The 52,818-nt window shown below is 68.3% G+C and carries 48 protein-coding genes and 1 tRNA gene; 27 read left to right on the top strand and 22 right to left on the bottom strand.

Going from position 1 to position 52,818, the window contains the following annotated elements; translation table 11 throughout:
- Positions 1 to 270 precede the first annotated feature (270 nt).
- From AX744_RS02065 to AX744_RS02085, 5 genes are all read left to right on the top strand, one after another.
- Positions 271 to 1,110 carry a DUF3097 domain-containing protein gene (locus AX744_RS02065; RefSeq protein ID WP_061015247.1) on the top strand — a complete coding sequence of 280 codons (840 nt, stop codon included), beginning with the start codon at positions 271 to 273 and terminating at the stop codon, positions 1,108 to 1,110.
- 53 nt (positions 1,111 to 1,163) lie between these two features.
- Positions 1,164 to 1,889 (top strand): tRNA (guanosine(46)-N7)-methyltransferase TrmB, encoded by a 726-nt coding sequence (gene trmB, locus AX744_RS02070; RefSeq protein WP_046749446.1) that lies wholly within the window; start codon positions 1,164 to 1,166, stop codon positions 1,887 to 1,889.
- A complete protein-coding gene (locus AX744_RS02075) occupies positions 1,886 to 2,758 on the top strand; it encodes a CPBP family intramembrane glutamic endopeptidase (protein WP_046749445.1) in 873 nt (290 codons plus the stop codon). Before trmB ends, AX744_RS02075 begins: the two co-directional genes overlap by 4 nt.
- 67 nt (positions 2,759 to 2,825) lie before the next feature.
- Positions 2,826 to 3,218: a DUF1304 domain-containing protein gene (locus AX744_RS02080; RefSeq protein ID WP_061015248.1), complete on the top strand. Its 393-nt coding sequence runs from the start codon at positions 2,826 to 2,828 to the stop codon at positions 3,216 to 3,218.
- Positions 3,219 to 3,263: 45 nt separating this feature from the next.
- Positions 3,264 to 4,337, top strand: a complete 1,074-nt coding sequence (locus AX744_RS02085) for a DNA polymerase IV (RefSeq protein WP_061015249.1) — start codon at positions 3,264 to 3,266, stop codon at positions 4,335 to 4,337.
- 35 nt (positions 4,338 to 4,372) lie between these two features.
- On the opposite strand, the gene AX744_RS02090 is transcribed toward AX744_RS02085, so the two are convergent.
- From AX744_RS02090 to AX744_RS02105, 4 genes are all read right to left on the bottom strand, one after another.
- A complete protein-coding gene (locus AX744_RS02090) occupies positions 4,373 to 4,774 on the bottom strand; it encodes a RidA family protein (RefSeq protein WP_046749442.1) in 402 nt (133 codons plus the stop codon).
- A 55-nt stretch (positions 4,775 to 4,829) separates the two neighbouring features.
- A complete protein-coding gene (locus tag AX744_RS02095) occupies positions 4,830 to 5,807 on the bottom strand; it encodes a zinc-binding dehydrogenase (RefSeq protein WP_061015250.1) in 978 nt (325 codons plus the stop codon).
- Between the two features lie 29 nt (positions 5,808 to 5,836).
- On the bottom strand, positions 5,837 to 6,295 hold the full coding sequence (locus tag AX744_RS02100; protein ID WP_231728722.1) for a MarR family winged helix-turn-helix transcriptional regulator: 459 nt from the start codon (positions 6,293 to 6,295) through the stop codon (positions 5,837 to 5,839).
- A 96-nt stretch (positions 6,296 to 6,391) separates the two neighbouring features.
- The gene (locus AX744_RS02105; protein WP_058631330.1) at positions 6,392 to 6,778 is read right to left on the bottom strand and encodes an SHOCT domain-containing protein; all 387 of its coding nucleotides are present in this window, start codon (positions 6,776 to 6,778) and stop codon (positions 6,392 to 6,394) included.
- A gap of 176 nt (positions 6,779 to 6,954) precedes the next feature.
- Between AX744_RS02105 and AX744_RS02110 the strand changes: the two genes are divergently transcribed.
- From AX744_RS02110 to AX744_RS02120, 3 genes are all read left to right on the top strand, one after another.
- Positions 6,955 to 8,595, top strand: a complete 1,641-nt coding sequence (locus tag AX744_RS02110) for a SulP family inorganic anion transporter (protein ID WP_061015251.1) — start codon at positions 6,955 to 6,957, stop codon at positions 8,593 to 8,595.
- 11 nt (positions 8,596 to 8,606) lie between these two features.
- Positions 8,607 to 9,584: an FUSC family protein gene (locus AX744_RS02115; protein WP_061015252.1), complete on the top strand. Its 978-nt coding sequence runs from the start codon at positions 8,607 to 8,609 to the stop codon at positions 9,582 to 9,584.
- A 97-nt stretch (positions 9,585 to 9,681) separates the two neighbouring features.
- Positions 9,682 to 12,279 (top strand): LuxR C-terminal-related transcriptional regulator, encoded by a 2,598-nt coding sequence (locus AX744_RS02120; protein ID WP_082738367.1) that lies wholly within the window; start codon positions 9,682 to 9,684, stop codon positions 12,277 to 12,279.
- 28 nt (positions 12,280 to 12,307) lie between these two features.
- On the opposite strand, the gene AX744_RS02125 is transcribed toward AX744_RS02120, so the two are convergent.
- From AX744_RS02125 to AX744_RS02150, 6 genes are all read right to left on the bottom strand, one after another.
- Entirely contained in the window at positions 12,308 to 14,650 is a 2,343-nt protein-coding gene (locus AX744_RS02125; RefSeq protein ID WP_061015254.1) for an arylsulfatase, read from the bottom strand.
- A gap of 131 nt (positions 14,651 to 14,781) precedes the next feature.
- Positions 14,782 to 15,498 (bottom strand): GAP family protein, encoded by a 717-nt coding sequence (locus AX744_RS02130; RefSeq protein ID WP_061015255.1) that lies wholly within the window; start codon positions 15,496 to 15,498, stop codon positions 14,782 to 14,784.
- A 34-nt stretch (positions 15,499 to 15,532) separates the two neighbouring features.
- Positions 15,533 to 16,204: a GAP family protein gene (locus tag AX744_RS02135; protein WP_061015256.1), complete on the bottom strand. Its 672-nt coding sequence runs from the start codon at positions 16,202 to 16,204 to the stop codon at positions 15,533 to 15,535.
- Positions 16,204 to 17,880: a SulP family inorganic anion transporter gene (locus AX744_RS02140; protein ID WP_061015257.1), complete on the bottom strand. Its 1,677-nt coding sequence runs from the start codon at positions 17,878 to 17,880 to the stop codon at positions 16,204 to 16,206. The genes AX744_RS02135 and AX744_RS02140 overlap by 1 nt, the downstream gene beginning before the upstream one ends.
- Positions 17,881 to 18,012: 132 nt before the next feature.
- Positions 18,013 to 19,155: an AI-2E family transporter gene (locus tag AX744_RS02145; RefSeq protein ID WP_231728723.1), complete on the bottom strand. Its 1,143-nt coding sequence runs from the start codon at positions 19,153 to 19,155 to the stop codon at positions 18,013 to 18,015.
- 21 nt (positions 19,156 to 19,176) lie between these two features.
- Positions 19,177 to 20,010: a mechanosensitive ion channel family protein gene (locus AX744_RS02150; protein ID WP_061015259.1), complete on the bottom strand. Its 834-nt coding sequence runs from the start codon at positions 20,008 to 20,010 to the stop codon at positions 19,177 to 19,179.
- Positions 20,011 to 20,187: 177 nt separating this feature from the next.
- Between AX744_RS02150 and AX744_RS02155 the strand changes: the two genes are divergently transcribed.
- Together AX744_RS02155 and AX744_RS02160 are read left to right on the top strand one after the other, a co-directional pair.
- Positions 20,188 to 21,255: a DUF998 domain-containing protein gene (locus tag AX744_RS02155; protein ID WP_082738369.1), complete on the top strand. Its 1,068-nt coding sequence runs from the start codon at positions 20,188 to 20,190 to the stop codon at positions 21,253 to 21,255.
- 146 nt (positions 21,256 to 21,401) lie between these two features.
- Positions 21,402 to 23,858, top strand: coding sequence for a LuxR C-terminal-related transcriptional regulator (locus AX744_RS02160; protein WP_061015261.1), 2,457 nt, complete (start codon positions 21,402 to 21,404; stop codon positions 23,856 to 23,858).
- A gap of 22 nt (positions 23,859 to 23,880) precedes the next feature.
- Here AX744_RS02160 and AX744_RS02165 read toward each other — a convergent pair whose 3' ends face one another.
- Together AX744_RS02165 and AX744_RS02170 are read right to left on the bottom strand one after the other, a co-directional pair.
- A complete protein-coding gene (locus AX744_RS02165; RefSeq protein ID WP_061015262.1) occupies positions 23,881 to 24,327 on the bottom strand; it encodes a DUF6325 family protein in 447 nt (148 codons plus the stop codon).
- Positions 24,328 to 24,331: 4 nt separating this feature from the next.
- Positions 24,332 to 24,718 (bottom strand): SHOCT domain-containing protein, encoded by a 387-nt coding sequence (locus AX744_RS02170; RefSeq protein ID WP_061015263.1) that lies wholly within the window; start codon positions 24,716 to 24,718, stop codon positions 24,332 to 24,334.
- 214 nt (positions 24,719 to 24,932) lie between these two features.
- Here AX744_RS02170 and AX744_RS02175 point away from each other — a divergent pair, with 214 nt between their 5' ends.
- From AX744_RS02175 to AX744_RS20935, 4 genes are all read left to right on the top strand, one after another.
- The gene (locus AX744_RS02175; protein WP_061015276.1) at positions 24,933 to 25,367 is read left to right on the top strand and encodes a DUF6325 family protein; all 435 of its coding nucleotides are present in this window, start codon (positions 24,933 to 24,935) and stop codon (positions 25,365 to 25,367) included.
- Position 25,368: 1 nt separating this feature from the next.
- Positions 25,369 to 25,710 carry an SHOCT domain-containing protein gene (locus tag AX744_RS02180; RefSeq protein ID WP_061015264.1) on the top strand — a complete coding sequence of 114 codons (342 nt, stop codon included), beginning with the start codon at positions 25,369 to 25,371 and terminating at the stop codon, positions 25,708 to 25,710.
- Between the two features lie 47 nt (positions 25,711 to 25,757).
- Positions 25,758 to 27,128 (top strand): hypothetical protein, encoded by a 1,371-nt coding sequence (locus AX744_RS02185; protein WP_231728724.1) that lies wholly within the window; start codon positions 25,758 to 25,760, stop codon positions 27,126 to 27,128.
- 234 nt (positions 27,129 to 27,362) lie between these two features.
- A complete protein-coding gene (locus tag AX744_RS20935) occupies positions 27,363 to 27,710 on the top strand; it encodes a sulfatase-like hydrolase/transferase (RefSeq protein ID WP_061015265.1) in 348 nt (115 codons plus the stop codon).
- Here AX744_RS20935 and AX744_RS02195 read toward each other — a convergent pair.
- Positions 27,664 to 28,599, bottom strand: a complete 936-nt coding sequence (locus AX744_RS02195) for an HAD family hydrolase (protein WP_061015266.1) — start codon at positions 28,597 to 28,599, stop codon at positions 27,664 to 27,666. The genes AX744_RS20935 and AX744_RS02195 overlap by 47 nt on opposite strands.
- A 207-nt stretch (positions 28,600 to 28,806) precedes the next feature.
- Here AX744_RS02195 and AX744_RS02200 point away from each other — a divergent pair, with 207 nt between their 5' ends.
- From AX744_RS02200 to AX744_RS02220, 5 genes are all read left to right on the top strand, one after another.
- Complete coding sequence (locus AX744_RS02200) at positions 28,807 to 29,016, top strand: heavy-metal-associated domain-containing protein (RefSeq protein ID WP_046746404.1); 210 nt, start codon at positions 28,807 to 28,809, stop codon at positions 29,014 to 29,016.
- Positions 29,016 to 29,978 (top strand): hypothetical protein, encoded by a 963-nt coding sequence (locus AX744_RS02205; protein ID WP_061015267.1) that lies wholly within the window; start codon positions 29,016 to 29,018, stop codon positions 29,976 to 29,978. The genes AX744_RS02200 and AX744_RS02205 overlap by 1 nt, the downstream gene beginning before the upstream one ends.
- Positions 29,979 to 30,044: 66 nt before the next feature.
- Positions 30,045 to 32,372 (top strand): heavy metal translocating P-type ATPase, encoded by a 2,328-nt coding sequence (locus tag AX744_RS02210; protein WP_061015277.1) that lies wholly within the window; start codon positions 30,045 to 30,047, stop codon positions 32,370 to 32,372.
- 19 nt (positions 32,373 to 32,391) lie between these two features.
- Positions 32,392 to 32,652, top strand: a complete 261-nt coding sequence (locus AX744_RS02215) for a YHS domain-containing protein (RefSeq protein ID WP_046746401.1) — start codon at positions 32,392 to 32,394, stop codon at positions 32,650 to 32,652.
- Positions 32,653 to 32,722: 70 nt separating this feature from the next.
- On the top strand, positions 32,723 to 34,873 hold the full coding sequence (locus AX744_RS02220) for a heavy metal translocating P-type ATPase (protein ID WP_061015268.1): 2,151 nt from the start codon (positions 32,723 to 32,725) through the stop codon (positions 34,871 to 34,873).
- Between the two features lie 119 nt (positions 34,874 to 34,992).
- Here the strand turns inward: AX744_RS02220 and AX744_RS02225 are convergent, their stop codons facing one another.
- Entirely contained in the window at positions 34,993 to 35,487 is a 495-nt protein-coding gene (locus AX744_RS02225; RefSeq protein WP_046748216.1) for a DUF1269 domain-containing protein, read from the bottom strand.
- Between the two features lie 271 nt (positions 35,488 to 35,758).
- On the opposite strand from AX744_RS02225, the gene AX744_RS02230 reads away from it, so the two are divergent.
- Together AX744_RS02230 and AX744_RS02235 are read left to right on the top strand one after the other, a co-directional pair.
- Positions 35,759 to 37,129 carry a glutamate decarboxylase gene (locus AX744_RS02230; RefSeq protein ID WP_227750931.1) on the top strand — a complete coding sequence of 457 codons (1,371 nt, stop codon included), beginning with the start codon at positions 35,759 to 35,761 and terminating at the stop codon, positions 37,127 to 37,129.
- Between the two features lie 7 nt (positions 37,130 to 37,136).
- A complete protein-coding gene (locus AX744_RS02235; RefSeq protein WP_157543499.1) occupies positions 37,137 to 38,675 on the top strand; it encodes an amino acid permease in 1,539 nt (512 codons plus the stop codon).
- Between the two features lie 3 nt (positions 38,676 to 38,678).
- Here AX744_RS02235 and nhaA read toward each other — a convergent pair whose 3' ends face one another.
- From nhaA to AX744_RS02250, 4 genes are all read right to left on the bottom strand, one after another.
- The gene (gene nhaA / locus AX744_RS02240; RefSeq protein ID WP_061015270.1) at positions 38,679 to 39,956 is read right to left on the bottom strand and encodes a Na+/H+ antiporter NhaA; all 1,278 of its coding nucleotides are present in this window, start codon (positions 39,954 to 39,956) and stop codon (positions 38,679 to 38,681) included.
- Positions 39,957 to 40,022: 66 nt separating this feature from the next.
- The gene (locus AX744_RS20490) at positions 40,023 to 40,196 is read right to left on the bottom strand and encodes a hypothetical protein (RefSeq protein WP_164734097.1); all 174 of its coding nucleotides are present in this window, start codon (positions 40,194 to 40,196) and stop codon (positions 40,023 to 40,025) included.
- Between the two features lie 168 nt (positions 40,197 to 40,364).
- Positions 40,365 to 40,437: transfer RNA gene (locus AX744_RS02245), tRNA-Arg, on the bottom strand.
- A gap of 16 nt (positions 40,438 to 40,453) precedes the next feature.
- Entirely contained in the window at positions 40,454 to 41,269 is an 816-nt protein-coding gene (locus tag AX744_RS02250; protein ID WP_061015279.1) for an SGNH/GDSL hydrolase family protein, read from the bottom strand.
- Between the two features lie 92 nt (positions 41,270 to 41,361).
- On the opposite strand from AX744_RS02250, the gene argS reads away from it, so the two are divergent.
- Together argS and AX744_RS02260 are read left to right on the top strand one after the other, a co-directional pair.
- Positions 41,362 to 43,026: an arginine--tRNA ligase gene (gene argS / locus AX744_RS02255; protein WP_046748220.1), complete on the top strand. Its 1,665-nt coding sequence runs from the start codon at positions 41,362 to 41,364 to the stop codon at positions 43,024 to 43,026.
- Between the two features lie 40 nt (positions 43,027 to 43,066).
- Positions 43,067 to 43,915, top strand: coding sequence for an LmeA family phospholipid-binding protein (locus AX744_RS02260; protein WP_061015271.1), 849 nt, complete (start codon positions 43,067 to 43,069; stop codon positions 43,913 to 43,915).
- 17 nt (positions 43,916 to 43,932) lie between these two features.
- Here AX744_RS02260 and AX744_RS02265 read toward each other — a convergent pair whose 3' ends face one another.
- The 4 genes from AX744_RS02265 to AX744_RS02280 all read right to left on the bottom strand — a co-directional run bounded on the left by AX744_RS02265 (position 43,933) and on the right by AX744_RS02280 (position 47,273).
- Entirely contained in the window at positions 43,933 to 44,679 is a 747-nt protein-coding gene (locus AX744_RS02265) for an alpha/beta fold hydrolase (RefSeq protein ID WP_061015272.1), read from the bottom strand.
- 2 nt (positions 44,680 to 44,681) lie between these two features.
- Positions 44,682 to 45,263 carry a TetR/AcrR family transcriptional regulator gene (locus AX744_RS02270; RefSeq protein ID WP_046748223.1) on the bottom strand — a complete coding sequence of 194 codons (582 nt, stop codon included), beginning with the start codon at positions 45,261 to 45,263 and terminating at the stop codon, positions 44,682 to 44,684.
- Positions 45,241 to 46,143 (bottom strand): alpha/beta fold hydrolase, encoded by a 903-nt coding sequence (locus AX744_RS02275; protein WP_061015273.1) that lies wholly within the window; start codon positions 46,141 to 46,143, stop codon positions 45,241 to 45,243. Before AX744_RS02275 ends, AX744_RS02270 begins: the two co-directional genes overlap by 23 nt.
- Positions 46,144 to 46,211: 68 nt before the next feature.
- On the bottom strand, positions 46,212 to 47,273 hold the full coding sequence (locus AX744_RS02280; RefSeq protein ID WP_082738370.1) for a YihY/virulence factor BrkB family protein: 1,062 nt from the start codon (positions 47,271 to 47,273) through the stop codon (positions 46,212 to 46,214).
- A gap of 147 nt (positions 47,274 to 47,420) precedes the next feature.
- On the opposite strand from AX744_RS02280, the gene lysA reads away from it, so the two are divergent.
- The 4 genes from lysA to rho all read left to right on the top strand — a co-directional run.
- A complete protein-coding gene (gene lysA / locus AX744_RS02285; RefSeq protein ID WP_046748225.1) occupies positions 47,421 to 48,839 on the top strand; it encodes a diaminopimelate decarboxylase in 1,419 nt (472 codons plus the stop codon).
- A 21-nt stretch (positions 48,840 to 48,860) separates the two neighbouring features.
- Complete coding sequence (locus tag AX744_RS02290; protein ID WP_046748226.1) at positions 48,861 to 50,165, top strand: homoserine dehydrogenase; 1,305 nt, start codon at positions 48,861 to 48,863, stop codon at positions 50,163 to 50,165.
- A 2-nt stretch (positions 50,166 to 50,167) separates the two neighbouring features.
- Positions 50,168 to 51,130 (top strand): homoserine kinase, encoded by a 963-nt coding sequence (thrB, locus tag AX744_RS02295; RefSeq protein ID WP_046748227.1) that lies wholly within the window; start codon positions 50,168 to 50,170, stop codon positions 51,128 to 51,130.
- A 159-nt stretch (positions 51,131 to 51,289) separates the two neighbouring features.
- Positions 51,290 to 52,818 (top strand): transcription termination factor Rho (rho, locus tag AX744_RS02300; protein ID WP_082738371.1); only part of this gene is annotated, 1,529 nt, incomplete at its 3' end.

The raw sequence follows: 52,818 nt of genomic DNA on the forward strand, positions 1-52,818 counted from the left end.
CTTCGTCGGCACTGAGCACTCCGGCCTGGTCGGTGACGTATCCGGCATCGAGCGTGACGGGATCGGTCGCGGATGCTGCGGAGGTGCTGAACGCACCGGCGACAACGGCGAGAGCGAGTGCGGCCAGCGTGAGCCACCGTTTCGTCATCGTGTTCCCTCCGACCGGCAGCCGAGCCCCATGCCACGAGTCTATGCACTGGGCCCGACACGCGACAGCACTCGACACGGGTTCGCCGTTCGCCCTCAGCGGAGGCACATACGCTGGAAGGCATGGACGACATCTACGGTTCCGACGTGCTCGCGGCGGGCTGGCGCGAGCGCGGCGCGAAGAAGGTGCCCCAGGTCGCGGCCGAGCCGGATCTCGTGGTCGAGGTCGCCGACGACGGCTTCTGCGGTGCGGTCACACGTGTCCAGGGCGGCAACGTCGAGTTGGAGGACCGCGTGGGCCGTCGGCGGTTGTTCCCCCTCGGCGGAGGGTTCCTCATCGACGGCGCACCCGTGAGGCTGATCGTGCCCGGTGCTGCCGATCAAGGGCGGCGGCGCACGGCATCCGGATCGTTCGTGGTGGCCGATCAGCGCGCCCGCGTCGCTCTGCCCAGCCGAATCCTCGTCGAGGGCAAGCACGATGCCGAACTCGTCGAGAAGGTGTGGGGTGCCGACCTGCGGGTCGAGGGCGTCGTCGTCGAGTTCCTCCAGGGCGTCGACCTGCTCGACGACCTGCTGGCCGCAGAGCCACCCAGCGCGACTCGGCGGTACGGCGTGCTCGTCGACCACCTCGTCCCTGGCTCGAAGGAATCGCGCATCGCCGACGAGGTCGCCCGGGGCCCGCACGGACGCCATCTGCGCATCGTCGGCCACCCGTTCGTCGATGTCTGGCAGTGTGTGACGCCTCGGGCCCTCGGCATCGCGAAGTGGCCGGAGATCCCGCGCGGCATCGAGTGGAAGGTCGGCATCTGCCGTGCCTTCGGCTGGCCGCACGAGACGCAGGCCGACATCGCGCGCGCGTGGCAGCACATCCTCTCCAAGGTCACGACCTACCGGGACCTGGAACCGGCGCTGCTGGGCCGTGTGGAGGAGCTCATCGACTTCGTCACCGCGCCGACGGCCTGAGCCCGGGAATCGGGGACGCCGGAGCGACGGACGTCGACGGCTACCCTGGAAACATGCCCGAACCCCGTACCTTCCGAGACGAGCCGGTGTCGTTCGTGCGCCGCAGCGGCCGGATGTCCGACGCGCAGGAGCGCGCCTTCGCCGAGCTCGGCCCGCACTATCTACTCGACGTTCCGCGTGACGTCGCCTGGACCTCCGTGCACCCCGAGGCGCGCCTCGATCCTGCGACCGAGTACGGACGCACCGCTGACCTCTACGTGGAGGTCGGATCGGGCCAAGGCCACGCGATCGTGGCCGCGGCCTCGTCGCGCCCCGAGGACGACTTCCTCGCCGTCGAGGTGTTCCGCGCCGGCCTCGCCAGGACCATGCTCGACGCCGACAGGGAGGGCGCACGCAACCTGCGCGTCGTCGAGGCGAATGCGCCGGAGGTCCTCTCATCGTTCCTCCCTGAGGCGGCAGCACGCGAGGTGTGGATCTTCTTCCCTGACCCCTGGCACAAGAAGAAGCACACCAAGCGACGCCTGGTGAGACCGGGATTCGGCGACGCCGCAGCGCGAGCGCTCCGTGACGGCGGCCTGCTGAGGCTCGCGACCGACTGGGAGGACTACGCCCTGCAGATGCGCGATGTGCTCGACGCGGATCCGCTGTTCGAGCGCGCATTCGAGGGGGAGTGGGCCGAACGCTTCGACGGTCGCGTCATGACCGCGTTCGAGCGCAAGGGCATCGCGAAGGGACGGGATATCCGCGATCTCGTGTACCGGCGCAGGACCCGCGCGTGACCGACACGCGGCGCGACACGGCGTCGAGGACGGGGCTCCTTCCCGCGCTGCTCGTGTGCGCCGCTGCTCCGGCATTCTTCGTGCTGGAGATCCCGTGGCTGGGCTGGACGCTCCTCGCCGCCGGCATCGCAGTCGCCGGTCTCCTCGAACGCCGTGTCGTCGAACGTCGCGGCGGTGAGCGGGGCGCGGATCCAGCCGGGAGCCCACGCCGTCCTTCGCTCACCCGCGATCTCTCGCTGATCGCGATCGGCATGCTGATCGTGAGCATCATCCCGCTGGCAGCGGAACTCGACAACCTCGCGATGCTGCGGTTCACGCTCGCCCTGGGCGGCGCGGTGGCGGTGCCCTACCTGATCTCGAGGTTCGTCTATCGAGACCGTGCCATCGGCTTCCCCTGGCGCACGCACAAGCGCTGGGGACGGCTGCAATGGGGGTGGCTCGTGGCGGTGCTCCTGCTGGGGTGGCTGATCCTGCCCTTCTACTTCATCACCAGCGGGGTGTACCAGAACTGGCCGGTCGTGGACACTCCTGACCTCATCGCCCGTCTCTTCGTCGGGGTCGGCGCCGTGGGCATCTGGGACGAGCTGTTCTTCATCTGCACCGTGTTCGCCCTGCTGCGCCGACACTTTCCCGACCTGCTCGCCAACGTCCTGCAGGCCATCGTTTTCGTCTCCTTCCTGTGGGAGCTGGGCTACCGAGAGTGGGGACCCCTGTTGACGATCCCGTTCGCCCTGCTGCAGGGGTACATCTTCGTGCGGACGCACTCGCTGGCCTATGTCGTGACGGTGCACCTGCTCTTCGATGCTGTGGTGTTCGCCGTGCTGGTACACGCACACAACCCGGGACTTCTTCCGATCTTCCTCCTGTGACGAGGAGGTTCGTGCGCGCCGGTGCTGTCGGCTTGCTCCCGGCCCCCGGGAACGGAAGAATCAGCCCATGCTCATCGTCGGTCTCGTCCTCGCCGCCGCAGCTGCGGCCTTCCACGTCTTCATCTTCGCGCTCGAGTCGCTGCGGTGGACCGAGCCGGAGACGAGGAAGATCTTCGGCGTCCCCAGCGAGGCGGACGCAGTCACGATGAAGCAGCTGGCCTTCAACCAGGGCTTCTACAACCTCTTCCTCGCACTGACGGCCCTGCTCGGCATCGGCCTCGTGATCGTCGGAGCCGAGACGGCGGGGCTTACCCTCGTCTTCGCCGGAACCGGGATGATGCTCGCCGCCGCGCTCGTGCTCGTGCTCTCCGATCGGACCAAGGTGCGTGCTGCGGCGATGCAGGGAACCCTGCCGTTGCTCGCTGTCGTGGTCACCGCGATCGGCCTCGCGATCCGGTGACGATCGAGGGGTGACATCCACGTCGGCACCGGTCACACTCGTTGCATGGCCGATTGGGTGCTGCACGTGGACATGGATCAGTTCATCGCCGCGGTGGAGGTGCTGCGCAGACCGGAGCTGGCCGGTCGCCCGGTGATCGTGGGCGGACGCGGCGATCCGACCGAGCGGGCGGTGGTGTCGACCGCTTCCTACGAAGCCCGTGCGTTCGGGATCGGCTCGGGCATGCCGTTGAAGATCGCGGCGCGGAAGGCGCCGGACGATGCCGTGTTCCTCCCGGTCGATCGGGACGCCTACGCTCGGGCATCCGACGAGGTCATGGCTGCTCTCCGTGCGCTGCCGGACGTGGTGCTCGAAGTGGTGGGATGGGACGAGTGCTTCCTCGGGGTGCAGACGGACTCTCCCGAAGGTGTGGCCTCGTCCGCGCAGGAAGCCGTGTTCGAGGCGACACAGCTGCACTGCTCGGTGGGGATCGGGGACAACAGGGTCAGGGCGAAGATCGCCACCGAGTTCGGCAAGCCCCGCGGTGTGTTCCGCCTCACCGCGGACAACTGGTTCGAGGTGATGGGCGACAAGCCGACGCGCGACCTCTGGGGTGTCGGGCCGAAGGTGCAGAAGCGTCTCGCGGTCCACGGCATCGCGACGGTGCGAGATCTCGCCGAGGCGGACGAGCAGACCCTCGTGACCGAGTTCGGACCGCGGATGGGCGTCTGGTATCACGGGCTGGGTTCAGGGATCGGCCCGAGCAGCGTCGACGACACGCCGTGGGTTGCGCGAAGCCACAGCCGGGAGACGACGTACCAGGAGAACCTCACGACGCCGGAGCAGGTCGATGCGGCGATCCGCGATCTCGCCGCCCACGCGTTCGACGACTGCGCGGTGGAGGGGCGGCCGGTCGTCCGCGTGCACCTCAAGGTGCGATATGCCCCGTTCGAGACCAAGACCTTCGGCCGCAAGCTCTCCGCGCCGACCACGGACCGCGCGGAGTTCGTCGCGGTTGCCGCGGCGCTCGCCGGCGCGCTCGATCCGGAGCGAGAGGTGCGACTGCTCGGAGTCCGCGCGGAGATGACGGCGCCCGAGGACGACGGCGTCGAGCGCACACCGGTGCGGGGAAGGATCTGACCCCGCACCGGGACATCGAGGGAAGCGTCGTCCGCTCAGGGGCGGAGCACGGCCGCGACCGCGCTCACCTCGATCAGGGCACCCGGGACTCCGAGGCCCGCCACGAGCGCCGCGGTGACGAGGGGCGGGGCTCCGTCCCGCGCCAGCCGTGAGGCGACCGCACCGTACGCCGCGCGCAGGTCCGCGTCCTGATGGATCAGCACCGTCCAGCTGATCACGTCTTCGAGCCCTGCACCCACGGACTCGAGGGCGATCCTGGCGTTCTCGACGGCGCGAGCGGACTGCTCGCCGGCATCGCTCGAGACGACGGCTCCGGTGACGTCGACACCGTTCTGGCCGCCGACGTACACCGTCGTCGCCCCTGGCGGGACGACAGCCACATGGCTGAATGCAGGACTGACGACGAGCCCATCGGGCTGTCCGAGTGTGATCTCCATGGCCACACTCTGCACCGGGGCGCCGACATCCGGAAGTCCCTCGTCGGCGTGCAGCTCAGAAGCGCAGCAGCACCTTGCCGACGCGACCCGGGGTGTCGCTCGCACGCACGGCCGCGCTGATGTCGGCGGCGTCGAAGATGCCGGCCACGGGCAACGTCAGGCTGCCGTCGGCGAGGCGCTGGAACAGCTCGCCGAACAGTGCGCTGCGGGTGGCCTGATCGAGGCTCGGGATCACCTTGCTGCCCCAGAAGCCCTTCACTGTGGCCTGCTTGAAGATCACGTCGGAGGAGGCGATCTCCATGGTGGGGGAGTCCATCGCTCCGAACGCGACCAACGTGCCGCCTTCCGCGAGCAGCGAGAGAACCTGGCCGGCGGATGCACCACCGACGGAATCGACGCCGGCGGTGATCGGCGCACCTCCGGTGATCGCCTCGACCTGCTCCTTCCAATCGGGCTGATCGGTCGCGACGATCCTGTCGATGCCCTGTGCGCGGAGCTCGTCGACCCCCGCTGTCCGACGCACCAGCCCGAGCACGTTCACTCCACGCGCTGAGCCGAGCTGAGCGAGCATGCGTCCGACAGCTCCGTTCGCGGCGTTCTGCACGATCCAGCCGCCGGCCTGCACATCGAGGAAGTCCAGCAGCGTGATCGCGCTGAAGGGTATCGAGACCAGCTGAGCCGCCGTCTCGTCAGGAAGGCCGTCCGGGATCGGGATCAGTCCGGCGGCATTGGTCACGATGTACTCGGCCCAGGCGCCGAAGGTTCCGCCGGTGGCGACGCGCTGGCCCACCTCGAGGTGCTCGACTCCGGCACCGAGCGCGTCGACGACGCCGAGGGCCTCGGTCCCCGACGCGGCGGGGAGCTCCGGCTTGAAGCCGTATGTGCCGCGAACGGTCCACAGGTCGTGGTTGTGGATGGGCGAGAGCACGATCCGCAGACGGACCTGGCCTTCGCCGGGCTCCGGAAGAGGTCGATCTTCGACTCGGAGGACTTCCTCCGGAGTGCCGAAGGTGGGGTGGATGAGTGCGCGCATGGCGATTCCGTTCTCTCTCGGGGTGTCGATCAGGGCCGGTCGCTCTGGTGGGCGTCGGCGAGATCTTTCGTGGTCTTCTGAAGGCGGTCGGTGATGTCGTGCAGTTCGGCGATGAGCTGACGGCGATGCTCCTCGTCCTGGAGCCCGGAGATCGACGCGATGGTGGTGTGGATGGGGGCCACCTCGGCCCGCAGGTCCTGGCCTTTGTCGGTGAGGGTCACCGACACCACACGCTCGTCGTCGCGGCCGCGTGTCCTGGTCACGAGTCCGGCCTGCTCGAGTCGCCGGACGAGGGGGGAGAGCGTGCCGGAGTCCAGGCGCATCACCGCCCCCAGCGACCCGATCGTCTGCTCGCCGTCGAGCCAGAGTGCGGCGAGCACCAGATACTGCGGATACGTCAGACCCCAGGGGGCGAGCAGCGTCCGGTATGCCTGTGTGGTGGCACGCGCGGCGGAGTACAGGGAGAAGCAGAGCATCTCATCGGTCATCGGCACCAAGATAGCATTGCACGTCATTCAATTGTGCACAACTCGAATGGGCGCGAGGAGGGCGCGACCGATCCGACCGGGCGCGCCCTCCTGGGTTCAGCTGAGCGCCTTGGCCTTGATGGCTTCGTACTCCCCGGCCGTGATGGTGCCGGAATCGAGGAGTGCCCTCGCCTTGGCGATCTCGTCGCTCGGGCTCGTGCCGGCGACCTGCTGGATGTAGGCGTCAGCGGCGCTGCGAACGTTCGCGGCCTCCGCATCGCTCCGCTCGGCCATGCCGGAGCCCCGAGCGATCAGATACACCAGCACCGTGAGGAACGGGACGAAGATCAGGAAGACGATCCACACTGCCTTCCACCAGCCGTTGAGCTGCCGGTCGCGGAAGAGATCTCCGACGATCGCGAACAGCGCGAACAGGTACGAGATGAAGACGAACGCCAGCAGGAACCACCAGATGATGTCCCAGAACGATCCCCAAAAACCCATGTGTACTCCTTCTTAAACCGGCCCGCCCGGTGGCGGCCCCGTCGGACGATACTCGGCACGCGCCAGCACGCGCACCGATTCCCGGTGGAGTTCACCAGGGTGAGCCGATCGTGCGATCACTCGATCCCCGCATGCCCCCGCAGTACGCTTCAGACGACCGGAGGACGGAGAAGCGGATGACCGCGACGAGAAGACCGCCATGGCTGTTCAGCACGGTCGAGGGGTACCGCCGGGAGTGGGTGGTCCGTGACGTCGTCGCGGGTCTGTCCGCTGGTGCCGTCGTGATCCCGCAGGGGATGGCCTACGCGACGATCGCCAATCTTCCGGTGCAGGTCGGGCTCTACACGTGCATCCTGCCGATGCTGGTCTACGCGTTCCTCGGTGGAAGCCGCGCCATGAGCGTGTCGACGACCTCGACGATCGCGACCCTCACCGCGACGACCCTGGTTTCCGCGGGAGTCGCCGCGGGATCGGACGACGCGATCGGCTCCCTGATGATGCTCACGCTGCTCGTGGGAGTGATCCTGTTGATCGCCAGACTCTGTCGCCTCGGCTCGCTCGTGGAGAACATCAGCGGAGCCACTGTTCTCGGCTTGAAGATCGGTGTCGGCGCGACGGTCGCCGTCGGACAGCTGCCGAAGCTGCTGGGCGAGAGCTACAACTTCTCCGGTCATGGATTCCTCAAGTCGCTCGGCGCAGTGGCACAGGCCTTCGACAGCGTGAACTGGCCGACGGTCGCGCTGTCTGCCGGCTCGATCCTCGTGATCGTCGTGCTCAAGCGGTTCGCCCCGCGTGTGCCGGGCGCACTCGTCGTGGTGGTCGCCGGGATCCTCCTGGTCGCCGTCGCTGGTCTGGATCGCTACGGCGTCGACCTCATCGCCCCGGTGCCGAGCGGGCTCCCCGTTCCGGGTGTGCCCGACTTCTCGCAGACGGTCGTCCTCGTGCCCGGCGCCCTCGCTATCGCCGTGATGGCGTTCTTGGAGTCCGCGGCCGTCGCCCGCAGCCTGCGGGCGGCGAGCGAACCTCAGATCGACAGCGACCAGGAGCTGTTCGCGACCGGCGCGGCGAACACGGTCGGCGCATTCTTCGGCACGATGCCAGCCGCGGGAGGCTTCTCGCAGAGCGCGGTCAATCAGAGTGCGGGGGCGCGCTCCCAGGCGGCGACCCTGGTCACCGTGGTGCTCGCCGTGCTGGTCGCGCTCTTCCTGGGACCCGTTCTCAGCCTGCTCCCCGAGGCGACGCTGGCCGCGATGGTGTTCGTGGCCGTCGTCGGGCTCATCAACATCCCCGAGCTCGTGCGGTGGGCGCGGATCAGTCCGGTGGATTTCTGGATCGCGCTCGCGGTCGCGATCCTCGGGCTCACCGCCGGCCTTCTCCCGGCCGTGGCGGTCGGTGTGGTCGTGACCTTGATCCTGGTGCTCCGCGAGCTCAATGTGCCGAAGGTGGCGGTCGACGCTCGCATCGGCGACGCTCTGGGGCTCCGTCTCGAACGGGGGCTCTACACGGCGAACGCGATGGCCAACGAGAAGCAGATCCTCGCCCTGGTCGAGGCGGAGGAGCAGCCGGTCCGCGTGCTCGTGCTGGGTCTGAAGCAGCAGGAGGTGATGACGATCACCGTCCTCGACGCGCTGGAGAACCTCGACGGAGAGCTCGCTCAGCTCGGCATCGTGCTGCACATCGCCGCGCTTCCCGAGCGGGCAGCCGCTGTCGCTCGCCGCACACCCTGGTTCCTCGGACTGGAATCGCACGGTCGCGTGCACGCATCGGTGAGTGACGGCGTCGCGGCCGCGGATCGGGAAGCCGGTAGACGGAGCTGAGGGAGCGATGGATGAGTGATGACGCCGGACTGAGCTGGCGATGGTCGCGGTTCGGCCTCGGCCTGCTGTTCGCCGCGCCGGCGATGCTCGTCGCCCCCTTCCATCCGACGCTCGGTGTCGCGCTCGGGATCGGCGTGATACCCGCCGCCGCCTTCGGTCTCCCCCCACGCAGGAGAGCCCGCGCCATCATCCCCGTCGTCGGCACGCTCAGCGCCCTCGGTCTGCTTCTCGGGGCGCTGCTGGCGGAGTGGCCTGTGGTCGCCGTGCTCGCCGTGCTCGGACTCGCGATCGTCGCGAGTCTCAACGCCCCGCGAGGTCGGCTCGGGCAGTTGATCCTCGTTCTGGTGCTGCCGATGACCGGGATCGGGCTGAGCTTCTCCTGGTCCTCGGTCACAGGGGGATTCGCCGCCTGCATCGTCGCCGGCTCCGTGTACGCGTGGATGGTCTCCCTGCTCTGGCCCGAGCGTGAAGAGCGGGCGCGTGCCGCCAGTCCTGTACCTCGGGGGCGAGCCCTCCTGGTCTACGGGATCCTCCTCGGCATGGCTGCGGCGCTCGCCGCCACCATCGGCTTCGTTCTCGATCTCGAGCACGTGGGGTGGGCGACGGGCGCGGCGCTCCTCGTCATGCGTCCGGTCAGGGGGCAGCTGATCTCGCGCAGCATCGGGCGCGCGGCATCGGTGCTCATCGGAGCGTTCGCGGCCGCGGGCCTGGCTGTCCTGGCTCCGGGAGGTCTCGTCACCGGGCTCGTGGTCGGGGCTGTCATCGGAGCGACATGCGCCATCCAGGAGAGCCGGTGGTACGTCGTCCCTGGCTTCACCACGTTCCTCGCCCTGACCCTCATCATGTCCACCTCGCCGGAGCCTCCGGGGGCTCGATTCGCGGAACGCGCGGTGGAGACGCTTCTCGGGGTGGGGCTCGCTCTGCTGTTCGGGGCCGTGCTGCCCTCGGTGGTCGGCTTCGTCCGGCTGAGAAGCTCGGTCGCCCGATGAGGGTTCTGGACGAAAGTTGCTTGATGTGCGCGCTCCCATGGTGGGATACTTCGAGAAGGGGAGGACGTAGTATCTAACATTTCACCGGGGGCTCTTGATGGTCGAAGAACAGCCAGACGTCGATTCAGCGTGGATTCCTCCGCTTCCTGCAGGCCCCGGTGACATCCCCAGAGCCCGACTGCTGTCACGACTCTCCGCCGCGTTGGACGAGCCCTGGACACTCACCGTCCTGTCGGCCCCCGCGGGGTCGGGCAAGACACGGCTGCTCACCCAGTGGGCGCATTCGATTACCTCCTCGGACGACGATCGATCGCGTGTGGTGTGGCTCTCGCTCCAGCGCTGGCATCGGGACCTCGACCCCCTGCAGTCTGCTCTTCGGAGCATCGAAGACCCCTCGCTGCGCGAGGCACTCGACCGCCTCACCGGGCCGTGGTCGACGGAGAGGGCGCGAGATCTGGCCCGAGCCCTCCGCGCCGCGGGCCGTCGGGTAGTCGTGATCATCGACGATGTGCACCTCATCGAGACCGGGTCACTCGCCGAGATGCTGTCGGCGTTCCTGAGCGCAGTGTCGGGTACCGCCCACGTCGTGGTCTCCGGACGCGGAACCCGGCGTCTGCCTCTTGCGCGTCGACGTATCGTCGGCATGGCACTGGAACTCGGAAGCCGTGACCTGGCATTCACACCGGCGGAGGTGCGAGCGTTCTTCCGCGCGCGGGGGATGCGCCTTTCGCAGGGCGAGATCACCACCGTGCTGTTGCGTACCGAGGGATGGGCCACGGGACTCCGGCTGCTGGAGCTGGCGGCGCTGCATGATTCGTTCGCCACGGTCCTCCCGCTGCGCGGTGACTCTCCGACGGTGACCGACTACTTCGCCGAGGAGGTCTTCGCCGATCTCGACGAAAGCCTCAGTGAGTTCCTCGTGCTCACCTCGGTGCCCGAGTCGTTCACGCCGGCTCTAGCCTCGCAGTTGACAGGAGGAATGCCGGCCGAACCGCTGATCGAACAGCTCATGCGACTCAACGTGCTGATCAGTCGTAGCGGTCAAGAACCGGTCTGGTATCACTACCATCCGCTGTTGCGGGAGTTCCTCTATGCCCGCCTGAAGGACAGAGGAGAGGCGGCCGTCGAGGAGCTCGAGAGCGTGACAGCGGAGTGGTTCGCGGCCGAGCAGGAGCACGAGCGCGCCATGTTCCACGCCGCGCGGAGCGGCGACGACTGCTCGACCTCACGGATCCTCCGTCGCAGTGGGCTGCAGCTGATCCTCATGGGTTATGCGGCTGAGGTGGTCGCAGCGATCGCGTGTCTTCCTCGACCTGTGCTCGCGGATCCTGCCATGCGGGTGCTGACGGCGTCCGCCGAGCTCACACAGGGAGACGCGGCCCGCGCTGCGGCGCTGCTCGAGTCGGACTCGGACCTTGAGGATTCCGTTGCGGTCCGTCAATGGCGAAAGGGCCTGGAGTTGCACACAGCCGTGCGTCGCGGGGGCTTCTCGGAAACGCTCGACCGGCTGGAGCCGGGTCTCTACGCGGTGTCGGGGGAGTCGCAGCTCGACACCTATGTATTCCTGCAGGCTGCCATGGCAGAGCTGTATACGGGGGCGTTGAACGATGCCGACCGGTTCGCCCGGCTCGCGGGGGACCACGCTCACGCCGCGGGCACTGCCGCGGCGGAGCTGCAGGCGGCCGCGATCCTGAACACAGCCGATCTCTTCCGAGGTCAGATGCGAGAAGTGCTGCGTTCCGGCGCGCTGCTGGATGAGCGCTGGCGCGCGCTCGGCATGCCTGCGGACTCCTTCTACGAGGTCACGCGGGTGTGGCGGTACTGGGTGCCTTTCGAACAGATGCTTGTCGCCGATGTGGATCAGACGCTGCGCGCGGCGACCGGGATCATCGAGTCCGGAACGGAGCCGGCGATCGCACGGGGTCTGCGAGGCCTGATCGCCCTGCTGAACGTCGATGGCGCCATCGACGCGCACGCGGCGGCTCTCGCTCTCCTCGAGAACCTCGCACCGCGCGACGACATGCCGCTGCCTGTGCACTGGTATGCGATGACGAGCACTTTCGCGATCCGCGCCTTCAACGCGCTCGGAGAGTACGCCCTCAGAGACCGCTTCATCCACGACGTCGGAGACGCTCTCGGCGAGGTCGGCGAGGTGGCCGTGCTCCGCGCGATCGCCGCGCTGCACGATCAGGCGTTCGAGCCGGCGCGGGCCGCTCTCGCTCCGGTGCTGGAAGGGGTGGCGCCGTGCCTTCTCCCTGCGTCGATGATCGACGCCTGGCTGGTCGCTGCCTGTATCGAAGTGCAGGCCGGCTGTCCCGATCAGGCGCAGGTGTCGCTGTCGTTCGCGCTCGCCCTGGCCGAACCGGAGGAGCACATCCGACGATTCGCCGACGCCGGGCCGGTCGTCGCGCGCCTTCTCGCCGCGCGCGCGACTCCGGGATCACGCGGTCGCTTCGCGGATCGCGTCCGCGAACGTCTCACCGCAGCAGGAGTGCTCATCGAGGAGGAGCTCACCCGTCGCGAACGCATCGTGCTCACGGCGTTGAGTCGCAACGCGACGCTCCGGGAGATCGCGGAGCAGGAGTTCATCTCCCCGAACACGGTCAAGACGCACGTGCGCAACATCTACCGCAAGCTGGGCGTCTCCGACCGGGACAGCGTGACGGCGGCTGCGCACGCTCTCGGGATCGAGTAGCGCACGCAGCCGCCGCGGGGAGAGCGACTCAGTCGCGTGCCATGGCTGCTGCCAGATGTGCTTCGAGGTCGAGGTAGGCGTCGTCGGCGATGTCGAACACGACCTTAGCGATCTCGCCCCCGGTGAAGTCGAAACCGTACCCGTACAGCGACGACACGGGATCGGCGCTGTCTCGACCGATCGTCAGGCCCTCGCCGCACAAGGAGAAGTGACCGAGCACCGTGCGGATCTGCTTCTCACCGACGACCTCGTCGTCGATGTAGAGCTTCACCGGTCCGACCCCCTCGCGGTGTTCGCCCATGCCTTCCTTCGTGAACTCCACGCCGATGATGTGCTTCCCGGAGGTGGGAACGGGCGCGGACACCCGGTCCTCCGGCGGGATGCCGAGGAAGTTGTACACGTAGTGCACCTGCCCGTCCTTGACGACGAGGGCGTGGCCGCCGAAGCGCGAGCCGTGCGCGAAGATGACGCCCTCGGTCTCAGGCGTGAACTCGACCTCGGCGGCGATCTTGTAAGAGACGCCGTGGGTGTTCGCCGCAGAGCGCTCCGGAACCTCACTCGTGCCCGGGTAGTAGACGAATCGGCCCGAGGGCGGAGCCGGCTGGTGGAACTCCATGGCGATGAACGTCTCGAAGTCCTTCGGGTTCCCGATGATCTGCAGATCGTTCAGAGGCAGGACGTTGTTCGTCTTCGCCTCTTCCATCCACAGCGACTTGAGCTCGGCGAGCTTGTCGGGGTGCTCGGCCGCGAGATTCTTGGCCTCGGCCCGGTCGGTGTCTGTGTGGTAAAGCTCCCACTCGTCTTCGTTGAAGTTGCTGATGCCACTCATCGGACCGTGGACCGCGACGGCCTTCCAGCCTTCGTGCCAGATGCCGCGCTGGCCGAGCATCTCGTAGTACTGGGTCTTCTTCTCGGTCGCCCCGTCGGGGGCGGCATCGAACGAGTACGCCATCGAGACTCCGGACAGCGGCGTCTGCTCGACGCCGTTGTAGGTCTCGGGGAACGTCACGCCGCACGCCTCGAGGATCGTGGGCACGATGTCGGTCGAGTGGTGGTACTGATGGCGCACCTCTCCCCGTGACTTGATCCCGGCGGGCCAGTGGATCACCAGCGGGTCGCACACGCCGCCCTGATAGGTGTACCGCTTGAACATCTTGTATGGAGTCGAGAACGCCGCCGCCCACCCGGTGGGGTAGTGGTTGTAGGTCTCCGGCGAGCCGAGCTTGTCGACCATGCGGAGGTTCTCCGCCTCGTCGTCCGGGTATCCGCCGAAGATCTTGCCCTCGTTGACCGAGCCGTTGGGGCTGCCCTCGCCGGACGCCCCGTTGTCGGCGCAGTAGATGATGAGGGTGTTCTCCAGCTGCCCCGATTCCTCCAGGTAGTCGACGATGCGGCCGACCTGGGAGTCGGTGTATTCACTGAAACCCGCGTAGACCTCGGCCATCCGCGAGAACATGGCCCTCTCCTCGGCGTTCAGCGTGTCCCACGGGCGCACCTCGTCGGTCGGATTGAACGTGCCGTCGGTCATCGGGTTCAGCGTGGTCAGATCTGTGTCGGAGGGGAGGATTCCCTTCTCGATCATCCGGGCGAGCACCCATTCGCGATAGGCCTCGTAGCCGTCGTCGAACTGCCCCTTGTACTTGTCGATGTACTCCTGAGGGGCGTGGTGCGGAGCATGGTTCGCGCCGGGGCAGAACCACAGGTACCAGGGCTTCTCCGGCTCGGTCTGCTTGACATCGCGGATCATCGTGAGGGCCTGGTCGGCGAGGTCCCTCGAGAGGTGGTACCCGTCTTCCGGCAGGTACGGCTGGTCGATGTAGTGGTTGTCCTCAGCCAGCGAGGGGTACCAGTTGTTGGTCTCTCCGCCGATGAACCCGTAGAAGCGGTCATACCCCTGAGCGAGCGGCCAGTGCTTCTTCGACGCACCGGCAGTCCACTCGTCGATCGGCACATTGTGGTTCTTCCCCACCCAGAAGGTCGACCAGCCGGCGTCACGGAGCACGTGCGCCATGGTCGCGTTCGAATCGGGGATGTGGGAGTTGTAGCCGGGGAAGCCCGTCGAGGACTCGGAGATCGTCGCGAAGCCGTTGAGGTGGTGGTTGCGTCCGGTCAGGAACGTCGACCGGGTGGGGGAGCACAGCGCCGTCGTGTGCCACTGGGAGTAGGTGAGGCCGTTCTGAGCGAGACGGTCCATCGTCGGCATGTTGATCCGTCCGCCGTACGGCGACCACGCCGCCATGCCCGTGTCGTCGTACAGGACGACCAGCACGTTCGGAGCGCCGCTCGGCGGGGTCGGCGGTCGGAAGGCGTCCCAGTCAGGAACGGAATCGCGCACGTCGAGTTCGATCTTGCCTTGGAATTCGCGAGCCATCGTGGGCCTCCTTCATCTCGGTGGAACGATGCGGCTCCCTGCCGCGTTCAACGTACTGCGGTGTGAGTCGTGGGGTCATCAGAGTCGGGTGCGCTTCATCCGGGTGAACTCTGCGCGTCCCCGTGTGGACTTCAGATCAGTGCGGCGATCGCCTTCTCGAGTTGGAGGGCGCCGATCACGAGAAGCAGCGCCGCGTTGAGCACGTGTGTGTTGCCGGCGATCCAGGAGCGCATGCGGTCGAGCACGGGCTGGGCGCGCGCACCACGGACGAGGACGAAGAACACCGGCAGGGCGATCGGCAGGGCGCCGAGCACGACGAACGCGGCGGCGACAGCGGTTCCGGCACCGGGCGCGACGCCGGACTGCGTGATGTCCAGCGCGGCGAGGATGGCGCATGACGCATCCACGGGGTTGAGCACGAACAGACCGAGGCCGAGCAGGAAGGTGCGCCCCGGCCGGAACGACTCGACGGAATGCAGCCAGCCGGGCAGCTGGGGAGAAGCGTCCACGACGTCGCGAGGAGTAGCGGCTGTCGCCATCTGCTCGATACGGGCACGCCCCTTCCGGTAGACCCAGACAGCCGCCGACACGAGGAAGCCACCGATCAGCAGGCGGACCACCGGCACCCACAGGGGCGGCTCGTCGTGCTCGTGCACCGCGAGCATCGGGAAGAGCCAGAGACCGAGCGTCATGATGCCTGCGAGGCCCAGCAACCAGCCGAGCAGATAGGCGATCCCGTTCGTCCTCGCGTTGCGGGACAGCAGCACGGCGACGAGGGCCATGATGGCGAGGGGGCTGAGCACGACGCCGAGGGCGACGGGCACGAGGTCCAGGATCAACTCGCCCACGTCATCCCTCCTTCCACAACCCCGCTGCCGTGCCTCAGAAGCTGCCGATGCCCTTGCCGATCATCGAGATGCCGATGACCAGCAGCAGAACCGCCATGATGACGGCATTCTCCGCCGCCAGCCAACCGCGGAGAGCATCCAGGGGCGCTCGGAGCCGATCGGCGGCGACGAGGTAGCCGATGACCGGGACGAGCACCGTCGAGGCGGCGATGACCGTGTACACGGCGATCACCACGACGATCGACCCCACGGGAAGCGCCGCGCCACCGATGTCCGTGCCGGCGCCGGCGGCCATGATGAGGTTCTTGGGATTCACCGCCGACAGCAGGAAGCCGAGCCCGAACGCGAACGGGAAGGTGATCGTGTCGATCGCCTTCATCCACTTCGGCAGTGCGGCCTCCTCGCCCGGCCGGGGGCGTTTGCGCCACTGCCCGAAAGCCAGCAGGAAGAGCAGAGCCCCCAGAACGAGCTGCACCGCGCCGCGGATCGGATGCGACGCGTCGCTGTCATCTTCCGGCAGGAGCGAGGACACCAGCGTGAAGACCGTCACCGCGACGACGATCCCCAGCACCCAGCCGAAGAGGAAGCCGACGCTGGTCACCCTCGCCTTGGGCGAGAGCAGCATGAGGATTGCGGCGATGATCGGAATCGGACTGATCGCCACGCCGAGCGCGAGCGGGAGGATGTCTCCGATGACGCTACCCATCAGGGGCCTTTCTCGAGGGGAGCTCGTCCTGCTTCCGGAGCGGCGAGCATCGCGATCGCCTCGCGGTTGGTCGCGTAGACGTGTTCCGAAGCCAGGAGATCGAGGGCCTTCAGCCGGTGCACGGTGTTGGGGCGCACTCGGCTGAAGGACAGGGAGACGGAGCGGTCGGCGAGCCATTCCTTGAGGGAGGCGAACGATTCGGCGCCGGTGACATCGACGTCGGTCACCGCCTCCATATCGACCACCAGGTGACGGACCTCGTTCTCTCCGGCGGCGCGGACGGCGGTCTTCACCGCAGAGGAGAACACCGCCCCGTTCGCGAAGAACAGGGGCGCGGCGAGTCGGACGACCACGATCCCCGGAGCGGTCATGGTCCCGGCCGGCGCATCCTCCAGGAGCGACTCACCCGGGTCGCCGGTGGACTCGAGGACGTCGATGGCCGGATTGGCCGCGCGCTTGGCCAGGTTTATCAGCGCGAGGACGAATGCGACGAGGATCCCGGGGATCGAACCGATGAACAGGGTGACCAGGAAGCAGGTCGCGCCGATCAGGAACTCGAACCGGTCTTTGCGCCACAGATCGATGAACTCGCGGATGCCGAGCAGGGGGATGATCGCGACGCCGACGATCGCTCCGATCGCCGGGGAGGGGATATCGGCCAGCAGCGCGGTGCCGAACAGCAGCAGCAGGAGCGTGCCTGCAGCGAGGATCAGCGCGGGGAACTGCGTACGAGAACCCGCCTGATCCATGGCGGCGGTGCGGGACGTCGATGAGCCGACGGAGAAGCTGCCCTGAGCGCCTGCGGCGATGTTCGCCGCGCCGAACGCCAGGAGATCGCGGTTCGCGTGGAACGGGTAGCCGTGCTTCTCGGAATACGACCTCGACACCAGAAGCCCCTCGGCCGTGGTGACCAGTGTCAGCGCGATCGCCGATGGGACCAGCATGAGCCACAGCGACCAGTCGATCACGGGCCACGTGAGCACGGGCGCACCGGCGGGGACCTCACCCAGGACGTCGACTCCTCGCTGGTCGAGCCCGGTCAGGACCACGACGACGGTCGTCGCCACCAGGACGATCAGAGCCCACGGGACGGCACGGAGGAACCTGCGGCCGAGCAGCAGCACGGCGACGGAGCAGACCGAGATCAGCACCGCCCATCCGTTGAGCGTCGGGAGCCCGCCGATCAGATCAGCGACCTTCCCGGTGAAGTCCTTCCCGGAGTCGATGCTGACGCCGAGCATCTTCGCGAGCTGGCTCACCATGATGTCGAGGGCGAGACCGCCGACGAAGCCGACGAGGATCGGCTTGGAGAGGAAGTTGGCGAGGAACCCGAGCTTGAAGACCGCGAGCAACGCGAACATGATGCCGCAGATGATGGCCTGGGCGAGCGCGAGCGTCGCGTAGTCCGCGCTTCCGGCGGCCGCGAGCCCGCCGATCGAGGAGGCGACGAGTGCTGCGGCTGCGGCATCGGGTGAGGCGACCAGCTGCCGGGAGGACACCACGAGGGCGTAGACGACCGTGGGGACGATGAGTGCGTACAGCCCGGCGGTGGGCGGCAGGCCCGCGATCTGCGCGTACCCGATGTTGAGGGGGATGGCGATCGCGAGCAGAGTGACGCCAGCGGTCAGCTCAGTGACGAAGTTGCGTCTGGTCAGTCCTGCGAGTGGACGTTGCACATCGCCTCCATCCGCCGGCGCCCCTGGTCGAGCGCTCCTGCGTCCACGATCCCACCGGAGGGGTCGCCGGACCACGGATCGACCGCAACTCACCCCTGGTGATTTACAGCCGGAGCGTCCTGCGCCGCCCGCTCAGCGGCGACGAGGTATGCGCCGCCGTCGGCCTCGCCGTGTCGCCGCCGGGGCGGGCTCCGGCTCCGGTGTCGGCGGGACCGCGGTGCGGTCGCCCGAGAGCCACCGCACCCAGAGCGTGTCGGGATCGCCCTCGAAGACGAGCGTGCGTGCGAGGAGCGTGAGCGGGATCGAGAGGATCGCACCGAGCGGGCCGATGATGAAGGTCCAGAAGATCACGGAGAAGAAGCTCAGGGTCAAGCTGAGATCGACGGCGTCGCTGACGAACTTCGGCTGCACGAGAACCTGGAGCACCACGTTCACGACGCAGTAGACCGCGACCACACCGATGAGCAGAGGCCACCCTCCGACGACGAAGGCCAGGATCGCGGGCGGGACGAGCCCGAGCACGAAGCCGATGTTCGGGATGAAGTTCGTGACGAACGCGAGGATCGCCCAGACCACGGGTGCGGGGACGCCCATCCACCACAGCGCGAGACCGTCGATGACAGCGACGATCGCGCCGAAAGTCGCGTTGACGATGTAGTAGCGGCGCACACCGGTGTTGAGCCGAGTGATCCGGGCGATGACTGCGGCCTTGGATGCCCCGAACACCGACGGAGCGTCCCGATAGCGGGCCGCGTCGACCGCCATGAAGATGATGTAGGCGCAGACGAAGAACAGTGCGGTCGCGACGCCGATCACAGTCCCGCCGATGCTGCGTGCGAGTCCCAGAAGCGTCGTCGGATCGAGGACCGAAGCCGCGGCGGCCGACGCCTCCTCGTCCAGGCCGAGGGACTGCAGCCACCCGACGAGATCATCGACGGTCTTCGCCAGTCCGCCTTCCGAGACGAGGTCGGCGATGAGCCGCGCGAACTGCGTGCCGGCCAGCCAGAGCAGAGCGCCCATGACCAGGAGGATCAGGTAGGCGACGACGATCACCGCGGTCGTGCTGCCCCACTGCGGCCACCCGCGCCGTTCGAGCGGTCGACGCAGAGGATCGCAGATCACCACGATCACGATCGCGAGCGCGACGGGTCCGAGGAGATCGCGCGCGAAGTAGACGCCGGCGAGGGTCACTGCGCTCGCCGCGAGAAGGAGCAGCACCCGCAGACTGGGGGAGATCCGGTCGGGGGAGCGCTCCGGCGCAGGCGAGGTGGTCACGCCGAAAGCGTAGTCGACGGGTCAGAAGGGCTCGGGAGCGACCAGCGGCGGCACGTCCTGATGTCCCGAGACGACGGCTCGCAGACCCGCCGCTTCCAATGCCGCTGCCACGTCGTGGATCGTCGCTGACACCACGGACGTGCCATGGAGCGGGTGATGCCAGATGCGGAGCGCGAGCATCCACCGGTCCGGGGAGACCGATGTGAAGATCACGCCCGGATGTTCGCGGGTGTGCACTCCTTCGACCTCGCTCGCGGCGCGGGAGATGATCGACACGACGTCATGAGCATCGATCCCGTCCGCCCGTTCGACCCGGATGTCGAGGGTGCTGCACCGCGCACCGTGGCGAGAGTCGTTGACCAGGACCCCGGTGAGGAGGGCGGCGTTCGGTACGTGTACGGTCCGACCGTCGACGGTCGAGAGGATGACCGACCGGCCGTTGAGCTCCTGCACGACTCCTCGCAGCTTGCCGTCGGGCCCTTCGACCTCTATCTCCTCGCCGATCTTCACGGACTGGCGGGATTGGATCAGCACCCCGGCCGCGAAGTTGTCCGCGACGCCGCGGAGCACGAGGACCAGAACGACGACCGCGATCGCGGTCATCGCCAGGAGCGGTTGGACATTCGCGCCGAGGAAGGCCAGCCCGACCCCGATCCCGATCAGCAGCAGCGAGTACTGGGCGAACCGTGCCGCCAGCTGGGCGACGGAGTCGGAGATACCCGGTGCGCGCTTCGTGATCTTGAGCACGCACTTGCGTGCGAAACGGGAGAGCAGCCAACCGACGAGGACCGAGAGCACCGCGAGCACGATCTGCCACGGCGAGAGGCCGTCCGGGAAGAGCACGTCCAGACTCACGGGCGGCGACCGCTCGCTCGCAGGTTCATCCGCAACATCCGACCAGCATGCGACGCGCGCGCTCGCCGCGGGTCGGCCACTCATCCCTCGGGGGTGATGTCCTGGGGTGGCGGCGCCATCGCCCCAGGAGGGTGAAGGGCGCTCGCTCAGGCCGGAGCAGAGCTCCAGACTGAGCACATGTCGTCGTCGCCCCCATCACCGGACCTCATCACGGCAGCCCGATCGAAGGGAGCCATGCGGGAACGGTCTCGAGAGGCCATCGGCCTTCAGATCTCGATCTGCGCCTTCATCATCGCCGCTCTCGTCGCCCTCGTGGTGTTCCGACTGCAGGGGGCGCCCATCTCCGGGCCGGATTCCGTCGGGCAGTTCGCGGCGCTCGCGTCCGCTGTCACGGCGACCGTGGTCTTCGTCTTAGGACGCGTGATCGCCTCCGATCCTGCACGGCGGAAGCGCCTCGGTGCGCTCGACGTCGTCGACATCGCTGCCTTCGCCTTCGCCCACGCAGTGATCGCCTTGCTCGGATGGACACTCGCAGCCGTCGTCATCGAAGCGGCGTTCAGCGGAGCGGTGGTCTTCCCGGTCCCGGTGCTCATGCTCACCGGGGCGGCGGCAGGGCTCTCGGCATACGTGACGTACTACTCGTCGACGCATCTCGATCTCCAGATGCTCGCGACGGTGCTCGCGGTGTTCCTGATCCTCGGGATCCTGGCGAGCATGCTGACCGCGAGTGATCCGCAATGGTGGCAGGAGAACCTCAGCGCGCTCGGCATGACGGATGATCTGTCGGCCCGAGCGTTCAACCTGACTCTGATCGTCGCAGGCGTGCTGGTCACCACGCTGGCGAGGTACGCGACGAAGGAGGTTCCGACGACGCATCCGCGCGGGGTGATCGCGGTTCGGACCTGCCTCGTCGTCGTCGGGGTCTTCCTCGCGTTGGTCGGTGTCTTCCCCGTGGACGAACACTTCGCCCTCCACACCGGGGTGGCGTCGGGAATGGTCGTGGCGTTCGCCGTGGCCGTCGTCGGACTCCGGCGGTGGGTGCCGGGAGTCTCGCGGACCTTCCTCATGCTGGGGTACGTCTTCCTGCTCGTCATCGTGGTGCTGGCGGTCTTCTTCGCCATCGGCTACTACACGCTCACTGCGGTCGAGCTGGTGGCCGGCACCCTCGTGTTCACCTGGATCATCCTGTTCATCCGCACGGCGGACGCGCTCAGACGCGACGCGGCCACCGAAGCCGCCGGGTAAAGATCACCCGGAGGATGACCTTGAAGGGGTGTTCGAGACGCCACTAGCTTGGTGCCATGTCGCACCCCGTACGTTCGTCGAGACCGGGACCAACGGTGCGATTCCGGCCGCCCGCACCCCAGCCGGGCGCCATCCACCGTGCACGGGTGAGCGCAGCGGTGGAGGAAGCCGCAGCCCATCACCCGCTGACCGTGGTCAGCGCCCCGAGCGGTTTCGGCAAGACGACCGCGGTCGCCGATTGGGCATGCCGCCTCGACCATGTCGCATGGCTCGGGCTCAGCACGTTCGACTCCGATCCCGCCAGGCTGACTCAGGGGGTCGTTAACGCGCTCGTCGAAGCCGCTGGGCGCTCGGGTCTCGACCTCGACCTCGACCGGGACCTGGAGGATCCCTATCGCGCCTATCAGGAGATCTGCCGAGTCCTCGAGGAGTCGGGGGAACGCGTGCATCTCGTCGTCGACGATGCGCATCGCGCAGGGGAGGCGTGGCGCGAAGGTCTGCTGGGGATGCTGGCAGAGCAGCCTCCGGACACTCTCAGCGTGGTGCTGGTGGGGACGACGCTCCTCGAGGTGACGCTTTCCCGGCACCGGGTGACACATCCCGGTTCGTTCGTCGATGCGGAGACACTCAGCTTCACCGGGGACGAGGTGCAGCAACTCCTCGACCAGGAACCGGACGGCCTCTCGTGCGCGACGATCATGGAGGAGACCAGAGGCTGGCCTATCGCCGTCAGACTGATGATGATCGGCGGAGCCAAGCCGGACAGCCGCGCACAGAGCGCTTCGAGCTTCCTCGGCGGTTACGTGAGAGAGCACGTGCTGGGTGCACTCCCGGTCGAGGTCTCGAACTTCGTCCTCGAGGCCAGCATCTGCGGTGAGCTGACTCCCGAGCTCGCTGCAGCGGTCACCGGTCGTGCCGATGCTCCGGCGATGCTGGAGACGTGCGTGCGACTCGGTCTCTTCCTCGACAGGTTCGAGGGTCCGCACGGTGTCGTGTACCGATGGCACGCGTCCTTCGCACGGCGGTGCGCGGAGATTCTGGCCGGTGATGCGCAGCGCGCTGCCGCATGTCATCGTCGCGCGGCGTCCGCACTCGAGGCGACCGATCCGACAGCGTCCATCGCGCATTCGCTCCACGCCTCGGACTTCTTCGGTGCCAGAGAGACGCTGCTCCGGCACTGGGTGGGGCTCGTGGTCGGTGCCCGCGCCGACGAGGTCGAACGCACGGCGATGGAGATGCTGCATCGGGTGCCCGACGACGCGCAGGTGCTTCTGGTGCGTGCGTGCGCCAGCGACGTGCTCGGCGATCATCGCGTGGCGAGGGAGCTGTTCCGTCGGGCGGAGGCGACGGTGGCGACACCGGGCGGTGTTGACGAGCCCGCCGTGCTGCAGATCGCGCGGCTCTTCATCGCCGACGAGCGTGCGGCGGTGGCGGATGCGAGCGCGAAGGTGCGGCAGATGCTGCTCGAAGCGGATTCCACGGATCTCGGGGACCGAGCCGCGCTCAACTATCTCCTCGGATGGACGGAGATCCGTCATCGCGGTAACCCGGCAGTCCCGCTCGAGTACTTCTCCGCCGCGGCCCGAGAGGCGCAGAATTCGGGGGATCGCGAACTCGCGAAGCGATCACTCGGGCACCTCGCCTTCGGACAGACCTGGGCCGGCCGATTCGTCGAGGCACGGCGAACGCTCCGCACCGTCGAGCGCGCCGATGATGTCGGACTTCCGTGGAGCACGTATGCGGGAGGCAGCGCGGCCGTGGCAGCGGGATACGTGTCGTACTGGGCGGGGGAGTTCGACGACGCGATCCGCGAGTTCGGCGTCGTCGTCCACAACGCCGGCTCCGACCATTCCTTCATGAGTGTGGCTCGCATGATGATCGCCTACGCGGCTGCGGAGACCGGAGACGTCGCGGTCTGCCGCCGCGCGGCGATCGGTATCCAGGACATTCCGCTGGAGGTGGTGCACGGCATCTCGTGGCCGGCCTTCCGAGAGTCGTCGGTCGCTCTGCTCGAAGAAGCCGTCGGTCGACAGGACCGCGCGATGCGGATCGCCCGGAAGTACATCCACTGCCCTGACCTGCCGGTCGTCAACGTCGCGCTGTCGGGTGTGCTCCGGCGCGCCGGCGAGTACGCCGCCGCACTAGAGATGCTGAGGTCACTGCGCGCTTTCGGCGAGGTCTCCTACGTGAAGGCCTCGACCCTGCTCACGGCGGCATTGCTGCGACGTCGTGCGGGCCACCACGACGAGGCACATGAGCTGTGCGAGGCCGCTGTCGCCGTCGCCGCGGGGGAGGACATCCGTCTTCTGTTCGGTCCGCGCGACACAGCCGCGCGCAAACTGCTGGCCGAGCACGTGCACTTCGGGACGCAGTTCGAGGACTTCATCGGCAGATCACTGGCGAAGGACAACGCGGGTTCGCCAGTGGACGCTCTCTCCGAACGGGAGCGCGACGTCTTCCAGCAGTTGCAGACGGCGCGTACCCTGCAGGAGATCGCTCGTGAGCTCGCGGTGTCGATCAACACGGTGAAGACGCACCAGCGCGCGATCTACCGGAAGCTCGGAGTGTCGTCGCGTCGCGAGGCCGTGCGCACGACCGTCTGACCCGCGCCATCCCTGAACGGAGTCACGGCCCGCGAAGGGCCGACGAGAGGACGGTGTTCGCGACCCTGGCAGGGATCTGCTGCGTCGTGAGGATCCGATCGATCCTGCAGTCCACGTCGCGGGCGAACCGCTCCACCCAGGCGAGTTCGACGAGGAACAGGGCGGCGAGAGCACCGATCGGGATCCTCGCGGCGAAGTGTCCTGCATCGTCCGCTCCGATGAGCCCCGGCGTTCCCAGGACCAGACCCGCGAGCGTGAAATCATCGCGATCCACCTCGACGAGGCGATGTTCGTCAGGACCGAGGCGCCTGATGATCACGACGTCGAGCAGGCGGATGGCGCCGTTCTCCACCTGGCGTAGGAGCGCCTCGAGGACGTGGGAGCCGAGGCGGTCGTCCTCGAGGCGGACGACGACGAACTCCACGTCGCCGAGCGCCCGGAGTCTCGTCAGATCGACCGCCTCAGCCACGACGTCAGCTCAACGCACGGGCCTTGATGGCCGAGAACTCGTCCGGGGTGATCGTGCCGGCGGCGAGCAGCTTGGACGCCTTGTCGATCTCATCGCTGGGGCTCGACCCGGCGACGCTGCGGATGTAGGAGTCCGCTGCGTGCTGCTGTTCGCGGTACGCCGACGCGCTCCGTTCGCCCATGCCCCTGCCGCGCGCGATCAGGTAGATGAGCGCCGTGAGGAACGGGACGAAGATCAGGAAGATGATCCAGACGGCTTTCCACCAGCCGTTGAGGGTGTGATCCCGGAACAGGTCGGCGACGATGTTGAAGAGCACCATCAGATAGGAGACGAACACGAAGACCCAGAAGAACCACCAGATGATGTCCCAGAAGCTTTCCCAAATGGACACGTCGCACCTCTTTCGTTGAGTTGTTGCTTACGGCGATGGTGCCAGCGGTGACCGCGGAGCGAACGCACCGCTCACCCTGCACGGGCGACCCGGCGTCGGGCCGGCGCCGGAGCTCTCATCCTCCGCGGGTGAGAGCGCGGCGCTTTTCCGGGGAGGCGGTGCGAGCATGGAGTCGTTCACGGTCGGCGTGCGCGCCGTGAGAAGGGAAATCTTCATGAATGACTTCCGATTCGGTCCGGCCGAGCTCTACCTCGTCGGGTTCGAGGGGTCGCGTCCGGATCCGGCGACTTTCCGTGCCTTGACCGATCTCGTCGACAGCGGAGTGGTGCGGCTGCTCGACTTCGTCGTGATCGCAAAATCGGAGACGGGGACGGTCGAGATCGTCGAGCTCGAGGATGAGGACGGCTCGCTCGGTCTGGATGACTTCGAGCCGATCGCCGCGGGCTTGGCAGGCGAGGAGGACGTCGAGGCGCTGGCCGCGTCGCTCGCGCCGGGCCGGTCTGCGGCACTCGTGGTACTCGAGCTCACCTTCGCGCGCGCCCTTGCACAGAACCTCGCGGCGGCGGGGGGCGAGGTGCTGCGCACGGAGCGCGTCCCGGCGCCCGTGGTGAACGCGGTGATGGACATCCTCGATCAGGAAGGTGAATGACATGCCCTTGAGAAGATTCGGCCGGCCGGGGCTCATCGGCCTCGCGGCCAGGACCGCGGTGGTTGCGGGAACAGCGACAGCCATCGGCGGTGCGATGTCACGGCGCCAGGAGCAGCGTGCACAGGGGGAGTACGAACAGCAGCAGTACGAGGCCGCGCAGCAGCAGGCGCAGATCGACGCTGCCTCGCAGAACGCCGCCGCGCAGTACTCCTCACCGCCGCCGGCAGCCCCCGCAGCGGGGAACGATCTGATCGCGAAGCTGCAGCAGCTCGCATCCCTGAAGGACTCCGGTGTGCTCTCGGAGGCCGAGTTCGCCGCAGCGAAGCAGAAGCTCCTGAGCTGACGACGAGATCGCCCGCCGCGGGAACGACAGCAGAGACGAGAGCGCGAATGAGCGAACTGGACGATCTACGGGCACGAGTCGCCCTGCTGGAGCAGGAGAACGCCGAGCTCGCGAAGCCACGACGCCGTCCGGTGGCCAGGAGCATCGTCGCGGGAATCGTCCTGGCGGTGGCGGTGCTGTTGGCGCCGATCGCCGCCATGGGGACGTGGGCGCGTCTGCAGCTCGTGGACGCCGATCGCTTCGTCGCGACGTTCGCACCTCTCGCAGCCGACCCCGACGTTCAGGACTTCGTCGCCGATCAGGTCAGCTCCGCCATCCAGGAGCAGGTGGACTTCGACGCCGTCGTCGGCGACGTGTTCGACGGGCTCCGTGAGCTCGATCTGCCACCACGAGCCTCGTCGGCGCTCTCCCTGTTGGAAGCGCCGGCGGCCAGCGGACTGACCTCCCTCGTCGACGGTGTCATCCATGACGTCGTCGCCTCCGACCAATTCGCCGACATCTGGGCTCAGTCGCTCCGTTTCACCCATGAGCGCGCTGTCGCGATCATGCAGAACAGCCCAGGCACCGCGTTGCAACTCGCAGATGACGGTGTGCTCTCGGTAGATCTCGGTCTCGTCGTCGACCGGGTCAAGGACGCCTTGAAAGAACGCGGCGTCGGATTCGCCGACCTCATCCCCGCGATCGACAGATCGATTCCGATCGCTCAGGCCGACGCGCTGGTGCTGGTGCGCACCCTGTACCAGGTGGCCGTCGCCGCCGGCTTCTGGTTGCCATGGGTCGTTCTCGGTCTCGTGGTCGTCGGCATCGCGGTGGCGCGCAACCGACTGCGGGCACTGTTCTGGACCAGTGCGGCGTTCGCTGCCGCATTCCTCCTCCTCGCAGGAGGAGTGGGCATCGGGCGCACGTTCTTCATCGGTGCCGTCAGCCCGTCGATCATGACCGCGGCGGCCGCGCAGTCGCTGTTCGATCAGGTGACGTCGCTGTTGAGCCCGACGATCGCCGCGCTGGCGATGGTCGGCGTGCTGATCGCTGTCTGGGCATGGGGTGCAGGCACGAGCCGTGCGGCCGTGGCCCTGCGGAGCGCACTCGACAGCGGGTTCTCCGCAACGCGCGGCACGTGGGAGCGTCGCGGATTGTCGACAGGTCGGCTCGGCCTCATGATCGAGCGGTTCCATGGACCCCTCCTGCTCGTGGGCATGGCGATCGCGGTGCTCGTCCTCGTCGTGACCAGACCGGTGACGTTCGGGACCGTCCTCGGCGTGACCGCCGGGCTCGTCGTCTTCGTGATCGTGATCGAGCTGCTCCGACGTCCGGAGCTTCCCTCCCCAGCGGTCGCGGGGGCGTCCGATGCCGACGGGACGAGTTCGGACCGTAGCGACACAGACACAGACACAGACGTGGAGGTGGCGTCGCTGTGACGTCGCCGGCCTCGCCTTCATGATCGAAGGAGCAGAGGATGCCGGAATCCAACGCGGACTTCGCCGGTCAGATCGAACTGGACGTGCGGGACTCGGTCCCGGACTGGTCACCGTACGAGCTGCGGAAGGCTCCCGATGGTGCACCAAACGTCCTCGTCGTGCTCTACGACGACACCGGACTCGCCTCCTGGTCGCCGTACGGTGGCCGCATCAGCATGCCCACGATGGACTGCCTTGCCCGACGGACTCGCGTACACGCAGTGGCACACGACGGCGCTGTGCTCCCCGACCCGATCGACCATGCTCACCGGTCGAAACCACCACGTGAACCGCGCCGGGGTCATCATGGAGGGCACCAACGGGTTCCCCGGATTCGCGGGACGCCTGCCGGGGGAGTGCGCGACGATCGGCCAGATCCTGCAGCAGAACGGCTACTCGACCTTCTGGGTGGGCAAGGACCACAACGTCCCGGAAGAGGACAACGCCCCCGGCGGGGACCGATCGATGTGGCCCCTGCAGCTCGGCTTCGAAGTGATCAGGGAGCCGCGGGGAACACCGTCGCCCAGTCGTCTTTCACACTGACCACCGTGTAGCCCTTGTCGTCGGCGCTCGCGAGGGCCTTCTCCGCGCCGGCGTCATAGGGGGTGTCACCGCGTGACGGGTCGTCGTGGTGGATCAGGATCGCGAATCCGGGGCGGGGCCCACGCCGGGCGAAGTCCATCATCGCGGTGTCGCCGTTCGAGTTGCCGCCGACGAACAGCGGGCGCCTGCCGATGCGCGTCCAGATGCGGACGGGTTTCTCCGGACCGTCGTCGAAGAAGGCGAGGGAGGAGGAATACCGCACCGTCGCGTCCGCATCGTCCCATGTCAGGCCGAAGGCCGATCCGACCACGCGCTCCGGAGGGATACCGTAGTTCGCCTGCGTCATGGGACGCATGAAGTCGCGCTCGCCGCCGGAGACGATGTAGCAGGTGAAGCCGTGGTGCTCCAGGTATCGGAGCAGCTCGACCATGGGCTGGTAGACCGTCTGGGAATAGGGGCGCTTCAACGTCGGGTGCTGAGCGGTGCGATAGAACTCGGCCACCGAACGCGCGTAGTCCTCGACGCTCATCCCCTGCGTGAGCCCGACGAGCGCCTGGATGATGATCGTCAGATCCGAGTCGTCGCCGCCGTAGTGCTTGTCGATCGCCGTGCCCAGCCAGCCGTAATCGCCGCTCACGGCCGCGAGGTAGGGCTGGCGCTCGGCGAGCTCGGGTGTGCGCTCGGCGGCGGCTCGCCACTGCTCGACGACATAGTGCAGTTGGGTGATCATGGGCTTCTCGGGCCACAGCGTCCCGTCGTTGTCGAACACGGCGATCCGCTCCTCGACGGGGACTGCGTCCGGCCCCACGGTCACGGCGGCGACGAAATCCTCGATGTCCGTGCGGGTCGGAGTGTCGCGCCACGAAGGCAGGGAGGGGTGTCCGGTCATGTCAGATCCTCGCTTCTCGCCGAGTGTCGGCAGCGGGTCCAGGCTGTCATCCCACAGCGGAACCGAGACGCTTCGATCACCCCCGACGGGCGATGCGCGCGCTCGGCGAGACGAGCGCGCCCGGTTGACGGGAATACCCCTGGAGGGTATAGGGTTGGCGTGAAGGAGTACCCCACCCGGGTATGCGAGAACGAAAGAGGAACCGTCATGAGCACGAGCGAGTACCAGGTGAGCGGGATGAGCTGCGGCCACTGCGAGGTCGCTATCCGCAGCGAGGTCGGCCAGGTTCCCGGAGTCGACTCGATCGACGTCAGCGCACAGACCGGCAGGCTCGTCGTGACGAGCGCACACCCGCTCGACGATGCGGTGATCCTCGCAGCCGTCGACGAGGCCGGATACCAGGCGGTGCCGGCCTGATGAACACCGCTGGCCGTCTCGGCCTCTACGGCGCGGGACTCGTGATGGTGTTCGGCATCGCATTCGCCGCGGCGGGCGCCATCGTCCCGGACAGTGCGGTTGCGTCCTGGATGGGACGCGCGGGCGCCGGTCATGACGGGCCGTCCCCGCAAGGCGCAGAGCAGAACACTCAGAACGGGATGGACGAGGAGATCGACGTGAGCGGAGTGACCATCGCCGCATCGGGATACGCCATGGGCGTGGTCGAAGCGCCGGACGAAAGCGGAGTCGCGGGGGAGCTGTCCTTCGTGATCCGGGACGCCGCCGGCACCCCCGTCACCTCGTATGAGACCGCGCACGGCAAGCAGCTGCACCTGATCGTGGTGCGCAGTGACGGCAGCGGGTACCGCCATGTCCATCCCGAACGGGACGAACACACGGGCACGTGGTCGCTGCCGTGGACCTGGGATGCGGCGGGAACCTACCGCGTCTACGCGGACTTCACCGCGACGGGCGGGACACCGGTGACACTTTCACGGACGGTGGACATCGCGGGCGTTTTCCAACCGCGTCCCCCGACCGGAACCGAGAGGCGCGCGGCCGTCGACGGCTTCGACGTGTCGATCACCGGCGCCCTCGTCGCCGGTGCTGCGAGCGAGCTGACCGTCGAGGTCAGCCGAGACGGCGTGCCCGTCACGACGCTCGAGCCCTACCTGGGCGCCTTCGGCCACCTCGTCGCGCTGCGGGAGGGAGACCTCGCCTACCTGCACGTCCACGCGCACGGCGATGAGCCGGCTCCCGGCGACGTCGCCGGCCCCGAGGTGGTCTTCACCGCCCAGACGCCCACCGCGGGACGATACCTGCTTTACCTCGACTTCCAGGTGGAGGGGACGGTGCACACCGCAGCGTTCGTGCTGGACGCGGAAGCTCCGGCCGACGGGTCGTCGACGGGCACGGGCGAAGACGAGCACGACGAGCACTGAAGCCGTCCACAAGAAGTGCGCTTCCCGCCGTCGTACGGGCAGCGCGAGGATCGAGGAGAGCACACCATGACGGACACGCAGTCCGCAGCCGCACCGACCAGCGTCGAGCTGGAGATCGGCGGCATGACCTGCGCATCGTGCGCGATGCGGATCGAGAAGAAGCTCAACCGGATCGACGGCATCACCGCGACCGTGAACTACGCGACGGAGAAGGCCAAGGTGACCGCACCGGAGGGATTCGACCCGGCGCTGCTCATCGCGGAGGTGGAGAAGACCGGCTACACCGCCGTTCTCCCGATGCCAGAAGCGAAGACGCCCGCCGGCGAGGTGACCGACGCGTCGGACGCGGAGTTGACCAGCCTCAGGCACCGGCTCGTCGCCTCGATCATCCTGACCGTGCCCGTCATCGCGATGGCGATGATCCCGGCGCTGCAGTTCACCTCCTGGCAGTGGCTCTCGCTGGCTCTGGCCGGACCCGTCATCGTGTGGGCGGCGTGGCCGTTCCACAAGGCGGCGTGGACGAACCTCCGGCACGGCGCTGCCACCATGGACACACTGATCTCGATGGGAACGATCGCCGCACTGCTGTGGTCGCTGTACGCGTTGTTCTTCGGGACCGCGGGGGCACCCGGCATGACGCACCCGTTCGAACTGACCGTGGCACCCAGCGACGGTGCGGCGAACATCTATCTCGAGGTGGGCGCCGGGGTGACGATGTTCATCCTCGCCGGGCGCTACTTCGAGAAGAGGTCCAAGCGCCAGGCCGGGGCGGCACTGCGGGCGCTGCTCGAACTCGGCGCAAAAGAAGTCGCCGTGATCCGCGACGGCATCGAGACGCGGATCCCCACCGCCGAACTGAAGCCGGGAGATGAGTTCGTCGCGCGCCCAGGAGAGAAGATCGCCACCGACGGCATCATCGTGTCGGGGACCTCAGCGGTGGACGCCTCGATGCTCACCGGTGAATCGGCGCCGGTGGAGGTGGGCGAGGGGGATGCCGTGACCGGCGCGACCGTCAACGCGGGCGGTCGTCTGATCATCCGTGCCACGCGCGTCGGATCCGACACGCAGCTGGCGCAGATGGCGAAGCTGGTCGAGGACGCGCAGACCGGGAAGGCCGAGGTGCAGCGGCTCGCCGACCGTGTGTCGGGGATCTTCGTGCCCATCGTCATCGCGATCGCCCTCGCCACGCTCGGAGCCTGGCTCGGAGCCGGATTCCCGGCGTCGGCCGCCTTCACCGCCGCTGTCGCCGTCCTCATCATCGCGTGCCCGTGTGCACTCGGTCTCGCGACGCCGACCGCGCTGCTGGTGGGAACGGGACGTGGCGCGCAGATGGGCATCCTGATCAAGGGTCCTGAGGTGCTCGAGTCGACCCGCAAGGTCGACACGGTGGTGCTCGACAAGACCGGGACCGTCACCAGCGGCAGGATGACACTCACCGCGGTGCACACCGCGGCGGGGGTCGACAGGCGCGAGCTGCTCCGCCTTGCGGGTGCGGTGGAGGATGCCTCGGAGCACCCGATCGCGCAGGCGGTGGCGAAGGCCGCGACCCAGGAGCTCGGAGCGCTCCCCGCGGCGGAGGACTTCGTCAACGTCGAAGGCAAGGGCGTCCAGGGCGTCGTCGACGGACATGCCGTGCTGGTGGGCCGTGAATCGCTGCTGGCGGAGTGGTCGCAGCATCTGCCCGCCGACCTCGCTTCGGCGAAGGCGGAGGCGGAGAGTCAGGGCAAGACGGCCATCGCCGTGGGATGGGACGGGGAAGCCCGTGGTGTGCTCGTGGTGGCCGACACCGTGAAGCCGACCAGCGCGCAGGCCATCTCGCAGCTGAAGAGTCTGGGGCTGACGCCCATCCTTCTCACCGGCGACAACAGAGCGGTGGCCGAGCAGATCGCGGCGGAGGTCGGGATCGCCGAGGTGATCGCGGAAGTGCTGCCGAAGGACAAGGTCGACGTGGTCACCCGGCTCCAGCGCGAGGGCAAGGTCGTCGCGATGGTCGGCGACGGCGTCAACGATGCGGCCGCGCTCGCCCAGGCCGACCTGGGGCTGGCCATGGGCACAGGCACCGACGTCGCGATCGAGGCGAGCGACATCACGCTCGTCCGCGGCGATCTGCGCAGCGCCGCGGACGCGATCCGCCTCTCGAGACGGACACTCGGCACGATCAAGGGCAACCTCTTCTGGGCCTTCGCCTACAACGTCGCGGCGATCCCGCTCGCGGCCCTCGGTCTGCTCAACCCCATGCTCGCCGGTGCGGCGATGGCGTTCTCCAGCGTCTTCGTCGTCGGCAACAGCCTCCGGCTGCGCTCCTTCCGGAGCCAGGCGGCGGATCCCTCTCCGGCACGGAGCGGTGCGGCGCAGGATCGCGCCGCATCGGTCTCCACGCCCGGAACCCGTTGATACCCCAGAGGAGAATGTCATGTCCGATTCCCCCGCAGCCTCCTGCTGCAGCGTGAACAGCACCACCGCCGTGTCCGCCGATGGACGCAAGGACCTGCTGGCGCCCGCAGCCGGGGACATGGCGGAGTGTCCGGTGATGGTCGGCAGTCCCGTCGTCATCGCGGATGCCGAGGCCGCCGGCCTGTTCCGCGACTACGAAGGCACGCGCTACTACTTCTGCTGCGCGGGGTGCGGGCCGGCGTTCGACGCCGACCCGGCGAAGTACGCCGCCGCTGCCTGAACGTTTCACCCGTGCGGGGGCGCACACCCGTGGCCCCGCACGGCATCGATCTTCCGAGGAGGAGAGGGTGATGAGCACTCCGCACCACGACCACACCGCGCATGAGGCGCACGGTACCGCCCAGAGCGAGCCGGGAAGCCCCGACCGTCCGCAGGGCGCAGCTGCGCATGCGGGCCACGACTCCCATGCGGGTCACGACTCCCATGCGGGTCACGGCGATCACGCGGGTCACGGCGGGCACGGCGATCACGTGGCCCAGTTCCGGCGACTGTTCTGGATCATGCTGGCCCTCGCCGTCCCCACCGTCGTGCTCTCCGGCATGTTCGCGATGATCCTCGGTTACACCCTGCCCGACGTGCCGGGCCTGGCCTGGGTCTCACCCGTGCTGGGAACCGTGATGTACGTGTGGGGAGGCAAGCCCTTCCTCACGGGTGCCGTCAGCGAGATCCGTTCGCGCAAGCCCGGCATGATGCTGCTCATCGGGCTCGCGATCACTGTCGCATTCCTCGCGTCGTGGGGAGCGAGCCTCGGCGTCCTGCACCACGAGCTCGACTTCTGGTGGGAGCTCGCGCTCCTCATCGTGATCATGCTGCTCGGACACTGGATCGAGATGCGATCGCTCGCGCAGACGACCTCTGCTCTCGACTCGCTCGCGGCACTCCTGCCGGACGAGGCGGAGCGTGTGGAGGACGGGCAGGTCGTCGTGGTCTCACCAGTCGACCTCCGGGTCGGCGACATCGTGATCGTGCGGCCCGGCGGAAGCGTGCCGGCCGATGGGCGGATCGTCGACGGACGTGCGTCCATGGACGAATCGATGGTGACAGGCGAGTCCCGCACGGTCACTCGCGGCAGTGGCGACCAGGTCACCGCCGGCACGGTCGCCACCGATTCCGGGCTGCGGGTGGAGATCACGGCGACCGGCGACGACACCACGCTGGCCGGCATCCAAAGACTCGTGACCGAGGCGCAGAGCTCGTCCTCGCGCGCTCAGCGCCTCGCGGACACGGCAGCGGGATGGCTGTTCTGGTTCGCGCTCGGATCCGCGGCGATCACCGCGATCGTCTGGACACTCGTCGGCTTCCCCGACGCCGCCGTGATCCGCACGATCACGGTGCTGGTCATCGCCTGCCCGCACGCCCTGGGCCTGGCGATCCCGCTCGTCGTGTCGATCGCGACCGAGCGGGCGGCTCGCGGTGGCGTCCTGGTCAAGGACAGGCTCGCGCTGGAGAGCATGCGCACCGTCGATACGGTCCTGTTCGACAAGACCGGGACACTCACCAAGGGCGAACCGACCGTGTCGGAGGTCTCGGTCTCCGGCGGGCATGACGCCGACCGGGTGCTGGCGCTCGCCGCCGCCGCCGAGGCCGACAGCGAGCACCCTCTGGCGAAGGCGATCGTGCGCGCCGCGGCCGAGAAGAGACTGTCCGTGCCGGCGAGTCGCGACTTCACGTCGTCGCCGGCGGTCGGCGCGACGGCGACCGTCGACGGGACGACGGTGCGCGTCGGCGGCCCGCACCTGCTGACGGAGGAGCGGTCCGACGAGCTTCCTGTCGCCGAGCAGTGGCGCGCGGACGGTGCGATCATCCTGCACGTGGTGCAGGATGGGCAGGTGATCGGGGCGCTGAAGCTCGCCGACGAGATCCGTCCGGAGTCGCGCGAAGCCGTCGATGCGCTGCATGCCCTCGGGGTGCAGGTGGTCATGATCACCGGCGATGCGGAAGCCGTCGCGCACACGGTCGCGGCAGATCTGGGCATCGACCGGTTCTTCGCGGGCGTACGCCCCGAGGACAAGGCCGCGAAGGTGCAGGAGCTGCAGCACGAAGGTCGCAAGGTCGCGATGGTCGGCGACGGCGTCAACGACGCACCCGCACTCGCGCAGGCCGACGTGGGCCTGGCCATCGGTGCCGGAACGGATGTCGCGATCGCGTCGGCGGGAGTCATCCTCGCCAGCGACGATCCGCGTTCCGTGCTCTCGGTCATCGAGCTCTCGCGCGCGGCCTACCGCAAGATGAAGCAAAACCTGTGGTGGGCCGCGGGCTACAACCTGCTGTCCGTCCCGTTGGCTGCGGGTGTGCTCGCGCCCATCGGCTTCGTGCTGCCGATGTCGGTCGGGGCGATCCTGATGTCGCTGTCGACGATCGTGGTCGCGCTCAACGCCCAGCTGCTGCGGAGGCTCGATCTGCGGCCCGAGGTGACGACCCGCGCGATCCTCGATCGCTGAGGCCGGGCGGACGCGAAGAAGGGCCCCGCTCCAGGAGCGGGGCCCTTCTTCCTCGACGGTGCTGGCTTCCTCGACAGTGCTGGCTTCCTCGACAGTGCTGGCTTCCTCGACAGTGCGGGTCAGCTCGCGCCGCCGAGGTCGTGGATGAGCTCCTTCTCGTCCTCCGCCGAGAGGGAGGTCTGCACGACGGTGCCCTTGAACGGCGCGAGAGCGGCGGCGAACTTGTCCTCCGTGATCTTCGTCGCGTAGACGACGACGGCGGACTTCCCCTCGGAGACCGCGTTCTTCACCCGGTCCCGGAATTCGGCGTCGATACCGGTCTTGTCCAGCCCGGCGAACAGCGCGCCGAAGAGGCCGCCGAACAGCAGCCCGGCGAACGGGACGAAGAAGAGCAGACCGATCAGCATGCCGAACAGCGCGCCTCCAGCGGCACCGACGCCGATGTTCCCCGCTGCACCCGGGTACTCGACCTTGGTCTTGCCCTTCTCGTCGACCTTCACGAGCGCCAGGCCCGCGAGCTCGACGACCAGATCGTTCTGCAGCGACAGGATCTCGTCGTAGGCACCTTCCGCCTGTGGCTCGCTGTCGAACGAGATGACGATGAGTTCAGCCATGGATGCTTCCCTTCTTCGGGCTGAGTCGACCGCCCTCAGCCGATGATCTCGGGAGTCCACTCCGCGGCGGAGCCCCGCTCCGCACATGCTAGGCACGTCACTTCCGCGATCGTCCGGCTCCGCCCCTAATTCACCCGGGGGAGCTTCGATGTGGTCGAAAGTGGGGTGGCGCGGCATCGTCGCTCTTGGGATAGTGGTCGGCACACGGCCAGCGATGAGGATCGAGCGTGTCGCAGGCGGTACGCCGACAGCGATGCGAAAGGTCACGGACATGAGCACTCCCTCCAGCGCCGACCAGCCGATCTTCACGAGGCCGGGGGAGGCGACGCTCACCTCGCGCCACGTCATCCCGCCAGGGGAGTCGCTTCCCGATACGGCGAAGCAGATCGTGGAGGACGAGACGATCCTCGACGGGAACGCGCGCTTGAACCTCGCCACGTTCGTGAGCACGTGGATGGACGACGACGCGAAGCAGGTCTATGCCGCGTCTTTCGACAAGAACATGATCGACAAGGACGAGTATCCGCAGACGGCGGCGATCGAGGACAACTGCTGGCACATGCTGGCCAACCTCTGGAACGCGCCCGATGCGGAGAAGAGCATCGGTACCTCGACCATCGGGTCGTCGGAGGCGTGCATGCTGGGCGGTCTCGCCTTCAAGCGGCGCTGGCAGCAGGCTCGGCGCGCGGCGGGCAAGGATGCCTCGAGTCCGAACATCGTGATGTCCTCGGCCGTGCAGGTGTGCTGGGAGAAGTTCTGCAACTACTTCGACGTCGAGCCGCGCTACGTGCCGATCAGCGAGGAGCACAAGACTCTCGACGGTCACGACCTGGCGAAGTATGTGGACGAGAACACGATCGGCGTCGTCGCGATCATGGGGGTCACGTACACGGGCATGTACGAGCCGGTGGCCGAGATCGCCGCCGCTCTCGACGAGATCCAGAAGAACACGGGCCTCGACATCCCCATCCACGTGGACGGGGCGTCGGGGGCGATGATCGCGCCGTTCCTGCAGCCGGACCTGGTGTGGGACTTCCGCCTCGAGCGGGTGCATTCGATCAGCACGTCAGGGCACAAGTACGGGCTCGTGTATCCGGGGCTCGGCTGGGTGGTGTGGCGGGAGGCGCAGTGGCTCCCGGAGGACCTGGTGTTCAAGGTGAGCTACCTGGGCGGGGAGATGCCGACGTTCGCGCTGAACTTCTCGCGGCCGGGGGCTCAGGTGGTGCTGCAGTACTACCTGTTCCTCCGTCTCGGTTTCGAGGGATACCGCGCTGTGCAGCAGGCCTCTCAGGACGTCGCGAAGTACCTCTCCGCGGGGATCGCCGAGCTCGACGCGTTCGAGCTCTGGAACGACGGCAGCGACATCCCGGTGTTCGCGTGGCGTCTGAAGGACGGACACACGAAGAACTGGACGCTCTACCATCTGCAGGATCGGCTGCGGATGAAGGGCTGGCTCGTGCCGGCGTATCCGATGCCTGCCGACCTGGAGCGAATCACGGTGCAGCGCATCGTGGTGCGCAACGGGCTGAGCATGGACCTCGCGGAGGAGCTTCTGCAGGCGATCGCGACCGAAGTCGCCTACCTCGACGCACTCGAGTCGCCGATGCCGACCGAGAAGCCCCAATCGGCCTTCCACCACTGAGCCCGCGATGTCCACTTCGAACACGGGTGCCACCCCAGAATCGACTCCGGCAGCGAGGCCGACTCGCCCCACTGCTGCGCGCACGTCGGCAGCCACGCAGGTGTCGCGGCCGGCCGTCGCCATCCTCGGCGTCGGCCAGCTCGCCCTGCTCACCCTGGTCGTCGTCGCCAGTCTGCGCTCGCTTCCGGCGATGGCGACGTACGGCCTCGGCAGCATCATGCTGTATCTGATCCCCGCGATCGTGTTCCTGGTGCCGACGGCCCTGGTCGCCGCAGAGCTCGCCACCGGATGGAAGGGCGGCATCTACGTCTGGGTGCGGGAGGCGCTCGGGAACAGGTGGGGATTCACCGCGGTGTGGCTGCAGTGGATCCAGAACGTGGTGTGGTTCCCCACGCAGCTCGCTTTCATCGCGGGTGCCCTCGCGTTCGTGTTCATGGATCCGTCGTTGTCGAGTTCAGGCTTCTTCACGGCGGTCGTGATCATCGTGTTCTACTGGGGTTCGACTTTCGTCACCCTCCGCGGTGGTAACCTCTTCGCCAAGCTCGGCTCCTGGGGTGGCATCCTCGGCACGCTCCTGCCGGCCGCGCTGCTCATCGTGTTCGGTGCGATCTGGGTGTTCAGCGGCGAGAAGAGCCAGGTCCCGCTCGAAGCATCGGCGATCATCCCTCCCTTCACCGGCCTGGCGTCCATCGTCCTGATCGTGTCGAACGTGCTGGCGTACGCCGGGATGGAGGTCAACGCGGTCCACGTGAACCAGATGAGGGACCCGGGCAAGGGGTATCCCCGCTCGGTGTTCCTCGCCGCCGGTCTGATCCTGCTCGTGTTCATCCTTCCGACGTTGGCGATCTCGGTCGCCGTCCCGTCGAAGGAACTGGGGCTCACGAACGGCATCATGCTCGCCTTCGGTGTGTACTTCGATCACTGGGGGATGGGATGGGCGACGGCAGCCGTCTCGGCGCTGATCGCCGCCGGCGCGCTCGCCTCCGTGATCACCTGGGTCGCTGGGCCTTCGAAGGGCGTGCTCGCCGCCGCCGAGACGGGCCTGTTGCCACCGAGGCTGCAGAAGCGCAACAAGGCTGGGGTCCAGTCCGGGATCCTGATGCTCCAGGGCACGATCGTGACGATCCTCGCTGCGATCTTCATCGTGGTCCCGAACGTGAGTGCCGCGTTCGTCGCACTGATCGACATGGCGGCCGCGCTGTACCTGATCATGTACATGCTCATGTTCGCGTCGGCGATCGTGCTGCGTCGCAAGGAGCCGACGGTGCACCGCGCGTACCGCGTCGCTGCGCTGCCGCTGGTCGCCGGCATCGGCTTCGTCGCGTGTCTCGCGGCATTCCTGCTCGCCTTCATCCCGCCCGAGGGATTCACCGCCTTCCCTCCCGCGGCCTACCCGTGGGTCGTCGGCGCTGTCATCGTGGTGCTGGGCGCACCACCCCTCGTGTTCTACGCGATCCGTCGCCCGTCCTGGGACCGTCGACCGCCGGATGGAAGCCTGTTGAGCGACGCCCATCCGGAGGCCACGGTCTCACCGGAAGGTCGGTGAGGGTCACTCGACCCGATGCGCCGCTCGGGCCAGCGCATTGCGCCGCGCCAGGATGATCCCGCCGAGGAGGGCTGCGACGAACGACCCGACCAGCACGCCGATCTTCACGTGCTCGTCCGCGACCGAGCTCGACCCGTACGCGAGCTCGCCGACCAGCAGCGACACGGTGAAGCCGATTCCCGCGAGGAACGCCATGCCGGTCAGGTCCGGCCAGCGGAGCGTCTCGTCGAGACGCAGAGCGGGGACCCGGCTCAGCAGGAAGGTCGTGACGAGGATGCCGACCGGCTTGCCCGCGACCAGTCCCACGACGATGCCGATCGTGATCGGGTCGGTGAACGCCGATGCGAGTCCGTCCCATCCGCCGACCGTGACGCCGGCGGCGAAGAACGCGAACACAGGCACCGCGAACAGCGTGGCCACGATGCCCCACCGGTCGGCGAGGTGTGCGGCCATGCCGTCGTACACCGGACGGCCGTCCGCATCGGTGCCCGTGCGCACCCGGGCGCGCTCCGTCGCGGTGACGGGCACGACGAAGCCGAGCAGCACGCCGGCGACCGTCGCGTGGACGCCGGACGCGTGGATGCACACCCACACCGCGATGGCGAGGGGCAGGAGGAGCCACCATGCGCGCACGCCCTTCGCCACCAGGGCGGCGAATCCCGCCAGGGGCAGTAGCGCGAGGATCAGCCACGGGAAGCTGATGCTCTCGGTGTAGAAGGTCGCGATGATGGTGATCGCGATGAGGTCGTCGATGATGGCGAGTGTCAGCAGGAACACACGCAGCGCGGGCGGCAGGAACTTGCCGACGACAGCGATCACGGCCACCGCGAACGCGATGTCGGTCGCGGTGGGTATCGCCCAGCCACGCATCGCATCCGCACCGCTCGCGGCGTTGATGAGCACGAAGATCAGCGCGGGCACCACCACACCACCCACGGCCGCGGCGATGGGGAGGGCAGCGCGGCGAGGATCGCGCAGGCGTCCCGCGACGAACTCCTCCTTCAGCTCCAACCCGACGACGAAGAAGAAGATCGCCAGGAGTCCGTCCGACGCCCACGCGCCGATGCTGAGCTCGAGATGCAGCTCGGGGACGCCGAAGGTGAAGTCGCGCACGGACTCGTACCAGGGCGCGGCGGGACTGTTGGCGAGGATCAACGCGGCGAACGTGGCCGCGAGCAGAAGCGACCCACCGAGCACGTCGCTGCGTGCGTTGGAACGGATGCCTTGCCACAGGGCGTGCGGGGCGAGGGAGAAGCGGGCAGGGGAAGGATTCGGGGACACGGAAAGACCTCACGCGAGAGAAGGGGTGAATGGCGCAGAAGACCACCGCCCCGTTCGAGGCGTGGTCTAGTTCCGTGGCGGCGGGCAGCCGGCGATCTCGCCGTGCGAGAGAGTGCCCCAGACGCTGGTCCACCCGTTCGTGCCCGGGTGCATGATGATCCGCATCCACTCCCTCATGGGCGTCGCCGAACGCAGACGGTGCGGGGCACGCGTCGAACCGGCGATCGAGAGGAGGGGCACGGCAACAGCCTATCCGGAAGGCCTGGGAACCTGCGGGGCCTGCGCACCTTCGGCCGCCGCGGACGTTCGGCAGTCGCTGATCTCGGGCGGTTTCGCAGCTGAGCGCGAACCGCCAGTCGAGGCGAAACGAGAGAAGGCCGCTCCGAAGAGCGGCCTTCTGCTGATGTGTGCCCCCGACAGGAGTCGAACCTGCGACCTACGGTACCGGAAACCGGCGCTCTATCCACTGAGCTACGGAGGCGTACCGATCGACAATATCACTCGTCGGGGGTGGTCTCCGACCCACCGGCCTCCGTCATGGGCGCGGCGTGCAGCTCGTCGAGGGCGGCGGCCAGCTTCTCGGCCAGGTATCGGTGTCCATCCGTGGACGGATGCTTTCGGCCGACCTCCACGTCGATCACGTCGAGATAGTTCTGCGCGGTGATCCAGGCCTGGGCGATGGGGGAGATGTACCACCAGCCGCGCGCTGCGGCGAGCTCCGCGAGGTCGGTGTCGATGCGGGCCGTGGTCGCACCGACGGGAAGCTCGTGCGGGGCCGGGCCGAGCACCACGATCGTGGCCTTCGGGTAGAGGGCGGCCATCGCGTCCCACGCGGCGTTCACGGCCTCGCGGTATCCGGCGGCACCCTGGGCACGGTCGTTGATCGAGCCCTGCATGATCACGAGGTCGGGCGACAGCGACGGGTCGAGTGCGGCGATGCGCTCTCCGAACGTCGGTCCGTCGATACCGGGCTTGAGGTATCCACTCCCGCGGACGCCGTCCACGATGGTCCGGCCGCCGAGGAGATCGGCGAGGAGATAGGCGTAGCCCTGCGTGGGGAGGGTGGCCGCCGAGCCGTACGTCCAGGAGTCGCCGAACACCAGGACAGCGGGGTTCTCCGGGAGGACGAGCGGTGCCGGCGCGATGACCGCCGATGCGTCCGATTCGCCCGCTGCGGCCGCGCTGATCGGGGCGGCGAAAGGGGCGGGAACCCACGGGCGCCAGACGCCGATAGCCACGGCTGCGACCGCCACGATCAGGCCGGCGGTGATCGCGGCGACACCCCGGCGGCGGCGGGCGGCGGCTGGCTTCATGTGATGAGAGTAGATCACGGGAGAGCGAACGCGAATTCCTCCCGGTCCGTGCCGTCGGCCGGCGTCGTCCTGCCCCGTAAACTGAGGGGGCTATGAACCCCGAAACCCTCGCCGCAGCCCTCCTCGCCGTCCTCGCACCCATCGCGGAGGAACGACGCCCCGGCGAGCCCCTGGAGCTCTCCGCATCAGACATCGTGCTCGAGCGCCCCCGCAACCGCGACCACGGCGACTGGTCGTCGAACATCGCCATGCGCCTGGCCAAGCCGCTCGGCACAAACCCGCGTGAGCTGGCTCAGCAGATCGCCGACGGTCTCGCCGGCGTCGACGGCATCGCGAGCGCCGAGGTCGCAGGCCCCGGATTCATCAACATCCGCCTCGACGCTGCAGCCGCCGGTGCGCTGGCGAAGGTCATCGTCGACGCAGGGGACGCGTACGGGTCGAACGACTCGCAGGTGGGCCAGAGCATCAACATCGAGTTCGTGAGCGCGAACCCGACCGGACCCCTCCACATCGGACACACGCGCTGGGCCGCTCTCGGCGATGCGATCGCCCGGGTGCTCGCCGCATCGGGTGCCACCGTCGCCAGGGAGTACTACATCAACGACGCGGGTGCGCAGATGGACCGCTTCGCGAGTTCCGTCCTCGCCGCGGCGAAGGGAGAGCCGACCCCGGAGGGCGGCTACGCGGGAAGCTACATCGGCGACCTCGCGGCGCGCGTGCTCGCTGCGCGTCCCGACCTGCTCGAACTGCCGGCCGACGAACAGGTCGACGTCGCCCGCGAGCTCGCCTACGCCTACCAGCTCGAAGAACAGAAGCAGTCGCTGTCGAAGTTCAACGTCGACTTCGACGTCTGGTTCTCCGAGCGCACCCTGCACGCCAAGAACGATCAGGGTGTGAGTCTGGTCGACCAGGCCGTCGATCGCCTGCGCGAGCAGGGGCATGTCTTCGACCAGGAGGGCGCCGTCTGGGTGCGCACCACCGACTTCGGTGACGACAAGGACCGCGTGATCCGTCGCTCGAACGGCGAGTACACGTACTTCGCCGCCGATGCGGCCTACTACCTGAACAAGGGCGACCGCGGCTTCCAGGACAAGATCTACCTGCTCGGCGCCGACCACCACGGCTATGTGCACCGCCTCAAGGCGATCGCCGGCGCGGCGGGGGAGGACCCCGAGAAGAACGTCGAGGTGCTCATCGGGCAGCTCGTCTCGATCGGCGGTGCCCGTCTCAGCAAGCGCGCGGGCAACATCATCGAGATGGACGATCTGCGCGAGTGGCTCGGCACCGACGCGCTGCGCTACTCGCTGGAGCGCTCTCCTGCGGACTCGCCGCTCGCCCTCGATCCCGAGCTTCTCCAGAAGCGCACGAACGACAACCCCGTGTTCTACGTGCAGTACGCGCATGCCCGCACGCATAACGTGGCACGCAACGCGGTCGCGTCCGGCGTCGACCGCTCCGAGTTCGCGCCCGAGACTCTCACCCACGAGACCGAGAGCGCGCTGCTCGGAGCGCTGCAGGAGTTCCCGCGGATCGTGGCATTCGCCGCCGAGGTGCGCGAGCCGCATCGGGTCGCCCGCTACCTCGAGGAACTCGCCGGTCTGTACCACCGCTGGTACGACAACTGCCGCGTCATCCCGCTGAGCGACGACCCCATCGAGAGCGTGCATCGCACCCGTCTGTGGCTCAACGACGCCACCGGTCAGGTTCTGCGCAACGGACTCGACCTGCTCGGGGTCTCGGCGCCGGAGCGCATGTAGTGCAGGCAGGCGTGCGTCGCCGTGGGGCAGGATGGCAGGCATGAGCGACGACAACCACACCCGGCCCTACCCGGACACGGCGACGGAGCACCCGACCCTCGTGATCCCGGGTTCGGCATCCGATGAGGGTGCAGACGCCCCGCAGCAGAAGCGGCGGCGGTGGCCGTGGGTGCTTCTCGTCGCGGTCGTCGCGCTCGCGCTCCTGGTCGTCGCGGCGGAGCTCATCGCACGCGCCGTGCTGCCTGGCGTCGTACGGTCGATCGTCGTCGAGAAGCTCGACCTCCCTGCCGACCAGCAGCTCGACGTCGAGACGCAGGGACTCCTGCTGCCCCAGCTGATCGGTGGCACCCTCGACACCCTGCATCTCTCGACCGATTCCGTGACGCTGGACGGGATCACGGGCGCCGCGGATGTCACGGCGACCGGTGTTCCGCTGCGCGGGGGCGACCTCGGCGGCGCTTCCGGCACGGTCCGCGTCGACCAGGAGCAGTTCACGACGCTCCTGGCCGGCACCGATCTGCCGGTCGACTCGGTGGAGTTCACGGCGACGAATGCCACGGTGAGCGGTTCGATCAGCGTGCTCGGAGCCGCGGTGCCGCTCTCCCTCACCCTCACACCCGGCACCATCGACGGTGACCTCGAGCTCACGCCGGTCGGCGTCAGCATCGGCGGACTCGACGTCGACCTCGACCGGGTCGGTTCCACCCTCGGCGCCCTCGGGGAGGGACTCACGCAGCCCCAACGGGTGTGCATCGCCGATCAGCTGCCCTCAGGACTCACGCTCACAGGGATCGAGATCGTCGACGACGCGGCCGTGATCGACGTCGACGTGAACGGCGCGATCGTCACCGACAAGGCTCTTCAGAGCAAGGGCAGCTGCCCGAGCTGACGGGCAGCGGTCTCGGTTCACGGGGAGTCGCTGGCGCTGAGCATCGCTTCGATGCGGCGGGCGAGCCAGGCGGGTCGTTGCAGCGGAATGCCGTGCCCGCAGCCATCGACGGCCTCGAGGGTGCTGTGCGGCAGTGAATCGTGCAGGAGCGCTGCCGAGCGCTTCATGAGCGACTTCTCCCCGACGCCGACCAGGATCGACGCGGCTCCGGTGTAGGTCCGCCAGCTGGCAGGAGGCGTGAAACGGAGATTCTCCTCGACGGAGCGCAGGAGCGTCTCGCGCGAGATCGCGGCGGATGTGCGCACATAGTCGGCCAGGAGCTCGTCTGGGATGAACAGCTGCCGTGCCTGCAGCCGGGCGAACCACTCCTTCGACGCGAGACCGGCGGTCGCTCCGAGAAGCGCGAGAGTGGGGCGGGTCATCCTCATCGGCATGGCCTGGGCGCTGATGACGACGACGTTCCGCACCAGTTCGGGAAAGTCTGCGGCGAGCTGCACGGTGAGCTGTGCGCCGAGGGAGAATCCGACGACGGTCGCCGGTCGGCCGACCTTCTGCAGCACGCCGGCGAGCTCGGCGACCGTGATCGCGTGGGAGTCGTAGGTCGCATCCCTGCTGTGTCCGTGGCCGGGGAGGTCGGGGACGATCGCCCGCACGCCGCTGTCGATGTGGGTGCGGACGGGCTCCCACATCCACCCGGCCACTCCGCCGCCGTGCAGGAGGAGCAGCGGCCGGCCGGCCGGATCGCCGAAGGTCGCGACATGCATGATCAGTTCCTCTCGAAGGACTCGGCCATGCGGCCGATCGTGTCGATGGCGCGTTCGAGCAATGTCGGTTCGAACGGGCCGAGCAACCGGGATGCGGAGAGCAGTCCGATCGATGCACTGGAGAGTGCGAGGGCGAGGGCCTCGACATCCACGTCGTCCACGATCTCGCCTCGGCTCTGCAGCCCCTGCAGCCATTCGTTGACGCGCCTCTGCCGGTCACGGTATCGGCCGTCTGTGATATCCGCCACGTGAGCACCGAGGATGCCCCGGTCGTCGAGGAAGGCCGCCGTCATCAGCGCGTCCTCGCTCAGAGCGCGCGCGGACGCGCGGTACGCGGAGCTGAGGCGCGGCCGGTCGCCCAGCTCACGACGCACGCGGTCGTTCATCCGGGTCGTGCCGCGCTGCAGCAGCGCATCGAGGATCTCCTTCTTGCCGGCGAACTCCAGGTAGACCGCGCCCTTGCCGATGCCGGCGCGTTCGGCGATCGAGGCGACGCTCATGGCGTCGAAACCGTTGGCGAGCACGAGCTCCTCGGCAGCATCGAGGATCCGCTCGCGGCGATCAGGGACGCGGGGCCTGGGCATCGCGGTGTCCCTCCAGATGGTCGAGCATCGCCGGGACGACGAGGTCGGGGCGGTCGCGTTGCACCCAGTGCCCTGCTCCGGCGGCGACCGTCAGGGATCCGACGGGCAACACTTCCGCGGCGGCTTCGGCATGGGGGAGCGGCACCCCGGTGTCGCGATCGCCGTGCACGAGAAGCGTGGGGGTCGTGATGGACGGGAGTCGAGGCGTGTACACGGTGCGCAGTCGATTCCAGAGCACCTGATCGCGCTGCCACTCCGCGAAGCTCGTCAGGCCCGTGCCGGTGGACGCTTCGTCGAGCACCGCTTTCACGAGATCGGGAGTGCGCGCCTGAGGATTCCGCACGAGCGTGGCCAGGCCTCGTTCCATCGCGGGCGCGTTGCGCGCGTAGGACCGGGTGGCGGCCGCCAGCAGTCCTGTGCGCAGCAGCAGGAACGTGCCGAAGTGCGTCATCCGGCCGGAGAGCCCGTCGGCCAGGCGCGGCATCAATCCGTAGCACCCCAGCAGGATGGCGGACTTCGCGTGGCTCGGCCGATCGAGGAGGTGGCCGAGCGTCATGCCACCGCCGAGCGACAGGCCAGCGATGGCGTAGTCGACGAGGCCGAGTTCGTCGACGAGGTCGCCCACGTATCGCACGAGGTGTTCCTGGGTGAGGGGCCAGCCGGGACGGGGACTGCGGCCGAAACCGGGATGGTCGGGGGCGATCACGCGATGTCCGGCGCTGGCGAGCGCAGGGCCGACCTCTCCCCACGAGAGCTGCGCGTTGTCGGCGCCACCGCCATGCAGAAGCAGGACGGGAAGGCCGGCTTCGGATGAGGGGCGCCATTCCAGGACCGAGACCGTGGTGCCGGGGAGGGTGATGCTCGTGCGACGTGGCTCCATGAAGCCCCTTTCGTTGTGACCAGGTTACCCGATCGGGTCACAACGAGGGTGGGGTCAACCGACGCCGATCAGGACCCCGCGTCGGAGGCCGCAGCCTTCTGTGCCGCCCGCAGCTCGGCCGTCGCGATCTGCACTTCGGCCTCGGCTCGCTGGAGCCGCCGCTGGGGGAACGTGGTCGCGGCGAACCTCGCATGAACGCGATCGGACCTTTCCTCCTCGGCGGTCACGATGTAGGCGCAGGCGAACAGCATCACCTGGGTCGAGAAGTTCAGCCAGATCAGCAGCGCCAGGAGGGACGCGAACGAGGCGAGCAGCGGGTTGCTGGTCGCGCCGCCCACGAACAGACCGGACAGCTCCTGGAGTACCAGCAGACCGAGGGCGCCGATCAGGGCGCCGGGCCACAGGGAACCGGCGGCGGGACGCACGCCCGAGAGCACGCGGAACACACCGATGATGAGCACGGCGTCGAGAGCGAACACCACGAGCAGCGAGAGCAGCCGAACGGTCCAGGCGACCGCGGCGGAGTCGGCGGGCAGGCCGAGGAGGTCGGCGATCCACTCGACTCCGAGCTGACCGACGAAGGTGAGCGCGGCGGAGGCGACGAAGGCGAGTCCGATCCCGAGCGCCAGGGCGAGGTTGCGCAGGATCACCCACACCCAGAGGATGTCGTCCTGGACGGTCCCGGCGATCACCCGCACGGCGGTGCGGAGAGAGCCGATCGCTCCCAGAGCGGCTCCGACGAGGGCGACGAGCGAGATGATGCCCGCGACGGAGAGCGATGCGGGGGCCTTCAGATCCTCGGGATTGATCGCGCCGTCTTTCCCGATCAGGCCGGGGACGGCGGACTGCACTGCCTGGATGATGGCGCGCCACGCGTCGGGGTTGCCGGCGAGCCAGAGCGCGGCGATCGAGAAGCCCAGCAGCACGCCCGCGAACACACTGAACAAGGCGCGGTACGTGACGCTGTCGGCCAGCATCGGACCCCGTCGCTCGGAGTAGAGCAGTGCGGCCCTGACCGGTCGCCGGGAGAGTGCCCACGCGATGGCCGGCGTCGTGATGCGCGCGATAAGTCCGGGTTTCGGCTTCGCGGAGGACTCCGTGTCGTGGTGTGCTGTCTCGCTGTTCGTCACGCCCCCACCTTAGGAGGCACCTGCGGAGTGCTGCAGGGGCTTGACGCGGCGAGTCACCGTGATCAAGGCGACGGGGTGGGTGCCCTAGAATCGGGTCAACCTCGATGTGCGTGCCCTGCCCGAGATCCTTCCCACGATTGGTGATCAGTGCTTCTCCCTGCCGATTCGCTCGCCCCGGAATGGCTCGCCGTCCCCGAGGACGCGAACGATCTCGCCGACGGCGTCTGGCCGGCCTCAGCAGTACGAGACGACGACGGCGTGCTCGACATCGCCGGCGTCAGCGCCACGGACCTGGCCCGCACCTACGGCACTCCGCTCCTCGTGCTCGATGAAGACGAGGTTCGCGGGCGTGCGCGCAGATTCCGCCTGGCGTTCGACAGGGCGGCGGCCGAGAACGGCACCACGGCGCAGGTGTACTACGCGGGCAAGGCGTTCTTGTGCACGACCGTGGCGCGCTGGGTCGTCGACGAGGGACTGCGCGTCGACGTGTGCACCGGGGGAGAGCTGGCCGTGGCCCTCGCCGCGGGGGTCGCTCCCGCTTCCATCGGCTTCCACGGCAACAACAAGTCGGTCGCCGAGCTGGAACGCGCGGTCGAGGTCGGGGTCGGCACGATCATCGTGGACAGTGCCATCGAGATCGAACGCCTCGCAGCGATCACGGCGCGTACCGGCGCGACGCAGCGCGTGCTCGTGCGTGTGATCAGCGGCGTCCACGCCGAGACCCACGACTTCCTCGCCACCGCCCACGAGGACCAGAAGTTCGGGTTCCCCCTGCCGGACGCGGAGCGGGCCGTGGCCCGGATCCGGGAGATCCCCGGCCTGGTGTTCGCCGGACTGCACTGCCACATCGGCTCGCAGATCTTCGGCGTCGCCGGCTTCCGCGAATCCGCGTCGCGCGTGCTCGACCTGCATGCAGCCCTGCTCGAGGACGGCCCCGTGCCCCAGCTCAACCTCGGCGGCGGCTTCGGCATCGCGTACACGCGTGTGGACGACCCGACACCCATCGAAGACCTTGCCGGTGCCATCATCACCGCGGTCGCCGACGACTGCGCCGCCCGGGGCATCCCCATTCCCGCCCTGTCCTTCGAACCCGGCCGCGCCATCGTCGGCACGGCCGGTGTCACGATCTACGAGGTCGGCACCACCAAGGACGTGACGATCGACACCGGAGCCGTCCGCCGCTACATCAGCGTCGACGGCGGGATGAGCGACAACGCACGTCCGGCGCTGTACGGCGCCCAGTACTCGGCGCGGATCGCCTCACGCGTCGGAGCGGGCGAGCCGCGCCTCAGCCGCGTGGTCGGCAAGCACTGCGAGTCGGGCGACATCGTCGTCGATCACGAGTACCTTCCGGACGACCTCGTGCCCGGGGACCTGCTCGCCGTGCCGGCGACCGGCGCCTACTGCGTCTCGCTCGCCAGCAACTACAACCACGTCCCGCGTCCGCCGGTCGTCGCCGTACGCGGTGGACGTTCCGCGGTCATCGTCCGCGGCGAGACCATCGACGACGTGCTGGCCCGCGACGCGGGCATCGACGGGGCGCACGCCCCCGAGGGAGACCAATGACCCACCTCCGAAGGAGCAACCATGACTGAATACCGACGACTTCGTGTGGCGCTGCTGGGTGCCGGAGCGGTCGGCTCTCAGGTCGCGGCCCTCCTGCTGCGCCACGGCGACGAACTCGCCGACCGCGCGGGCGCCGAACTGGAACTCGCCGGGATCGCGGTGCGCAACCTCGACGCGCCACGCGACGTCGACCTGCCCAAGGAACTCTTCACGACCGACGCCGAGTCGCTCATCCTGGGCGCCGACATCGTGATCGAGCTCATCGGCGGCATCGAGCCGGCCCGCACGAACATCCTGCAGGCCATCGGCTCCGGGGCCGACGTGGTCACCGCGAACAAGGCTCTCCTGGCCACTCATGGGCCCGAGCTCTTCGAGGCCGCTGACCGGGTGGGCGCCTCCGTCTACTACGAGGCCGCCGCGGCGGGGGCGATCCCGATCATCCGTCCCCTGCGCGATTCGCTCGCCGGCGACCGAGTGGTGCGCATCATGGGCATCGTGAACGGCACGACGAACTACATCCTCGACCGGATGGAGACCGAGGGCGCCGACTTCGCCGACGTGCTCGCCGATGCGCAGCGGCTGGGCTATGCCGAGGCCGACCCGACGGCGGACGTCGAGGGTTACGATGCGGCGCAGAAGGCGGCGATCCTCGCGAGCCTGGCTTTCCACACGGCCGTGCCGCTCGAAGCCGTCTACCGCGAGGGCATCACCTCGATCACGGCATCGATGATCGAAGAGGCCAGAGCTGCAGGCTTCGTGATCAAACTGCTGGCCGTGTGCGAGCGGATCGAGGCCAACGGTGCCGAGTCGATCTCGGTGCGCGTGTACCCGGCCCTCGTCCCGGCATCGCACCCCCTCGCCTCCGTGCACGGTGCGAACAACGCGGTCTTCGTCGAGGCGGAGGCTGCGGGCTCCCTGATGTTCTACGGTGCCGGTGCCGGTGGCGTGCAGACCGCGTCGGCCGTGCTCGGCGACGTGGTCTCCGCGGCCCGTCGTCACATCGCAGGCGGGGTCGGGGTGGGAGAGTCCACTCGCGCCAACCTGCCCGTCGTGCCGATCGGTCACGTCACCACCCGGTACCAGATCACGCTCGAGGTCGCGGACGCGCCAGGTGTGCTCGCGACGGTCGCGAGCATCCTCAGCGACGGCGATGTCTCGGTCGCCACCGTCGTGCAGACCGTAGAAGGCGAGGACGAGCCCACTGCCCGTCTGATCATCGGAACGCACCGCGCGACGGAGCAGGCCCTGAGTGCCACCGTCGACGCTCTCGCGGACAGCGAGGTCGTCGCACGCGTGGTCTCGGTGCTCCGGGTGGAAGGCGAGTGACGATGACAGCGCCCGTCGTCCCCGCGGAGGGCGGAGCCGTCGAAGGACGCACCGTCGAGGTGCGGGTGCCGGCGACGAGCGCGAACCTCGGCCCCGGCTTCGACACACTGGGCCTCGCGCTCAGCATCTACGACACGCTTCTGGTCACGGCCCTGCCGGCCGGCGAGCTCGAGATCGAGGTCTCGGGATCCGGAGCGGCCGAGATCCCTCGTGATGAGTCGAACCTGATCGTCCGCACCATCGCCTATGTGTTCGCCGACGCGGGACGCCCTGTTCCCGGTCTGCGGATCATCGCGGAGAACGCCGTGCCGCACGGCAGGGGCCTCGGCTCATCCGGTGCCGCCGTGGCTGCGGGCGTGCTCGCCGCGAAGGGACTGCTCGAGGGTGATGTGGAGATCGATGACACGGATCTCCTCCGGCTGGCGACCGAGCTCGAAGGCCACCCGGACAACGTGGCGCCGGCGCTCTTCGGTGGCCTGACGATCGCATGGATGTCGGAGCGGGGACCGCAGCACAAGAAGCTCCTCGTGCACAGGGGAGTCTCGCCTCTGGTGCTGGTCCCCACGTACACGATGTCCACCTCGCAGGCGCGGTCGCTCCAGCCGCCGCAGGTCTCCACTGCCGACGCCGTGTTCAACGTCTCCCGCTCCGCGCTGCTGATCGCCGCGTTGATGCAGAGCCCGGAGCTGCTCCTGGATGCGACTGCCGACCGCCTCCACCAGGACTACCGTGCCGGAGCGATGCCGGAGACGCAGCGTCTGGTGCAGGCGCTGCGCGCTGCCGGTTTCGCCGCGGTGGTCTCCGGCGCAGGCCCCAGTGTGCTGGTCCTCGCGGACGGCCCCGGAAGTCGTCAGGACGCGGTCGAGCTCGCCGAACGCGTCACCGACACCCCGTGGGAGGCTCTCCTGCTCGCAGTCGACGTGCGTGGTGGTACAGTGGGGTCTCGAGCGGAGGGCTCCACGTAACTGCGTGAATCTGGCCCGATTGCAACTCTTGCAAGACCCGCACGCAAACCCCTGTGGCAGAGTTCATTCCTGAGCCGCCTGCCGAGGCTGGCTGGCGCCGAGCGTCAGCCCGTGCGATCGCGCGCAGCACCCGTTGTGCGCGTTCAACGCTCATTCCCCATGACATATAAGGGAGTACTCGTGGAGAACCTCTCCGAGACCCAGAACGAACAGTCTGCGCCCGCTTCGGAAGCACCGGCGACATCCGCGGAGCCGACGGGCGAAGCAGCACCGGCGCGCAAGCGTGCGCCTCGCCGTGCCAGCACCGCGACCGCGGCTGCGAAGGCCGAGAAGGCGGAGAAGGCCGATGCCGCGAAGGCGGAGAAGGCCGCGAAGTCGGACGCCGCTCCGGAAGCGTCCGTGCCCGCGGAAGCGTCCGCCACCGCAGCAGCGTCCGCCACTGCAGAGACCACCGAGGCTGCACCGAAGGCGAAGCGTCCGAGTCGCAGCCGTGCGAAGAAGGCCGATGCCGAGGCTCCTGCCGCGGAGACGGCGCCCGCCGAGGCCTCCGACTCCGCTGGCGCCGAGGCTCCCGCCGAGGCCGCGCCCAAAAGCACGGGACGCGGACGCCGCGGTGCGCAGAAGTCCGCAGCCGACGCCGAGGCGCCCGCTGCGGAGCCGGCAGCGGAGTCCGCCGCCGAATCGGCACCCGCTGAGGCTCCGCAGAACGCCGACTCCGACTCCGGGGACAGCGGCGAGGAGCAGGGCGGTCGCGGACGCAACCGCAGCCGCAGCCGCAACCGCGGACGCGGTCAGAACGGCGCGGCCCAGGAGCAGCAGCAGACGCAGCCCGCCGCCGACGACGAGCAGTCCGGTGGCAACAACCGCAACCGTCAGCGCAACAAGCGCCGCAACGGTGCACCGGCCGACGAGTTCGAGACCGAGATCACCGAGGACGACGTCCTGATCCCGATCGCCGGCATCCTCGACGTGCTCGACAACTACGCTTTCGTGCGCACCACCGGCTACCTCGCCGGTCCCAGCGATGTCTACGTCTCGCTCGGCCAGGTGAAGAAGTACAACCTCCGCAAGGGCGACGCGGTCGTCGGCTCCATCAAGCAGCCGCGCGAGGGCGAGCAGCAGGGGCGCCAGAAGTACAACGCCCTGGTCAAGGTCGATTCGATCAACGGCCTGTCGGTCGACGACGCGGCCACCCGCGTGGAGTTCGGCAAGCTCACCCCGCTCTACCCGCAGGAGCGTCTGCGTCTGGAGACCGCTCCGGAGAAGCTGACGCAGCGCATCATCGACCTCGTGGCGCCGATCGGCAAGGGTCAGCGCGGCCTGATCGTCGCGCCGCCGAAGGCCGGCAAGACGATCGTCCTCCAACAGATCGCCAACGCGATCGCGCAGAACAATCCCGAGGTCCACCTCATGGTCGTGCTCGTCGACGAGCGCCCCGAAGAGGTCACCGACATGGAGCGCACCGTGAAGGGCGAGGTCATCGCCTCGACCTTCGACCGCCCCGCCGAAGACCACACCACCGTCGCCGAGCTCGCGATCGAGCGGGCCAAGCGTCTCGTCGAGCTGGGCCGCGACGTGGTCGTGCTCCTCGACTCGATCACCCGCCTCGGACGCGCGTACAACCTGGCCGCCCCGGCGTCCGGCCGCGTCCTCACCGGCGGCGTCGACGCGTCCGCGCTCTACCCGCC

Origin of the sequence: Microbacterium sp. CCH5-D1 (assembly GCF_001557335.1) — a bacterium.
Lineage (GTDB): Bacteria > Actinomycetota > Actinomycetes > Actinomycetales > Microbacteriaceae > Microbacterium > Microbacterium oxydans.

Coding starts and splice junctions, on each gene's coding strand:
- AX744_RS02065 (WP_061015247.1), top strand. CDS start 271: ATGGACGACATCTACGGTTCCGACGTGCTCGCGGCGGGCTGGCGCGAG.
- trmB (WP_046749446.1), top strand. CDS start 1,164: ATGCCCGAACCCCGTACCTTCCGAGACGAGCCGGTGTCGTTCGTGCGC.
- AX744_RS02080 (WP_061015248.1), top strand. CDS start 2,826: ATGCTCATCGTCGGTCTCGTCCTCGCCGCCGCAGCTGCGGCCTTCCAC.
- AX744_RS02085 (WP_061015249.1), top strand. CDS start 3,264: ATGGCCGATTGGGTGCTGCACGTGGACATGGATCAGTTCATCGCCGCG.
- AX744_RS02090 (WP_046749442.1), bottom strand. CDS start 4,774: ATGGAGATCACACTCGGACAGCCCGATGGGCTCGTCGTCAGTCCTGCA.
- AX744_RS02095 (WP_061015250.1), bottom strand. CDS start 5,807: ATGCGCGCACTCATCCACCCCACCTTCGGCACTCCGGAGGAAGTCCTC.
- AX744_RS02100 (WP_231728722.1), bottom strand. CDS start 6,295: ATGACCGATGAGATGCTCTGCTTCTCCCTGTACTCCGCCGCGCGTGCC.
- AX744_RS02105 (WP_058631330.1), bottom strand. CDS start 6,778: ATGGGTTTTTGGGGATCGTTCTGGGACATCATCTGGTGGTTCCTGCTG.
- AX744_RS02110 (WP_061015251.1), top strand. CDS start 6,955: ATGACCGCGACGAGAAGACCGCCATGGCTGTTCAGCACGGTCGAGGGG.
- AX744_RS02115 (WP_061015252.1), top strand. CDS start 8,607: ATGAGTGATGACGCCGGACTGAGCTGGCGATGGTCGCGGTTCGGCCTC.
- AX744_RS02120 (WP_082738367.1), top strand. CDS start 9,682: ATGGTCGAAGAACAGCCAGACGTCGATTCAGCGTGGATTCCTCCGCTT.
- AX744_RS02125 (WP_061015254.1), bottom strand. CDS start 14,650: ATGGCTCGCGAATTCCAAGGCAAGATCGAACTCGACGTGCGCGATTCC.
- AX744_RS02135 (WP_061015256.1), bottom strand. CDS start 16,204: ATGGGTAGCGTCATCGGAGACATCCTCCCGCTCGCGCTCGGCGTGGCG.
- AX744_RS02155 (WP_082738369.1), top strand. CDS start 20,188: ATGTCGTCGTCGCCCCCATCACCGGACCTCATCACGGCAGCCCGATCG.
- AX744_RS02175 (WP_061015276.1), top strand. CDS start 24,933: ATGAATGACTTCCGATTCGGTCCGGCCGAGCTCTACCTCGTCGGGTTC.
- AX744_RS02180 (WP_061015264.1), top strand. CDS start 25,369: ATGCCCTTGAGAAGATTCGGCCGGCCGGGGCTCATCGGCCTCGCGGCC.
- AX744_RS02185 (WP_231728724.1), top strand. CDS start 25,758: ATGAGCGAACTGGACGATCTACGGGCACGAGTCGCCCTGCTGGAGCAG.
- AX744_RS02195 (WP_061015266.1), bottom strand. CDS start 28,599: ATGACCGGACACCCCTCCCTGCCTTCGTGGCGCGACACTCCGACCCGC.
- AX744_RS02200 (WP_046746404.1), top strand. CDS start 28,807: ATGAGCACGAGCGAGTACCAGGTGAGCGGGATGAGCTGCGGCCACTGC.
- AX744_RS02205 (WP_061015267.1), top strand. CDS start 29,016: ATGAACACCGCTGGCCGTCTCGGCCTCTACGGCGCGGGACTCGTGATG.
- AX744_RS02210 (WP_061015277.1), top strand. CDS start 30,045: ATGACGGACACGCAGTCCGCAGCCGCACCGACCAGCGTCGAGCTGGAG.
- AX744_RS02215 (WP_046746401.1), top strand. CDS start 32,392: ATGTCCGATTCCCCCGCAGCCTCCTGCTGCAGCGTGAACAGCACCACC.
- AX744_RS02220 (WP_061015268.1), top strand. CDS start 32,723: ATGAGCACTCCGCACCACGACCACACCGCGCATGAGGCGCACGGTACC.
- AX744_RS02225 (WP_046748216.1), bottom strand. CDS start 35,487: ATGGCTGAACTCATCGTCATCTCGTTCGACAGCGAGCCACAGGCGGAA.
- AX744_RS02230 (WP_227750931.1), top strand. CDS start 35,759: ATGAGCACTCCCTCCAGCGCCGACCAGCCGATCTTCACGAGGCCGGGG.
- AX744_RS02235 (WP_157543499.1), top strand. CDS start 37,137: ATGTCCACTTCGAACACGGGTGCCACCCCAGAATCGACTCCGGCAGCG.
- AX744_RS02250 (WP_061015279.1), bottom strand. CDS start 41,269: ATGAAGCCAGCCGCCGCCCGCCGCCGCCGGGGTGTCGCCGCGATCACC.
- argS (WP_046748220.1), top strand. CDS start 41,362: ATGAACCCCGAAACCCTCGCCGCAGCCCTCCTCGCCGTCCTCGCACCC.
- AX744_RS02260 (WP_061015271.1), top strand. CDS start 43,067: ATGAGCGACGACAACCACACCCGGCCCTACCCGGACACGGCGACGGAG.
- AX744_RS02265 (WP_061015272.1), bottom strand. CDS start 44,679: ATGCATGTCGCGACCTTCGGCGATCCGGCCGGCCGGCCGCTGCTCCTC.
- AX744_RS02270 (WP_046748223.1), bottom strand. CDS start 45,263: ATGCCCAGGCCCCGCGTCCCTGATCGCCGCGAGCGGATCCTCGATGCT.
- AX744_RS02275 (WP_061015273.1), bottom strand. CDS start 46,143: ATGGAGCCACGTCGCACGAGCATCACCCTCCCCGGCACCACGGTCTCG.
- AX744_RS02290 (WP_046748226.1), top strand. CDS start 48,861: ATGACTGAATACCGACGACTTCGTGTGGCGCTGCTGGGTGCCGGAGCG.
- thrB (WP_046748227.1), top strand. CDS start 50,168: ATGACAGCGCCCGTCGTCCCCGCGGAGGGCGGAGCCGTCGAAGGACGC.